Raw genomic sequence first — 57,671 nt, forward strand, 5'->3', positions numbered from 1 at the left:
TGGCGGCAATAGCGCGGTGGTCCCACCTGACCCCATGCCGAACTCAGAAGTGAAACGCCGTAGCGCCGATGGTAGTGTGGGGTCTCCCCATGCGAGAGTAGGACACTGCCAGGCATCAAACAAAGCCGAAAGCCCTGAACTGACGTTCAGGGCTTTTTGCTGTGCGTAAAACGCAAAAAAGCGCAGCTACGCTGCGCTGCTTTCCCCTCCTTTCCCTCCTTTTTCTCCGTCAGCGAGCCAGAGAAAAGGCCCCGAAGGGCCTTTGATTAGGGTGTGTTTGCTTTTTTCACTTATTATTCGGTCAATGCGAGCTGCCCTGAGAAATGCCCAGCCCGGTTTGCGAACGAACAAACTGCGCCCGGAAGCGTTCCCGCTCTTGCTGCCCGGCCAGTGAGCTGTCGGTGATCGAGAACAGCCAGGTGCCGACAAAGGCCACGATCATCGAGAACAGCGCCGGGTATTCGTACGGGTAAATCGGTTTCTCATGGCCGAGGATCTGCACCCAGATCGTCGGGCCGAGGATCATCAGAATCACCGCTGTCAGCAGGCCTAACCAGCCGCCAATCATCGCGCCGCGGGTCGTCAAACGCGACCAGTACATCGACAGGATGATGATAGGGAAGTTACAGCTGGCGGCGATGGAGAACGCCAGCCCGACCATAAAGGCGATATTCTGCTTCTCGAACAAAATCCCCAGGGCAATGGCGACCAGGCCTAATACCACGACGGTGATCTTGGAGACCTTCAGCTCATCGCGCTCGGTCGCCTTGCCGTTTTTAATCACGCTGGCGTACAGATCGTGGGACACGGCCGAGGCGCCGGCCAGCGTCAGGCCCGCAACCACCGCCAGAATGGTGGCGAACGCCACCGCCGAGATAAAGCCGAGGAAGAAGTTGCCGCCAACGGCATTGGCCAGATGCACTGCCGCCATGTTGGTGCCGCCCAGCAACGCGCCGGTGGCATCTTTGAACGCCGGATTGGCGCTGACCAGCAAGATGGCGCCGAAGCCGATGATAAAGGTCAGAATATAGAAGTAACCGATAAAGCCGGTGGCGTAGAACACGCTCTTGCGCGCTTCCTTGGCGTCACTCACGGTGAAGAAACGCATCAAGATGTGCGGCAGACCGGCGGTGCCGAACATCAGCGCCAGGCCAAGCGACAGCGCGGAAATCGGATCGGACACCAGCCCGCCGGGGCTCATGATGGCGATGCCTTTCGGATGCACCTTCACCGCTTCGGCGAACAGGGTATTGAAGTCGAAGTTAACCGACTTCATCACCATCAGCGCCATAAAGCTGGCGCCGGCCAGCAGCAGCACCGCTTTGATGATCTGCACCCAGGTGGTGGCCAGCATGCCGCCGAACAGCACGTACAGCACCATCAGGATACCGACCAGGATCACCGCCACATGGTAGTTGAGCCCGAACAGCAGCTGGATCAGCTTGCCGGCGCCGACCATCTGCGCGATCAGATACAACGCCACCACCACCAACGAGCCGCAGGCCGAGAGGGTACGGATCGGTTTCTGCTGCAGACGGTAAGAGGCGACATCGGCAAAGGTATAGCGGCCGAGATTACGCAGGCGTTCCGCGATCAGGAACAGAATGATCGGCCAGCCGATGAGGAAGCCGATGGAGTAGATCAGGCCGTCATAGCCCGAGGTATAGACCAGTGCGGAGATGCCGAGGAACGAGGCGGCGGACATGAAGTCGCCGGCGATCGCCAGCCCGTTTTGCAGACCGGTGATGCGCCCGCCCGCGGTGTAGTAGTCCTGACGGGAACGGGTGCGTTTGGAGGCCCAATAGGTGATGTAGAGCGTGGCACCGACAAACAGGATAAACATCACGATCGCCTGGATGTTCAGCGGCTGACGATGCACCTCGCCGCCAATGGCGTCGGCGTAGGCCAGGCCCGGCAGCAACAGCAGCGCGGCGGCGGACAATAAGCGCTTCATTGTTTCACCTCGCGCAGAATCTCTGCGGTGAGGCGATCGAATTCGCCGTTGGCGCGGAACACATAGATCCCGGTCAAGACGAAAGAGATCACGATCAGCCCGACGCCGACCGGGATCCCGCGGGTAATGGTCGATCCGGCGGCGATCGGCGTGCCGAGCCATTGGGGATCGAAGGCGATCAACAAAATGAAGCCGACGTACAGCGCCAGCGTAATCAGCGAAAGCAGCCAGGCGAACCGGCCGCGTTTTCTCACCAGCTCTTTAAAGCGCGGGTTTTCTTCAATCCCTTGATAAATGGTGTCATTCATCAGAGTGTCTCCAGTAGGTATTGATAGAGTACGCCGCGCGAGGGCCGCTCAACGGCGCGTTATCCGAATGAGCGGCCTGAAGCGGCGTAAATTATGACGGCACTTTCATTGATTGTTTTTCTTCCAACAGCTTGTCGACTACAGCCGGATCCGCCAGCGTGGAGGTATCCCCCAGGTTGCTGGTGTCGCCGGCGGCAATTTTGCGCAGGATACGCCGCATGATCTTGCCGGAGCGCGTTTTGGGCAGCGAGTCTGTCCAGTGCAGCACGTCCGGCGTGGCGATCGGCCCTATCTCTTTGCGCACCCAGTTGCGCACTTCGGCATAGAGCTCCGGCGTCGGTTCTTCGCCGTGGTTCAGCGTGATATAGGCGTAGATCGCCTGGCCTTTGATGTTATGAGGAATGCCGACCACCGCCGCTTCGGCGATTTTCGGGTGAGATACCAGCGCGGACTCGATCTCGGCGGTGCCCAAACGGTGGCCGGAGACGTTCAGCACGTCATCGACGCGGCCGGTGATCCAGTAGTAACCGTCCTCGTCGCGGCGGGCGCCGTCGCCGCTGAAATACATGCCTTTGAAGGTCGAGAAGTAGGTTTGCTCGAAGCGGTCATGATCGCCGAACAGGGTGCGCGCCTGGCCCGGCCAGGAATCGACGATCACCAGGTTGCCTTCGCAGGCGCCTTCCTGCGGCGTGCCGACATTATCGACCAGCGCCGGCTGTACGCCGAAGAAAGGCCGCGTGGCGGAACCGGCCTTCAGCTCGGTGGCACCCGGCAGCGGGGTAATCATGAAGCCGCCGGTTTCGGTTTGCCACCAGGTGTCGACGATCGGGCATTTGGCGTTGCCTATCTTGTTGTAGTACCACTCCCAGGCTTCCGGGTTGATCGGTTCGCCGACCGAGCCCATGATGCGCAGCGAATCGCGTCGGGTGCCTTCGATCGCCTTGTCGCCTTCGGCCATCAGGGCACGAATGGCGGTCGGCGCGGTATACAGAATGTTGACCTGGTGTTTGTCTATCACCTGCGACAGACGATTGACGCCCGGATAGTTAGGTACGCCTTCGAACATCAGCGTGGTGGCGCCGCAGGCCAGCGGGCCGTACAGCAGATAGCTGTGACCGGTGACCCAGCCCACGTCGGCGTGCACCAGTAAATGTCGCCGTCGTGATAGTCGAACACATACTTAAAGGTCATCGCGGCGTACACCAGGTAGCCGCCGGTGGTGTGCAGCACGCCTTTTGGCTTGCCGGTCGAGCCGGAGGTGTACAGGATAAACAGCGGATCTTCGGCGTTCACTTCTTCCGGCGGGCAATCGGCGGAAACGCCCTGGGTCAGCTCATGCCACCACAGATCGCGCCCTTCCTGCCAGTAACCCGGTTTGCCGGTGCGCTGGAACACCACGACGTTGGCCACGCTGACCACGCCGGGGTTTTTCAGCGCATCGTCGACGTTCTTTTTCAGCGGCACGGCGCGGCCGGCGCGCAGGCCTTCATCGGCGGTGATCACCAGTTTGGCGTTGGAGTCGATAATGCGTCCGGCGACCGCTTCCGGCGAGAAGCCGCCGAAGATCACCGAATGTACGGCGCCGATGCGGGCGCAGGCCAGCATCGCGACCGCCGCTTCCGGCACCATCGGCATATAGATAGCCACCACGTCGCCTTTTTTCACGCCGAGCTTTTTCAGCACGTTGGCGAATTGGCAGACATCATGGTGCAGCTGTTTGTAGGTCACTTTCTTGGATTGGGTCGGGTCATCGCCTTCCCAAATAATGGCGGTCTGGTCGCCGCGCTCGGCCAAATGACGGTCCAGGCAGTTAGCCGCCAGGTTCAACGTGCCGTCTTCAAACCAACGGATGCTGACGTGGCCCGGATCGAACGAGGTGTTTTTGACTTTGGTATAGGGTTTGATCCAGTCCAGGATTTTGCCATGCTCACCCCAGAAAGCTTCTGGGTCTTGAACCGACTGTTGATAATACTGTTGGTATTGTGCCGGATTAATCAGGGCGCGTTCTGCAATTGCAGAAGGAATAGCGTGTTTATGCAGTTGGCTCATAGCTTTTCTCCTTGAAGTTGTTAATGATATGTCAACTGAAGGTTAAGTATAGTTTGCTACGATTCTTTGTTTCTTTTTTGCGCGGCAGATCACGCAACAAAGATATTGATTTGTAATAGTTCTGTCGCATTTGCAGTACGTATCTATCTATTTGGCGTTTAAATCATCATAAACCCGCTTTTTTAGCCAAAAACACTTATCTAAAGAACAAAAAAGAATAAACAAAGGCGAGGGTGTTTGCCTCGCGCTTAATAAGGGGGGGAGAGACCGACATTATTTCGCGCTATAAATCTTTTTTGATTATTTTTCGCTATTAATATTCGAAGTTGGTATTAACGCGATATAACGATGGACGGCACATCGTGAAATAACGTTCTATTAACGCTTAATTCCTGATGAAAACTCGGGAAATACCGTGTGGCATTCATCATGCCGAATTGTTCGATTTTTAATCGGAATATAAAACGGCGCTGCATTTATGAGTGAAAATGTCACTCGGTCAATTCCCATTTATTTGACTTTTGAGTAACAAAATATAAACATTTAATGCGGACTAAATATGCAGAATGGACGAAAAATAACGCATTTTAATCGCGTTCAAAAAAACGTCGCTGGCGCGGTTATGTGCTTCATTATATGAAAAATTATGTTTTTAATAACAAGCAATTATGCCATTTGAAATAGTTGCGCGAATTTTTTGTGATTCGATTCAGCGCTCAACCCTGACAAATCAAGGCTTGCAGAGCATGCCGCCCGGATGATACAGATTTATACTGCGTCGCACCCAGGGCAGGTGAACGCTTCCACTGAATTAACATAAGCCTGTAATAAATGATTAAGTATTCTTTTCGCCGTGTTGCGACTTTGTACGGCGCAAAGAGTCTTTGAGGACTTTTTGGGTATGAAAAGTGTAAAAATTAGCCTGGCTTGGCAAATCCTGATCGCGTTGGTGCTGGGTATTATTGTTGGCGCGGTATTGCACAACCAGACCGAATCTCGTGAGTGGCTGGTGAGCAATATTCTCAGCCCGGCGGGTGATATCTTTATTCGTCTGATTAAGATGATTGTGGTGCCGATCGTTATTTCCACGCTGATCGTCGGTATTGCCGGCGTGGGGGATGCGAAAAAGCTGGGCCGCATCGGATTGAAAACCATTATTTACTTCGAAGTGATCACCACGATCGCCATCGTGGTGGGGCTCACCTTGGCCAACGTCTTCCAACCGGGTCACGGCATCGATATGTCGACGCTGACCACGGTGGACATTTCGCAGTATGAGAAAACCACCGAACAGGTGCAAAGCGGTTCGCACAGCCTGGTGGCGACCATTCTGTCGCTGATCCCGTCGAACGTCTTCTCGTCGATGGCCAAGGGCGACATGCTGCCGATTATCTTCTTCTCGGTGCTGTTTGGTCTGGGGCTGTCGTCGTTGCCGAAAGAGACCAAAGAGCCGCTGCTGAAGGTCTTCAAGGCCGTGTCCGAGAGCATGTTCAAAGTCACCCACATGATCATGCGCTATGCGCCGATCGGGGTGTTTGGTCTGATTTCGGTCACGGTGGCGAACTTCGGTTTCGCTTCGCTGCTGCCGTTGGCCAAGCTGGTGGTGCTGGTGTACTTCGCCATCGCGTTCTTCGCCCTGGTGGTGCTGGGGGCGGTCGCTCGGCTGTGCAACCTGCGCATCTGGACGCTGATCCGCATCCTGAAAGACGAACTGATCCTGGCTTATTCCACCGCCAGTTCGGAAACGGTGCTGCCGCGCATCATCGAAAAGATGGAGGCTTACGGCGCGCCCAAGTCGATCACCAGTTTCGTGGTGCCGACCGGTTACTCCTTTAATTTGGATGGTTCGACGCTGTACCAGAGCATCGCCGCCATCTTTATCGCCCAGCTGTACGGCATCGAGCTGTCGTTGGGGCAGGAGATCGTGCTGGTGCTGACGCTGATGGTGACCTCGAAAGGGATCGCCGGCGTGCCGGGCGTCTCGTTCGTGGTGCTGCTGGCGACGTTGGGCAGCGTCGGCATTCCGCTGGAAGGTCTGGCGTTTATCGCCGGCGTGGACCGTATCCTGGATATGGCGCGCACCGCGCTGAACGTCGTGGGCAACGCGCTGGCGGTACTGGTTATCGCCAAGTGGGAGCACCAGTTCGATCGCAAGAAGGCGCTGGCCTACGAAACGGAGTTCCTGGCGCAGAAGGTGAAGCCGGCCAATCAAGGCTAATCACCGGCTAGCGGGATATGAAAAACGCCCCGGGCATCCGTGCCCGGGGCGTTTTGTTTTTATGCCCTTTCAGCCTGCCACTTTCTTTTCTCTGCCCCCACTGCGTCGCTTGCATCCCCGCTTAACAGAATCTAAAGTGTTACCAAATTATTGGAAATGATAATAGATGTTATTATCATTTTCATTTGATGATGTATGGAGACACACAAAAGCCGTTGAATGGCGGGGTATCGCCCGTTCGGCGCTTTTATTCAGGCTTATCAAAGGTAGGTAACATGTCGGACACCGCTTTGGCCTCTGAATGGTTGCCGCTGGCGCCAGCGCAGCTTGATTTCTGGGAAGAATACACCTTGCACCCTGGGCAGACCTTATCCACCGTCGCCCATTGCACCGAACTGTGCGGCGCAATAGAGGAAGCGGCGCTCTGCCGGGCGATCGCCGCCACCCTCGCCGAGACGCAGGCGTTTGCCCTGCGCTTTGGCGAACGGCGTGGCGACCATCCTCCGCCGCTACGGCACGAGCCACAGCGCATACCGTCATTGCAACGTATCGATCTGCAAACGCATCGCGATCCCTGGCAGGCGGCGCAAAGCCTGATGCACGAGGATATCGCGCAGCACCGGGCGTTGCACCGCGAACCGTTAGCCGCCGCCTGGCTGCTGAAGCTGGGACCGGAGCGTTACCTCTGGTACGTGCGTGCGCACCATATTCTGGTCGACGGTTTCGGCATGGCGCTAATCGAACACCGCTGCGCCGCGCTCTATGCGCACTACCTCGGCCAGGGGAGCGCGGGCATCCCTTTGGGTGCCTTCGCCCCCTTTCAACAGGCCGAGTTGGCCTACGTCGATTCTGAACGCTGCGAGCGCGATCGGCGCTTTTGGCAGGCCTATCTGCCGCCGTCGCAGGCGCTGCCGACGGTGCGTAAGGGCGGCGGGGAGTATGGCGTGCGACGCCTGAGCGTCAACCGTCGGTTGCCGACAGAAGTCGCGCAACGTCTGGCGCAGCAGTCGGAACGCAGTGGCATCAATTGGCCCGACTTGCTGGTGGCGCTGTCGGCGGCCTGGCTGTTTCAGGTCATGCCGCGCCACGCCCGGCAGGGCGATGCGTTGCCGATGTGGATGCCGGCGATGAATCGCCGCGGGCAAGCCGCCACCAACGTCCCTTCGCTGGCGGTTAATACCCTGCCGCTGCTGGTATCGCCGTCGCCAATGGAGACGCTGGGGAGCTTTCTGACCACCCTGACGCAGCAGCTGCGCGAGCTGCGCAGCCACGCCGGCTATCGTCTGCGCCAACTGGCCGCCGATCGCGGCGTGGATCCGAACTCGCGCTTCTTTATTTCTCCCTTCATCAACGTGCAACCCTTCGATGCGCCCCGTTTTGTCGGCTGTCGCGGCGCCCGGCGCGTATTGGCCGGCGGCTCGGGCGACGGTTTCAACCTGACGTATCGCGGCCGCACCGACGCCCGCGATCTGCAGGTGGATATCGATATTTATCTGGAACAGTTCCCGACGGAGGATGCGCTGGACTATGGCGAGGCGCTGCAAGAATTTCTGCTGCGCGCGCTGCAGCGGGAAGCCTGGGAGCAACCGCTCGCGGCCCTGACGGCATTGCCCGCCTGATAATCTGCGGGCAGGGGATATCCCCGCCCGAGTGGTGTGGCTTCAGCTGGTCAGTAACGCCGCCACTTCGCGCGCATTCTTGCACGGCAAGAGCGCACTGCTCACCAGCCGGGTGCCGAAAGCGTCATTGAGGCGCTCCGCCACCTGTTTGATATGCGGCAGCTTCAGCCCCATGGCGATAAACGCCGTCTCTTCTCCCCATTCCGGGCGCGGCGTCACGCCGATCGCCTGCCAATAGATGGTCAGGATCTCTGCGCTGCGCGCCAAAGGCGCGTTCGGCGGCGGGGCTGCGCAGGCGTTCAGCGCCGGCGCGGTTTGCCGCTGGCTCAGTTCGGCGCGGATGCGATGGCGGTCGGTTTTGCCGTTGGCAGACAGCGGCAGCGCCTCGGCGTGGATAAAGCGCGTGGGAATATGGGTACAGGGCAGATAGCCGGTGGCGAAGGCGCGGATCTCGGACAGCGGCAGCGGCTTGCCGTCGCGGGTCAGATACAGGGCGCCGAGCGCCGCCTCGTTGTTCTCTCCGCTGGGATAATCCACGACCACCATATCCCGGATCGCCGGATGGCGGCGCAGCACGTCTTCGATTTCCGGCAGCGAGACGCGCACGCCGCGGATCTTCACATAGCCGTTCACCCGGGTGGCGAACATGATGTTGCCGTCCGGACGGTAATAGCCCTGATCGCCGGTACGGAAAGCGCGCAGCGGCTGCCCGTCCGGCCCTGCGAGGGTGACGAAGTCGTGCTGCTTCAGCTCCCCCTGCTCCAGATAGCCCAACGCCAGGTTGACCCCGGCGGTATGGATGCGGCCGACCACGCCGGCCGGGCAGTGGCTGCCGTCGTCATGGCAGATGAAATAGCGGTTGGCCGGCAGCGGGCGGCCGTAAGGCACGGTGCCGCTCTCCTGCGGGGCGATCGGGTGCCAGATGCTCCAGATGGTGGTTTCGGTCGGCCCGCCGAGTGAGAACAGAGTGAGATCCGGGCGCAAGGTGCGCAGGGTTTGCACCGTCGCCGGCTTGATGTAGTCGCCGCCCTGCGCCACCAAGCGCAGCGAGCGCAGGCTGTCGGCCGTTTTACAGGTGAGCAGCATCTCCAGAATGGCGGGCACCGAGCACCACAGGCTGACCCGATGTTTTTCCACCAACTGGTTCCAACTGATGGCGTCTTTTTCCTGATGCGGCGCCGGCAGCACCAGCGTGGCGCCGGCGCACAGCGAACCGAACAGATCGAACATCGACATGTCATGGTGCGGCGGCGTCACGGAAATAAAGACGTCGTCGGCGGTGACGCTCCAGCGCTGTTGGGTTTGGTGCACGACGTTGGCGGTGGCGCGGTTGTTGAGCACCACGCATTTGGGCTTGCCGGTGGTGCCAGAGGTATACAGGTAATAGCTCGCGGCCTGGCTGGCGCTGCGTTCCGCCAACGCCTGTTCATCCGGCAGCGCGGGCGCGCGATCTGTCGGCGTCAGCAGGGTAGCCGGCGTCACGCCGATCGGCGTCTCCAGATCGCCGCCGTGCACCACCAGCGTCGGCCGGCAGTTCTCCAGCAGGTAGGCGGTGCGCTCCGGCGGCGAGTTGATGTCGATAGGCACCCAGATCACCCCCTGTAGGGCGCAGGCGAGGCTGAAGATGATCTGTTCCGGGCTGCGCGGCAAATACAGCGCCACCACGTTGCCCGGCTGTACGCCGCGGCTCTGCAGGTTGGCGATCGCCGTGGCGATCCGCTGGCCCAGCTCGCGATAGGTCAGCGTCTGCTCGCCACAGATAAGCGCGTTGCCGCCGTTATGCGCGCCGAACAGCCGCTCGGCCAGCTGCGCCAGATAAGGATAAGGCGCGTAATTCGCTTCGCTGTCGTTGTGGCGGTAATGCGCCAGATCGATGAAATCTCGCGGGGCGATCGCCAGATCGGCGCGTTGGCAACTGTGCAGGATGCGCCGCTGCAAGGCCGCCAGCATGGCCGCTACCTGCTCGCCGTGCAGCGCCTGCTCGGCGTAATCCACGCACAGCTGCAGGTTTTTTTCGCTGTCCTGCGTCAGACGGATATCAATGGCGACCTGCGGCGTTTGGGTCAGGCCATCGTGGAAGCGCACCGGCGCCTCGGCCGGCAGCGTTTCCCAACCCAAACAGTTGGTCAGGATCACCGGCAGCGCCGGGCCGCCCTGGCTTTGGCCGAGCAACTGACGCGCCAGATCGACGCCGGAAAACGCCAGGTGATCGAGCGCGCCGAGCACATCGTCCTGCAAGGCTTGCGCGCGCTGGATAAAGTCTTCGCCATAGCGCGAATAGCGCACCGCCACGAAGCTGGAGGCGTTGCCCAGCGCGCCGTCGGCGGCGGGGAACGCCACCGGCACCCCGACGCACAGCTCCCCGTCGGTGGTCCAGTGGGCCAGCGTATCGAGGATCAGCGCCGAGAGCAGGCTGTTGCGCAGCAGCGCATGCGGCGATCCCAGGCGGCCGAGTTGTTTGACCGTGTCGTGCGGCAGCGTCAGGGTGGCGCGGCGATAGCGTGATGCGGTGAGATTGGCGAGCGGGGCGCGCCACGGCAACGCCGACGGGGTGGTGACATCCTGCAGCTTCTCGCGCCAATAGGCGGCATCGGCCTGGCGTTGTGCCGCCGATGCCGCAGGGGGCGGCAGCGCGGCGGCGGTCGGCGTCAGAGGGCGATCGTCGAACAGGCGCGCGATCACGGCGGAGATCCCCTGGCCGTCGAGGATCAAGGCATCAAAGCTGGTAAAGATCAGCGTATCGTACGGCGATCCCGTCGGATCCTGCTGTTCGGCAAGTTGGATCACGGCGATGCGCCACAGCGGTTGGCTCGGATCGTGGCGCTGGTGGGAGTAACGCTCGCGCAGTTGTTCCGTCTGGCGCTGCGCCGCTTCGTCATCCAGCGAGCGCAGGTCGTGGCGATCCAGATGCAGCGTGATTTCCGGGCGCACGTGCTGCGTGCCGCGCTGCACATCGATGCAGGTGCGCAACGCCGGGTAGTGCTGTACCAGCTCGGCCAGGCGCGCTTCAAGGCGCGGCACATCCCGCTGCCGGGCGCGGTATTCGCGGAAGTCGTGCATCGCCACGCCGCCGAGCGGCCATCGATCGCTGCGGCCGAGAAGATAGGCCTGCTGCAGTGCGGTTAATGGTGTCTCCATGGTGCTTCCCTATAGTCGCTAACCGATTAAAACGTGCCGGACGTCGCGCGCCCGGAAACCGATCTCAGTGCTGCGGCGCCAGCGCGGCGAGCAGCGTTTTCGCATGTCGTCCTGCCTCGGGCGAGCGTTGGCAGATCAACGCCGCCAGCGCCGCGGGGGAGGGATGCGCCGCCAGATCCTGCGCCGTCAGCGTCGCCGCCAGATATTTGTTGAGCACCGTCAGCAGCGCGTTCACCCCAGCATCCGGCAGAGCCAAGCGGTGGATATCGTCGTGGTCGCGCAAGCCGGCCTCGGGAGCCACCCGTGCCAGCAGGCGGTGCAACACCTGGCGCACCGGCGCCTGCTGCGCCAGCGCGTCGGGCGTGCATTGCGCCAGCAGTTGCGACAGCGGGCGATCGAACGCCCCCGCTTGCCGCGCGGCCAGGTGCAGCAGCGCCCGGTAACAGGCCAGCAGGCGTGGCAACACGTGCTCGGGAAACGCGTCCAGCCGCACGTCCCAGTTGATCAGAATGCCGTCGTCGACGTGGGCGACCTGCGCATCCAGCGCGACCTGCGGCCCCTGAGAGATGACCCAGCCGAGAGGGCCGAAGGTGTCGGCGACCCGTTCGGAAAACAGCGTCTTGCCGCGGATGCCGAAACCGGCGGTAAATACCACCGGCGAAGGCTGCAGGCTGCCGTGCAGGCGTGACAGATCGCGCATCACGCTGACGCCGGGATAATCCGCATGCTCGATCAGCTCCGCCAGCTGCGCCATCAGGCGTTGGCAGAAGGCGTTCAGGTTTTCCGTCGGGTTCAATTCCACGCCGAGCAATACCAGATTAGAGAAGTCGCCGACGAGGCGATGCGCGTCTTCCCGTTCGCTCTCGCGGTGGAACAGCGGCACGTTGAGCCGGAAGCGCGTCATGTTCCAACCCTGGCCGACGGCCAGCGCGAACAGCGCCAGAAACAGCGTCGAGAGGGAGGTGTGGTGCCGCTTGGCCACGCTCTCCAACGCGCGGCTTTCTTCTGCATTCAACTGGATGGCCAAACGATCGCTGCGGCAGCGGTCCGGCGTGCGCAGCAGGCGCGGCGCCGGCGGCACCTGCGCCAGGCGAGCACGCCACCAACGCTGGCTGCGTTCGCGCCGCTGGCGCAGCGCCTCGTCGGCGTTGCGTCGTTCGAGGTGATCGAAGTAGGCCGGCGGCGCGTGATGGGAGGGCGCCGCCGGACACTGGTGATAAAACGCCGCCAGATCCTCCATCAGCAGGCGAAAGCTCATGGCATCGCCGGCGATCATGTCGAGATCGACGTGCAAGCGGCTGCGCCCTTCCGGCAGTAGGCTCAGGCTGATATCGCAGGGAACGCCCTGTTCCAGCGGCAGCAGCTGGGTGCTTTTCGCCTGGCGTTTGGCGGCGAGCGCGGCCGCCAGCGTCGCTTCATCGGCGTGTCGCCAGTCGTCGAGATGCAAGGTATGCCGGGGACTGGGGGGCGCGATCGTCTGTCGGCCATCGTCGGTAATGCGCAGGCGCAGCAGCGGATGATGCAGGTACAACATCTCTACGGCCTGGCGGAGCCGAGCGGCATCCAGCTCGCCGCCGTCGAACTCCGCATACAGGTGGGCGGCCATGCCGCCCAGAGGGGGAGCGGACTGTCGGCCTACCCAATAGGCGGCCTGCATCGTGGTTAACGCTTTCATCGGGTATCCATTTTGATTCAGCCAACGAGACTGCAAGAATATATCCAAATGTTAATAGGAATGAAAATTATTATTATTTGATCCATTTGGCGCACGGGTGCTATCTATAAGGCATTTTAGCAATACCGAGCAGAGAGGGCGTTGGGTGTGAATAATTTATCTATATTATTCTTAGCATTGAAATGATTGCTTGTTATTGCAGCGCTCGTTTTTCCTGCGAAAGTATAAGGGTTTCTGGCAGTTATCTTGTCAGCCCTCACACCTTTATTGATAATGATTTGCATTAGAAAATGCAAAATATTATCATTCTTAACATTATTTTACGTTTTTATACAAGCTGCCGGCCGCTCCGCCGGCGGCTTGGCCGTGGACGGGGCCGCGCCCGTTCGGCCGCGAAAGACATGGGTTTGCCGCAGGGATAAGCAACAGCAAGGCCGGGAAGGCCGCAGCGTCATGATCTGTGTGAGTGTCGATGTAGGTTGTGTAAAAAAAAATCAAATTTTGTGCACCTCTGGGATGAAAGGAGAAGACATCTATGGGCAAGCATTTTGCGGCTCAACGGCATGAAAGCGTAGGAAACGGGGAAAAGGCGGGGTTGAAAGCCATTGGGGCATTTTCCTCCGTATTTTTAGGGGTTTGTTCACTGGCGATCGGTAACGTCAACGCGGCGGAAACGAAGAGCAACGAAACCTACCAGGACGCGGAAACGCTGCTGGTCACCGGTGAGAAGATCAAACGGTCCATTTTCGACACCGGCTCCAGCGTGCAGGTGTTCGACAGCAACCGCATCGCCTCGATGCCCGATGCGGTGCAGATCCCCGATCTGCTGCGCATGACCCCCAACGTGGTGGATTTGGGCATCGGCAACGAACTGCCGACCGTGCGCGGCATCGACGGTTCCGGCCCGAACGTCGGCGCCAACGCTTTCCTCAGCGGCACCCGCCCGCGCCTCAATCTGTCATTGGACGGCCGTTCGCTGACTTATAACGAACAGGCGTTCGGTCCGCAGTCGCTGTGGGATCTGGATCGCGTCGAAGTGTTCCTCGGCCCGCAAAGCTACATCCAGGGGCGCAACGCCATCGCCGGCGCCATCGTCATGGCCAGTAAGGATCCGACCTTCGAGTGGGAAAGCGCCTTCAAGGGCGGGGCCGGCAACCAGCACTCTTCACAGTTGGCGGCCATGGCGTCCGGCCCGCTGGTGGAAGATCAGCTGGCGTTCCGCGTCAGCGTCGATCGCCAGCGCCGCCGCAGCGAAGCCGATCTGCCGGCCTATGCGCCGGTGGGCGATCCGCGCGAAGTGGAAGCCACCACCGCCCGCGCCAAGCTGTTGTTCAACCCGGCCGGCCTGCGCGATCTGACCACCAAGCTGACCTTCAACCACTTCGGCAGCACCGCGCCGCAGAACGAAAGCCTCAACCCTCAGCCGCATCCGACCAACCCGCGCCACGATCCGCGCCGCGCCGTGTTCAAAAGCAACATGAACAGCACCATCTGGGATCTGGCCTGGGAGCAGTCCGACGCACTGACGTTGGAAAACCGCGTTATCTACACCGATTTCAACATCAACCGTCCGACCGCTTACAACATCCAATACGCCGAGATCGACGGTCAGGAAGTTCACGTGGAGCCGGTGGTGCGCTTCGGCGGCGCGGACAGCCGCCTGCACGGGCTGGCGGGGCTGCGTTACTTCCACGGCACGCAGGATGAGTTCGTCAACATCTTCGGCGGCTCGACCTTCAAGGATAAAACCGATACCCATTCGGCGTTCGCCGAGCTGACCTATGCGTTGACGCCGCAGGTGGACGTGACCGCCGCCAGCCGTCTGGAGCGCGAACACCGTCGCCGCGACGGCGGCAGCCAGGCGGTGCGCATCGATTTCGATGAAACCTACACCGTGTTCCTGCCGAAGCTGGACGTGGCCTGGAAACCGACGGATACCCAAACCTACGGCGCCAAGATCGCACGTGGCTATAACGCCGGCGGCGGCGGCATCACGATCGGCACGCCGGTGGTCAGCTACACCTACGGTTCCGAGTATGTCTGGAACTACGAGCTGTACACCCGCCATCACCTGAAAGACGCCAACGTGGTGCTGACGGGTAACATCTTCTACAACGATTACAAGGATATGCAGCTGCCGTACTCGCTGGGCGAGAACTCCAGCGTGATCCGCAACGCCGACAAGGTGGAAACCTACGGCGCGGAAATCGGCGCCACCTGGCAGCCGCGCTGGGATTTCGAACTGTTCGGCAACCTCGGCCTGTTGAAAACCGACATCAAGAAGTTCTCAGGCAGCGGCGTGGAAGGGCATGAGCTGGCGCGCGCGCCGGCTTACACCGCCAACATGGGCGCCAAATATCAATTCCTGAAAGGGTGGGAGCTGAGCAGCAACGTGGCGTTTACCGACTCCTACTATTCGCAATACGACAACGACTCGCGCGGGCGCATCGGCTCCTATTGGACGGCCAACGCCCAGCTGGCTTACACCTTCGACTACGGTCGCGCCACGCTGTATGCGAAAAACCTGTTTGATTCCGACCGCCGCGAGATGGTCAGAAGCAATGACATTTACACGGCGACGCTCCAGCGAGGCCGCCTGGTCGGCGCAGCGGTTGAGCTGACTTTCTAACGCTATCGCGGTGACGGGGGACGAATGTCCCCCGTTTTATGCGCTATCCCGGCACGGCCGGGCAAAGGAGATAACGCAGTGATCGGTGATTTTGACAGCATTCTGAGCGATGAAGAGGCCCAGCGGCTGGAGAGCGCGTTTCAGGCGCTGGGCGCGGGGGCGGCGAACGGCGAGCGGCCGGTAAGCGAAGCCGAAGAACGGGCATGGTTTGCCCATCTGCAGCAGGGTGACGCACGCGGGCAGCGGGCGCTGGCCTGGCGCCTGACGGGAGAGGTGGATATCGCCCAACTGACGGCGGCGCTGCAGGCGCTGGTACGGGAAACGCCGGGCGTGAACGTGCATTACGTTTTTGATGACGAAAACGGTCTGATTAAACGCGCCGCCGATTCGGCGCCGTTGCCGGTGAGCCTGCGTCAGGTGGCGGATGAACAACACGCCATGGATTGCCTGCTGCAGGCGCAGGCGGCGCCGTTTGAACTGGAAGGCGAAGCGCCGCTGCGCTTCTTGCTGTTGCTCACGCCGGGCGGTGACGTAATGTTGGGCGTGGTCTTGCATGACATCCTGGCGGAAACGCTGCCGTGGCGCCACCTGCCGGCGATGTTGTCCGCCCGCTATAACGGAGATGCGATGCCTCTGCCTTTCGCGGCGGAGCCGGTCGAGCTGCCGGAAATCCCGGAGCCACAGCTGCCCTGGGCGCGCCAGGCGGTCTCGCTGCAGGATTACCGCAGCCCGGCGCAGCGTGCTGAAGCGTTGCCGCCGGTGGGCGCACGCGTGGTCACGCGCATTGCGCGCTCGCTGTTGCCCGCCAACGACACGCCGCGGGCCTTGCTGGCGGCGGTGGCTGCGCGTTTTGCCGAGTTCGTCGCCGCGCAGGCCGGCGGGCAAGCGGTGCAGCTGTGCGTGCCGGCGGCAGAAACGGCGGAGTGCGTCGGTCTGGAGCTGGGCCTGACGGCAGCGCCGCTGATGCGCCTGACCGTACGTCACGGCGACGGCGATGCCGGGCAACGGCTGCTGGCGCAGACCGTGGCTGAACAGCCGGATCCGCAGCGGGCGCAACTGCTGGTGGCCTGGCGCGACGATCTGGCTGCAGAGTGGCGGTTGGAAGGCGTTCACGCCGAACGCCTGTTGCTGCCGCCGCTGCATACGCCGTTTGAACTGGCGCTGCTGTTGAGCTCGCCCGAGGCGGAAATGCTGACGCTGGAGCTGGTCACCGATCCGCGTCTGTCTCCGCACGCGGCGCCTTTCCTGCTGGAGCAGTTCAGCGCGTTCCTGGCCGGGCAGCGGATTGCCGTCGCATTGCCGGCGGCTGAGGCCGTTTCCCCGGCGATGGCCGCGTCGGTGGCGAACGGCGACGCGGACGAAAGCATTGCACCACTGATTTTGCAGGCGTTCCGTGAGGCGCTGGCGGCGCCGGAAATGACCCTGGATGAAGACTTCTTCGATCGCGGCGGCCATTCGCTGGTCGCCACCCGGGTGATCGGCCGCTTGCTGAGCCTGCATCAGATCGAAATCAACATTAACGATCTGTTCAGCCATCCGACGGCGCGCGGGCTGGCGGGATACGCCAAACGCCTGAACGTCGCGCAGCCGAATGCCGCACCGACGACCGCCGACGATCATGATCGGGCGCAGGCGCCGCTGTCGTTGGCGCAGGAATCGTTGTGGAAGGTGTATGAAGCCTTTGGTCATGACGAGATCTTCAACCTGCCGTTCTCCCTGCGTTTCTTCGATGAGGTGGATGAAACGGCGCTGCGTCAGGCGTTTATCGACGTCATGACTCGCCATACCGTGCTGCGTTCACGCTTCGTCGAGCAGCAGGGGGAGGTGGTGCAGGTGGTGGTGCCGGCCGCCGAACTGTCGGATTACCAATGGTTCCGCTTCTCTCAGGAAACGCCGGCGGGCAACGCCGCCGCCCTGTTAGCCAACGCCGGCCAGCACCGTTTCGATCTGGCCGCCGAGCTGCCGCTGCGCGTCACGCTGCTGCGCGATGCGGACAACGGCCAGCAGCTGCTGTCGCTGCTGTTCCACCACGTGGTATTGGATGAATGGTCGCTCAACCTGATGATGGATGAGCTGGGCGTCGCCTATCGCCATCGCGTCGTCGGCCAGGCGCCGCAGTGGAGCGGACAGCCGCCGCAGTTCCACACCTTCGCCCGGCAGCAGCGGGCCTCCGGGGTGCAGCAGCAACATCTGGATTACTGGCTCGACGCGCTGCGCGGCGCGCCGGTCGGCCAGCCGATCTTCCGGCAAGAACCGTCCACCCATCCGGCGGTGCCGGCGCCGGCGGACGTCAACGGCGGCTGGCTGGAGTTCGAGGTCGATCCCGCCGTGGCGGAAGGCCTGTATCAGCTCGCTCGCCGCAACAACGCTTCGTTGTTTAACGTAGTGTATGCCGGGATTACCTCGGCGCTGCGCCTGCTGGGCGGCCCGGCGGATCTGCTGGTGGGCACCTCGACCTCCGGCCGTAACGACGCCGAGTTCTTCGATACCGTCGGCTACTTCACCACCGTGGTGGTGCACCGCGTGCGCTTCGACGAAGGGCTGACGGTCGCCGGGTTGGTCAGTCAGGTGAAAAACACCATCAATGGCTCGCTGCCATACACCGACATTCCGATCGACCTAGTGGAAGAAGGGCTGTTCGGCGTGGATGCCGACCGCAAAAACCACATGTTCGAAGTGTTCATCCAGATCCACAGCCGCATCAAGCTGAACGGCGAGTTCCGGCTGCAGGACGGCCGTGCGATCGCCTACCGTCAGGTGGAGCCGGAGAAAGCCGAATCGCTGCTCGGCCTGCAGTTTGAGGTGATGGAAGACGAACTGGCCGGGAAGAAATCCCTGCGGGTGATGATGACCTATCGCCAGGATCACTACAGCAGGGAGCAGGCCACTCTGATCGCCGACGGCGTTCAGCACGTCTTTACCCAGTTTGCGCAGCACATCGCTGGCGATATCGCTCTGGCGGCGCTGCCGCCCGGGCCGCAGGCATGACGTTGTTTCACTCTAACCGAAAGCATGATTTTCAAGGAGATAAAAGGATGTCTGGAACCCTAGCAACCCCGCGCGCGTTACTGTCGCTGCTGGTGGCGGCCTCTCTGGTGGTCGCCGGCGCCGCGCAGGCGGACGATGCCGGCATCAAACCGCAGGACATCAAGCGCCAGGCGCTGTCGTCGGCGGTGGTGGAGATGGCCTACAGCACCTCGCAGCAGGCGCTGTTCGTCAGTGCGCCGGACTGGAAGGAAGAAGCGCGCTCCCGCGTGCTGCGGCTGGATCCCAACACCCTGGCGATCAAGGCGGAGATCCCGCTGAAGGTGAAAGGCTTCGGCGTGGCGCTGAACGATGCGGGCAATCGTTTGTACCTGACGCAGGCCTTCAACGGCGAAGTCGGGGTGGTGGACACCACCACCAACCATGCGCTAGGCAGCATCAAGCTGCTGGATAAAGCGGTGCTGGAGCAGGCTTACAAACAGGCGGGCATCAGCGGCAAGCGCCTGGATTTCCTGCTGGCGGAGCTGAAGAAGTTCAAGATCACCGAGGACTACCTGTACCGCATCCGCGAGATTAAATATGACGCGCAAAGCGGCCGCCTGTTCCTGCCGGGGCTGGGCTTCGGCGTCGACAGCGTGCTGTACGTGGTCGATACCAAGGCCGGCAAGCTGGAGAAAGTGATCCCGGGCTTCGGCTACAACGCGGTGGGCATCACGCTGGATGAGAAGGGCCGCAGGGTGTTCGTCTCCAATATGCAGGGGCAGGTGATCACCCTGAACGCCGACACGCTGGCGATCGCCGCCACGCACGAAGTGCAGGCCGATCAGTTGCTGAACCTGGTGTATGACCCGGCGAGCAACCGCCTGTTGGGCGTCGATCAGGGCATCGACCGCGACGACTACCGCAACCATCATCTGGGGCGCGACTACGTGAAGCGCAGCAGCGGCCACCGGGTGTTTGCGCTGGATGCGGACAGCGGCAAGGTGCTGGCCAGCGAACTGACGGATGAAGTGCCAATCGGTCTGCTGCTCGACGAGCGCAGCCAGCGGCTGTATGTCGCCAACCGCAAGGGCGTGCGCGTGGATCACGGCGCCGGGACGCTGACGGTGTTCGACGCCAAGACCCTCAAGCGCCTGCAAACCGTAGACCTGCCGCCGCACCCTAACAGCCTGGCGTTGGATCCGAAAGGCGATGCGCTGTTCGTAACGGTGAAAAACGACGGCGCTGCCACCAAGGCCGGCAAAGCCGAAAGCGTGGTGCGCATTCAGCTACACACCAAATAACTGAATGGAAAGATAAAAAAAGGGCGCCGCGGCGCCCTTTCTCGTGGCTGACAAAGGAGGAAAAAGCGTGGTTTTTCCTCCTTTGTGGTTATCAGCCGAAAATCAATGAATTGATTTTCCTTGTTTTCTATCTGTCGCCTAATGAAAGCCCGGCAACGTCATCCGCTTTGTCATTTACCTCAAAGGGGGGCTGAGCCCCCCTTTGTCGTTGGTTCATGTCATCAGAAGTGGGTGTTGATGCTCATGTAGTAGGTGCGGCCCGGTTCGTTGTAGGTGGCCGCGCCCGCACCGGCGATGTTGATCGCACCGGTGTTCGGATCGCCGACGTTCTGCGCGTTGCCGGCGCGGAACTGGCGTTTGTCGAACAGGTTGTCGATGCCGGCGGTGAGGCTGACGTTTTTGGTCAGATCATAGGTCGCGCTGGCGCCGACGACGGCGTAAGGGCTAACCTCGCGGGTTTCGCCGCCGGTGGCCGGTTTACCCTGGTAGTTGTACTTCTTCGGCTTCTGCCGGCCGTACCAGGTCAGGGTGGACTGCAGCGACAGATCCTGCGTGGCCTGCCAGCTGAGGGTCGAGTTGACGGTGAACTTCGGGATCACCGACAGGTAATCGCCGGTGGTCTTGTTCTTGTTCTCGATCATGTAGGTGGCGTTGTTGCTCCAGGTGACGGTCTCGCTGACCGGCACGTTCAGCGAGCCTTCCAGCCCTTGCACCACCGCCTTCGGCACGTTTTCCCACTGATAGACCGCCGTGCCGGTGCTGCTGGTGGCGATGCGGGAGTTACCCGCTTCAATCTTGTTGTGGTAATCGTTGCGGAAGTAGGTCACGCCGGCCAGCCAGCCGTCGTTATGGAACTCCAGCCCGATCTCTTTGTTGACGCTGGTTTCCGCCTTCAGATCGTCGTTGCCGAGCAGGTAGCAGCCGTTTCTGGTATCGCTACCGGCGCATCCCTGGCCTTTGCTGTACAGCAGATAGTTGCCGTTGGTCTGGAACAGGGTCGGCGCCTTGTAGGAACGGGCGATGCCCATCTTCAGCGTGAAGTAGTCGCCCAGTTCCTGCGACAGGTTCAGCGCCGGGCTCCAGTTGTTGCCGGATTCCGAATGCAGATCGTAGCGCAGACCCGGCGTCAGCATGGTGGTGTCGGTCAGTTCAATGTTGTCTTCGGCGAACAGCGAGAAGATATGCGCGGAAGCGTAAGGGCTGCGCGTACCGGTCGTCATGCCGGGAATGGTGCCGCCCATCAGCGTTTGGCTGGTGGAGGTGCCGTCCTTCATGCGTTGCTGGCTCCATTCGGTGCCCAGCGTAGCGGTTTGCGCGACGCCCAGCTCGAACGGCACGCTGACTTCGCTGTGCGCCAGGAAGTCATCCAGCTTGGTGGTGCCGAAACCGGTGTTCTTGGTATCGAAGATGCCTTCGGTGCCGCCGGCCAAGCCTTCGTTCAGGCGGGTGTTGCGGGTGCGTTCGAACTGCACGTAGTTGTTGGTGCTCACGCCGTTGTCCCAGGCGCCGCGGTGGGTCAGGCCGAAGGTTTCACGGTAGATGCGGTTGGTCTCTTTGCCGTAGTTGCTCTGTACCAGGGTGTTGGTGTTGGTGTTCTGGGTATCGCCGGCGTACAGGTTGCCCTGGCGGCCATAGGCGTATTCGAACTCCAGCGACTGCAGATGGGCGAAATCCCAGTGCAGCAAGGCGTCGATGTTTTTATCGACCACCCCTTCGCGCCCGGCGGGCACGCTGTTGGCGTAGGCGCCGACGCGTTCGGATTTGTGCGATTCGTTAATGTCCCAGGCATCGGCCTGCGTTTTGCTGTAGCCGCCGAACAGGCGGAAGCTCAGGGAATCGCTCAGCGGGCCGGACAGGCTGAAATCGGTGCGCTTGGTGGCGCCTTCCTGCTTGTGCTGCGGCACGTTGAAGTAGCCGTTCAGCGAGCCGTGCAGCGCATCGCCGGCCTTCTTGGTGATGATGTTGACCACGCCGCCCGCGGCGCCGTTGCCATAGCGCGCCGCAGCCGGGCCGCGCAGCACTTCGATGCGTTCGATCATTTCCGGCGGCACCCAGGCGGTATCGCCGCGTGAGTCACGTTCGCCGCGCCAGCCCTGACGCACCGAGTTGCGGCTGGAGGCCGGTTTGCCGTCGATCAGAATCAGGGTGTTTTCCGGGCCCATGCCGCGGATATCGATCTGGCGGTTGTTGCCGCGCTGGCCGCTGGTGGAGTTGCCGGTCAGGTTAACCCCGGGCATGGTGCGGATCAGCTCGCTGATGTCGCGCGCCGGCGGGCGTTTCTTGATCTCATCGGCGGTGATGGTGGATACCCCCGGCGCCTGCAGGTTCTGCCGGGCGGCGGTCACGACGATGGTGTCTTCGCCGCGCGGCTTTTTATCCGCTGTGCCGCTGTTTTCTTCCGTGGTGGGGGTGTCGGTCTGCTGCGCGGCGTTGGCGAACGCGGACGCGCCCAATCCCAAGCCGATAAGAGTGGCCAAAGAATAACGTGATAGCTTGCTTTTCATTTGAGTGCCCTACCTTGCTGCCCTCCCTCGCCGAATGGGGGAAAGGCGGTTGTAGTTTTTGTGTAGTCGGAATAGAAAATCGGCTGCGGCAAGGGATGCCATTGATGTATCCCCGATCCCTGTCCGTTGCGCGCAATACCAGCACGATCTCCAAGCCTTACACACTATTGCAAATGCAAATTATTATCAATAGTATTTGGCCTACAGTGTGTTCGGGCGGTGGCCGGCGATAGGGAAAAGTCGACGTTCCCGGTGCCGCCAACTACAAAATGGGTAGGCGTTGTGAATACAGAACTAGAGTCAGAAAGCAGCAGATTATTGGCCAGCAGCAATGCGGGCAGTCCAGGGTGGTGGTTGACGGTGGCACGACGCGGTACGCCATGGGTAGAACCGGCGGGTAACGGCCGGTGGCGAACCACCTTTTTCTGGCGCGATCCGCAGGGATGCGAATTGACTTCCGCCTACCGCCGGGTGTGGATCAACATCAACTGCCTGACCGACCACCATCAGCCGAATCCGCCGCAAAGCCTGCTGCGTTTGGCCGGTACCGACGTATGGTACTGGCAGACCGAGCTGAACGGCGCCTGGCGCGGCAGCTACTGCTTTATTCCTTGTTTTGACGAGCGGCCGCCGGCGTTCAGCGACGACGACGCGCACGCCAACATGCACAACCTGCGTCACTGGTGGCACCAGGTGTTCGCCTGCGCCACTCCCGATCTGCTCAACCCCTATCGCTCCTGGCAAAGCGCCAGCGGCCACAGCGTTTCCGGTCTGCACATGCCGGATGCGCCGCCGCAGCCGGTGTGGCGCTCGTTCGATGAGTATGAGATCGCCAGCGGGCGCTGCACGCCGCCGCTGCCGGCGCGTTTGCAGCGCCATACCTGGCAGAGCGAGCGTCTGGGCAACAGCCGCGATGTCTGGATCTACACCACCGGCGACAGCAAGCCGGCCGAACGCCCGCTCGCGATCCTGCTCGACGGCCAGTTCTGGGCGAAGCAAATGCCGGTCTGGGCGCCGTTGATGCAACTGACCCGCGAGGGGGCGTTGCCGGAAGCGGTGTATGTGCTGATCGACATCATCGATCTGCCGCACCGGGCGCGTGAGCTGACCTGCAAGGACGATTTCTGGCTGGCGGTGCAGGAAGAACTGATGCCGCAACTGGCCGAATGGGCGCCGCACAGCGACAATCCGGCCGAGACGGTGGTGGCGGGGCAAAGCTTTGGCGGCCTGGCCTCTCTGTACGCCGGGCTGCGCTGGCCGCAGCGCTTCGGCGCGGTGATCACCCAGTCCGGCTCCTATTGGTGGCCGCGGCGCGACATGCTGCAGCTGCCGAGCATTCCCGACGACGCCTGCTGGCTGATGCAACAGGTCGAACGCCACGGCCTGGGCAACCACGGCGCGCTGAAGGTATTTATGGAAGCCGGTACGCAGGAAAAGCTGGTGCATCAGGTCAGCGGGCAAATGGCGGCGCGCCTGAGCGAAGCCGGCCATCGGGTGCACTACCGGGTGGTGGAAGGCGGGCACGACGCGCTGTGCTGGCGCAGCGGCCTGACCGACGGGCTGCAGGCGGTGTGGGCTTCCGCTTTCGCCACCGCTTATCCGGCATCGGTAACGACAGCGGCACAAGGAACGCAGGATGGAAAGCCTGAATCCGTTCGATGATCAACAGCAGCGCAGCCTGGTGCTGCGCAACGTACAACAACAATACAGTTTGTGGCCGGATTTCCGCGCCATTCCACCCGATTGGACGATCGTATTTGGCCCGGCGGCGCGCACCGAGTGCGCCGAGTGGCTGGAACAGCATTGGCAAGATATTCTGCCGGTCGCAGCACGCAAGGCGTGACCGGCGCCTGGTAATCACGGGAGCAATAAGCAGTGTCACACACCCCTAACTCTCTCAGCGGCCCGGCGCTTGCGGGCGAATGGCCGCTGGTCGCGGCGCAACCCGGCATTTGGGTCGCCGATCAAATCTCTCCGCATCGCAATGCTTACGCGGTGGCGCATGCCATCGAACTCAACGGCCCCGTCGCCGTGGAGCCCCTGCTGCAGGCCATCACTCAGGGTCTCGGCGAGGTGGACATGCTGCGGCTGCGTTTTGCGGAACGCGACGGCGTGCCGGTGCAATGGCTGGATGACTCGCTGGCGGTGCATGAGCCGGAACGGGTCGATCTGACGACGTCGCCGGATCCCGAAGCCGCCGCTCGCGCGCTGATGGACATCGATCTGACGAGCGATCTGCGCGCCGGCAGCGGCGCACCGCTGTATCGCCATGTGGTGATGCGCCTGGCGGACGATCGCTGGTTCTGGTATCAGCGTTATCACCATCTGCTGGTGGACGGTTTCAGCTTCACCGCCATCGCTCGCCGCGTGGCGGCGATTTATACCCATCTTTGCCGCGGCGACGCGCTCGAGCCAACGCCTTTCACGGCGTTCAGCGACGTGGTGGCGGAATACCAGGCTTACCGGCAGGCGCCGGCCTGGCAACGCGACGCCGATTTCTGGCGCGAAAAAGCGCGGCAGCTGCCGCCGCCGGCCACGATCTGCCCGCAGCCGCTGGCCGGGCAAACGCCCACGCCGCGCATCCACCGGCTGGAACAGCGCTGCGATCCGCAGGCCTTCGCCGAACTGGTGCAGCGTGGCGCGCAGCAGAAGCTGAACGCCGCCGATATGGCGGTGGCGTTGGTGGCGCTGTGGGTATCGCGCCTGAGCGGCCAACCGAGCTTCAGCGCCGGTTTTATCTTCATGCGCCGTACCGGCTCGGCCGCCTTGTGCGCAGCCGGCCCGGTGATCAATGTGCTGCCGATGGAGATGCATCTCGAGCCGCAGGCCACGCTGTATGAGGCCGCCGCACGCATCAGCCGCGAGCTGAAAACGGTGCGCCGCCATCAGCGCTACGACGCCGAACAGGTGCAGCGCGATCTGGGGCGCATCGGCGACGGCGAACCGCTGTACGGCACGGTCTTCAACTTCAAAATGTTCGATTACCAGCTGGATTTCGCCGGCATCGAGGGCATTACCCACGATCTGGCCTCCGGGCCGGTGCGCGATCTGGAGATTGCGCTGTTTATCGATGAACACCACCAATTGAAGGTGGAGCTGCTGGCCAATGCCGAACGTTACAGCCGCCAGGAGCTGCAGGCGCACCTGCAACGGTTGCCGCTGCTGCTGGCGCAGTTCGCCGCGCAGGCAACGTTGCCGATCGGCGAGGCCGATATGCTGACCGCCGACGATCGCGCGCTGCTGGCGCGGATCAACGACACGGCGCATCCGGTGCCGGCGACCACGCTGAGCCAATTGCTGGCGCAGCAGGCGCAAGCCACGCCGGACGCGCCGGCGTTAGCGGATGCGCATTTCAGCTTCACCTACCGCGAAACGCGCGAGCAGGTCACGGCGCTGGCGCGCCAGCTGGTGGCGCAGGGCGTGCGGCCGGGCGACATCGTGGCGGTGGCGCTGCCGCGGTCGGTGTTCCTGTCGCTGGCGTTGATGGCGATCGTCGAAGCGGGCGCCGCCTACCTGCCGCTGGACACCGGTTATCCGGACGAGCGGCTGGCGATGATGCTGGAAGACGCCGCGCCCCGCTTGCTCATCACTCACCCGGCGCAGCAGGCGCGTTTCGCCGACAAGGGTGACATGTTGCTGTATGACGCGCCGCTGGCGGCCGATCACGCCGCCGGGGTGGCGATCGCGGGCCCGACGCCGGACCATGCGGCCTATATCATCTTTACCTCCGGCTCCACCGGGCGCCCGAAAGGCGTGCTGGTCGGCCATCAGGCGATCGTCAACCGCCTGCTGTGGATGCAACACCAGTATCCGCTGGGGGCGGACGACGCGGTGCTGCAGAAAACGCCGTGCAGTTTCGATGTCTCGGTGTGGGAATTCTTCTGGCCATTGATGGTCGGCGCCCGGCTGGTGATGGCGCCGCCGGAGGCGCACCGCGATCCGCAGCAGCTGCAACAGCTGATCGCCCAACACCGCATTACCACGATGCACTTCGTACCGTCGATGCTGGCGGCTTTCGTTGCCGCCCTGGACGACGACGTGGCGGTGGCGAGCTGCGCCGCGCTGCGCCAGGTGTTCTGCAGCGGCGAAGCGCTGCCGGCGGAGCTGTGCCGCCTGTGGCAAAGCCGCACGGCGGTGCCGTTGCACAACCTCTACGGCCCGACCGAAGCGGCGGTGGACGTGACCTGGCATCCGGCCTACGGCGAGGCGCTGGCGAAGGTGACCGGCGCCAACGTGCCGATTGGCCTGCCGGTGTGGAACACCGGGCTGCGCATTCTGGACGCGCGTCTGCGGCCGGTGCCGCCGGGCGTGGCGGGCGATCTGTATCTGACCGGCGTCCAGTTGGCGCACGGCTACCTTGGCCGGGCGGATCTGACCGCCAGCCGCTTTGTCGCCGATCCGTTCGGTGAGGGCGGGCGCATGTACCGCACCGGCGACGTGGCGCGCTGGCTGCCGGACGGCGCGGTGGAATATTTGGGCCGCAGCGACGATCAGCTGAAGATCCGCGGGCAGCGTATCGAGCTGAGTGAAATCGACCACGCCCTGCTGTCGCTGCCGGGCGTGCGCCAGGCGGTGACGCACGCGCGGGTGCTGCAGGGCACGCCGGTGGACGCCGGCGGCGATGCGCGCCAGCTGGTGGGTTATCTGGTGATGCAGCCTGGCGCGAGCTGGGATGCGGAAGCCCTGCGCGCGGCGCTGGCCGACCGTCTGCCGCCGCACATGGTGCCGGTGGCGTTGGTGGAAATGCGCGATTTGCCGCTGAACGCCAACGGCAAGCTGGATCGCAAGGCCCTGCCGCAGCCGCAGGGCGGTGAGCGCAAGGCAGGGCGTCCGCCGCAGGCCGGGTTGGAAAGCGAGATCGCCGCGGTATTCGCCCGCTTGCTACAGCGCGAGCAGGTGTTCGCCGACGACGATTTCTTCGCGCTGGGCGGCCATTCGCTGCTGGCGATGCGTCTGGCGGCCGAGCTGCGCCGCGATCTGGGCAAGGCGGTGTCCGTCGGCCAGGTGATGGTGGCGTCGCGCGTCGAGCAACTGGCCGCCTTGCTGGCGGAAGATCGCACGCAGGAAGAGGCCGATCGCAGCGGCTTCGATAGCGTATTGCCGCTGCGCGTCACCGAGGGGCCGACGCTGTTCTGTCTGCATCCGGCGTCCGGTTTCTCCTGGCAGTTCAGCGTATTGCCGCGCTATCTCGATCAGCACTGGTCGCTGGTCGGCATTCAGTCGCCGCGGCCGGACGGCCCGCTGGCGCTGAGCGAAGACATGGACCAGGTGGTGGAGGCGCACCTGCAGACGGTGCTGCAGGTGCAGCCGCACGGGCCGTACCACTTCATCGGCTACTCGCTGGGCGGCACGCTGGCCCAGGGCATCGCCGCCCGGCTGCAGGCGCGCGGCGAGCAGGTGGCGTTCCTCGGCCTGCTGGATACCTATCCGCCGGAGACCCAAAACTGGGACGTGATGCTGGACGACAACGTGTTGAAGGAAGTGCAGCGCGAGCGCGAACAGTTCCTGGCGGTGTCGCAGGATACGCTCGATCCGGCGCTGGGCGAGACGCGCACCCTGATGTTTGACAACATCGAAGCCAACTACGCCGATTCGGTGCGGTTGCTGTCGCACACGCGGACCGCCCGCTTCCACGGCCAGGCGACGCTGTTCGTCGCCAAACGCACGTTGCAGGCAGGGATGGACGTGCAGCAGACCTGGTCGCAGTACGTCGATGCGCTGCAGGCGCACGAACTCGACTGCGCGCATGTCGATATCGTTTCGCCGGCGTCGTTCAAAGTGCTGGGGCCGCTGCTGAACCGGATTTTGCGCACGCTGTAATAACGCCCGTCATCTCGCCGCCAGGCACGGGGACTGCCCCGCGTTTGGCGGCATTTCTTGCGTCCGCTCACAATTGAATATCAATGATTTCTATTATCATTATTGATTTCGTTATCTGTGCTAGCATAGCGCTCCGCAACTGCAGAATCCCCGTTTAAAGATGTGGTGAACAACCGATGAGTAGCAAACCCTCCATCCTGCTTGATTTTAGCCTGCTGAAAACCCACCGGGCCTTTCGCGCGGTATTCTGCGCGCGTTTCATCTCCATTGTGGCGCTGGGGCTGATGGCGATCGCCATCCCGGTGCAGCTCCAGGCGCTGACCGGTTCCACCCTGCAGGTCGGGTTGGCGGTGACGCTGGCCGGCGGCGGCATGTTCGCCGGGCTGCTGATGGGCGGCGTATTGGCCGATCGCTATGAGCGGCGCCGGTTGATCCTGTTCGCGCGCTCCACTTGCGGCATCGGGTTCGTCGGCCTGTGCCTCAACGCCCTGTTGCCGTCACCTTCGCTGGCGGCCATTTATCTGCTGGCGGTGTGGGACGGTTTCTTCGGCGCCGTGGGGGTGACGGCGCTGCTGGCGGCCACGCCGGCGCTGGTGGGCCGCGAAAACATCGTGCAGGCGGGCGCCATCAGCATGCTGACGGTGCGCTTCGGCTCGATTCTTTCCCCGGCCATCGGCGGCCTGGTGATCGCCCATATGGGCATCGCCTGGAACTACGGCCTGGCGGCGTTCGGCACCCTGTTGACGTTGCTGCCGCTGCTGAGCCTGCCGCAGCTGATGCCGCCGCCGCAGCCGCGGGAACATCCGCTGCGCGCGCTGGCGGGCGGTTTCGCCTTCCTGTTCCAGAACAAGGTGATCGGCATGGTGGCGCTGATCGGCGCGTTGCTGACCATGGCCAGCGCGGTGCGCGTGCTGTACCCGGCGATGGCGGAAAGCTGGCGCATCGACGCAGCCCACCTCGGTTATATGTACGCCGCCGTGCCGCTCGGCGCGACTATTGGTGCGTTCACCAGCGGGCGCGTGGCGCACGTGGCGCGCCCCGGTTGGGTGATGCTGCTGACGGCGATCGCGGCTTTCGCCTCTATTGGCCTGTTCGGCCTGATGCCGTGGTACAGCCTGGCGTTGCTGTGCCTGGTGGCGTTCGGCTACCTGAGCGCGCTGAACTCGCTGCTGCAATACGGCCTGATCCAGGGCCTGACGCCGGACAATTTCCTTGGCCGCATCAACGGCCTGTGGACGGCGCAGAACGTGGTGGGCGATGCGCTGGGCGCGTTGCTGCTGGGGGCGATGGGCGCCTTTATGCTGCCGGCGATGAGCGCCAGCGGTTTCGGCTTTGGCGCGGCGCTGCTCGGCATCCTGTTGCTGTTCGCCATGACCGGTTTGCGCCAGGTTACGCTGCACAAACCGGAGCCGCAGCCCGCCACAGAAAAGTAGTCGAACGCGTTAAGACAACGCTGTGGGATCAAATAAAAGGCTGCGTCCCACCCTTGCACGTGAGCGCCGCTGGCGGTCATTTGGGCGCGCAGCAAGGCGCGAGTCGTGAGGTTTGGTGGGCCAAATAAGCGACTCGCAACACCGATGCGCGTCCAAATGGCCCCAGCCCTTCGGGTCGCGCCCCAAAAACCCGTACTCCGCGTTGTCGGGCTGGAACATAGGCCCGCTATGCCCTGCACCCTCCGCCTTGATTACGGGCTTTTGGGTCTGCGACGGCGCCACGGTCAAGGGTGGGGCGCAGCCTGGCTTATCATCGGCATGCGTAAAACCCACAGCGTTTATGTCATGATTTCGAAATGAAAGAAGTGCTTACGTTTATTGACATAGCAAATATCGGCGAGTAATTTAGCGCGGAATCAACTCAAATGATAATCATTATTATATTGGTTATCACTTCAAATTCTTGAGGGCGAAGCGATGGTTACTGCCGTGAACGACATCAATCGAAAGGAAATGCAGGAGCGCGAAGAACACCGGTTCGCCGCTGATTTTTCTCCGGCGTCGGGCTTCTTCTTTACCTCCCCTTACCGCAGCTTGACCACCACCGGTTGTTTCAGCCGCATTCGCCTGCCGGCCGCGGACGGCGCAGATCTGAACGGCGAGTTCCAGCGCCGCGTGCGGCAGGCGTTTGCCGAGGCCCGTCAGGCCGGCATCAAAAAGCCGCTGCTGTGTGGCGCCATTCCGTTCGATACCCGGCAGCCTTCGGCGCTGTTTGTTCCCCAGCAGAGCCGCTGGTTCGACCGCGCCGCCTTTATGGCCGGCGTTCGGCCTTCGGCGAACGGCCCTGAACTGGCCGGGGTGACGGAGCTGCCGCCGCAGCAGACGTTCATGAACATGGTCAGCGACGCCGTTGCCGCGATGAAGGCCGGTGAGCTGGATAAAGTGGTTTTGTCGCGCCTGCTGGAGATCGAAACGCGTCAGCCGGTGGATCGCCATGCGCTGATGGCGCGCGTGATCGCCCAGAACCCACACGGTTTCCACTTCCATGTACCGCTGGAGCAGGGCGCGCTGTTGGGTGCCAGCCCGGAGCTGCTGCTGCGTCAGGACGGTGGCCGTTTCTATTCCAACCCGCTGGCCGGTTCCGCCCGGCGCGAGGCCGATCCGCAGCGCGATCGCGAAGTGGGGGAGCGGCTGATGGCCTCGGCGAAAGATCGCCACGAGCACCGCATCGTCACCGAAAGCATGCGCGACGTGCTGGCTGGCCGCTGCCGCTACCTGAACGTGCCGCACACCCCTGAACTGCTGACCACCACCACGCTGTGGCATCTCTCCACGCCGATCGACGGCGAGGCGGCGTCTCCGGACGAAAACGCCCTGTCGCTGGCCTGCCTGTTGCACCCGACGCCGGCGCTGTGCGGCATGCCGACGGCCGAGGCGCACGCCCTGATCGGCAAGCTGGAGCCGTTCGATCGCGGCCTGTTCGGCGGCATCGTCGGCTGGTGCGACGACGAAGGCAACGGCGAGTGGGTTGTGACTATCCGCTGCGGCACCGTTGACGGCAACCGGGTGCGGCTGTTCGCGCGCCGGCATTGTGGAAGACTCTTCACCCGAATCTGAATGGCATGAAACAGGTACCAAACTCAGCACCATTCTGCGTGCCTTTGGTATGAATCAAGGATAACGACAAGATGAGCATTGCCTTTACCCCCTGGCCGGCGGAGTTCGCCAGCCGCTATCGCGAGCGCGGCTACTGGATTGACAAGCCGCTGACCGAGATCCTCGACCGCCAGGCCAACAACGACGCTCCGGCGATTATCGACGCCCAGGGCAGCCTGACCTACCGCGAGTTGCAGCAGCGCGCCGATCGCCTGGCGGCCGCTTTGCTGCGCCGCGGCGTGAAATCCGGCGACACCGCGCTGGTGCAGCTGGGCAACGTGGCGGAATTTTATATCGTGTTCTTCGCGCTGCTGAAAATTGGCGTGGCGCCGGTCAACGCGCTGTTCAGCCATCAGCGCAGCGAGCTGAACGCCTATGCCGAGCAGATCAAACCGGCGCTGCTGATCGCCGATCGCCGGCACGCGCTGTTTGCCGACGATCATTTCCTGAACGCCTTCCGCGATGCGCATCCTTCGCTGCGTGCCGTGGCGCTGCGCAGCCAGCCCGAGGGCGAGCTTGCGCTGGCCGCCTGGCAGGAAGAAGCGAGCGACGGCTTTGTCGCGCAGCCTTCCGCGGCCGATCGGGTGGCGTTCTTCCAGCTTTCCGGCGGCAGCACCGGCACGCCGAAGCTGATCCCGCGCACCCACAACGATTACTACTACAGCATTCGCCGCAGCGTGGAGATCTGCCGTTTCGACGCGCAGACCCGCTATCTGTGCGCGCTGCCGGTGGCGCACAACTACCCGATGAGTTCGCCGGGCGTGCTGGGCGTGTTTTATGGCGCTGGGCTGGTGGTGTTCGCCGCCGATCCGGACGCCGCGCAGTGCTTCCGCCTGATCGAACAGCATCAAATCAACGTGACGGCGCTGGTGCCGCCGGCGGTCACGCTGTGGCTGCAGGCGATCGAAGAGTGGGGCGGCAATGCCCAGCTCGCCAGCCTGAAACTGCTGCAGGTGGGCGGCGCCAAGCTGGGCGAAACGCTGGCGGCGCGTATTCAGAACGAAATCGGCTGCCAACTGCAGCAGGTGTTCGGCATGGCGGAAGGGCTGGTGAACTACACCCGGCTGGACGACGACGAACGCCACATCCTGACGACGCAAGGGCGGCCGATGTCGCCGGACGACGAAGTGTGGGTGGCGGACGACGACGGCAATCCGTTGCCGGCGGGTGAGATCGGGCGGTTGATGACGCGCGGGCCTTACACCTTCCGCGGTTACTACCAGAGCCCGGTGCACAACGCCGACGCCTTCGACGCCGACGGTTTCTACTGCTCCGGCGATCTGATCAGCATTAGCGAAGACGGTTACATCACCGTACAAGGGCGGCAAAAAGACCAGATCAACCGCGGCGGAGAGAAGATCGCCGCCGAGGAGATCGAGAACCTGCTGCTGCGTCATTCGGACGTGATCAACGCCGCGCTGGTGTCGATGCCGGACGCGCTGATGGGGGAGAAGAGCTGCGCCTATATCATCGCCAACGCGCCGCTGAAGCCGGTGGTGCTGCGTCGCCACCTGCGCGAACAGGGTGTGGCGGACTTCAAACTGCCGGATCGCTTTATTCAGGTGGACAGCCTGCCGCTGACCCCGGTCGGCAAAGTGGACAAAAAACGGCTGCGCGAGCAGCTCGACGCGCAACTACAGACTCAGGCTCAGGGAGATTAATTGATGGCCATTCCAAAACTTAATGATTACGCGCTGCCGACGGCGGACGAACTGCCGCAAAATAAAGTCACCTGGCAGGTAGAACCGCAGCGCGCCGCGCTGCTGATCCACGACATGCAGCAGTATTTCCTCAATTTCTGGGGCGAAGACAGCGCGCTGATTAAACAGGTGGTGGAGAACATTGCCAACCTGCGTCGTTACTGCAAACAGCAGGGCATTCCGGTGTTCTATACCGCGCAGCCAAACCAGCAGAGCGATGAAGATCGCGCGCTGTTGAACGACATGTGGGGGCCGGGCCTGAACAAACACCCCGAGCAGCAGGCGGTGACCGCCGCGCTGGCGCCGGACGAAGACGACACGGTGCTGGTGAAATGGCGCTACAGCGCTTTCCACCGCTCGCCGCTGCAGGAGATCCTGCAGGAGTCCGGCCGCGATCAGCTGATCATCTGCGGCGTGTATGCGCACATTGGCTGCCTGACCACCGCCATCGACGCCTTCATGCGCAACATCCAGCCTTTCATGGTGGCCGACGGCCTGGCGGACTTCTCGCGTGACGAACACCTGATGGCGCTGCGCTACACCGCCGGCCGCTGCGGCCGGGTGGTGACCACCGCGTCTCTGCTGCCGGCGGCCGGCATCGCCAGCATCGACGCGTTGCGTCAGCAAATCCTGCCGCTGCTGGACGAAGACAGCGAAGAGATGGGCAACGATGAAAACCTGATCGATTACGGTCTGGATTCGGTGCGCATCATGGAGCTGGCGACCCGCTGGCGCAAGATCCGCGGCGATATCGATTTTATCGCGCTGGCGCGCAACCCGACCATCGACAGCTGGTGGGCGCTGCTTTCCGAAGAGAAAGCCTGATTTTAATAATGAAAAGAGGGCGGCCGCGCGGTCGCCCCGTTGGCTCTATAAGGAGATTTCGATGAATGCTTTGATCACCAAGGGAAAACGGGCGGCATTTCCGCTGATGCTGCTGTCCACGCTGCTGTTCTCCAACACCTTGCAGGCGCAGACCGCGCCGGACGTGCTGCGCAAACCGGTCGGCAAGGGCGCCTATGAAATGGCCTACAGCCCGAGCGAGAACGCGCTCTACCTGGCCACGTCGCAGAGCCGCAAGCTGGATAAGGGCGGCATCGTCTACCGCCTGGATCCGACCACGCTGGACGTGACCCAGATTATTCATAACGACATCAAGCCGTTTGGCGCCGCCATCAACGCCAAGACCGGCACGCTGTTCTTCGGCAACACCGTCAATAACTCGGTGACCGCCATCGACGCCAAGACCGGCGACGTAAAAGGCCGCCTGGTGCTGGACGCGCGCCAGCGCTCCGAGACCGTCAAGCCGCTGGCGCCGCGCGAACTGGTGGCGGATGCCGACAGCGATACCCTGTATATCACCGGGCTGGGTGAATCCAGCGTGGTGTGGGTGGTGGACGGCAAGGATCTGACCCTGCGCGCCACCGTGGCCGACACCGGCAAATACGGTACCGGCCTGGCGCTGGACGCCGCCGCCAAGCGCCTGTACGTCACCAACGCCGACGGCGAGCTGGTGACCATCGATACCCAGAGCAACAAGGTGCTGTCGCGCAAGAAGCTGGATGCGTCCAAAGAGCACTTCTTCCTGAACCTCAGCCTGGATACCGCCACCCATCGCGCCTTCATCACCGATTCCAAGCAGCCGCAGGTGCTGGTGGTGGATACCTGCAACGGCAACATCCTGAGCAAGATAGACGTGCCGGAATCGTTGGCGGTGCTGTTCAACCCGGCGCGCAATGAAGTCTACGTCACCCACCGCCAGGCGGGCGAAGTGAGCGTGATTGACGCCAAGAGCTACAAGGTGCTGAACACCATCAAGACGCCGACCCATCCGAACAGCCTGGCGCTGTCGCCGGATGGCCAGACGCTGTACGTCAGCGTCAAGCAGGCTTCCAGCCGCGAAAAAGAGGCGACCGCGCCGGACGACGTGATCCGCGTAGCGCTGAAGTAATCCCGCGCAGAATAACCCCCCTCGAACAGGCGAAGCGGCGACGCTCCGCCTGTTTTTTTTCGCCGTGCGATCTGCGGTATAAAGTGTGGATTGCCTTATTGATCCGAAGGAACGTTGGTTATGCCTGCCTCACGCACACCGCGGTTGTTGTCCGTTATCACCCTGCTGCTGCTGGCCGCGCTGATCCACAGCGGCATCAGCCCTTACGATCGCACCACCTGGTTGATGGAGGTGGCGCCGGTATTGATTGTTTTGCCGCTGCTGTGGCTGACCCATCGCCGTTATCCACTGACGCCGCTGCTCTATACGCTGATTTTCTTCCACGCGCTGATCCTGATTTTCGGCGGCATGTACAGCTACGCCCGCGTACCGCTGGGGTTTGAGGTGCAGCAGTGGCTGGATCTTGGCCGCAACCCGTACGACAAACTGGGGCATTTCTTCCAGGGGCTGGTGCCGGCGCTGGCGGCGCGCGAGATCCTGCTACGCGGCGGTTATGTGCAGGGCCGCAAAATGCTGGGCTTCGTGGTGTGCTGTATCGCGCTGGCGATCAGCGCGGTGTATGAGCTTATCGAGTGGTGGGCGGCGCTGGCGCTGGGCCAGGGCGCCGATGAGTTTCTCGGCACCCAGGGCGACCCGTGGGACACGCAGTCCGACATGTTCTGCGCCTTGCTCGGCGCGATAGCCGGTCAATGGCTGTTTGGTGGCTGGCAGGATCGGCAACTGCGGCGTTTAAAGGCGTAAGCCCGGCGGCGGTTGAGCCTGGTGAAAATGGATATTTCTCGTGCCGCCCGGTATTTGCCGGGCAGCATTTTTAATGTCGACATGATAAAAATCGACAATCATCAGTTAAATGTTTGGCGCCCTGTGAGACAGCACAATGTTATTTCCCATATTTATGTTTATTTAGCTTTTTATGCGCTTTTCTAGGAATTTTCTTAACTCATGCCGTGTGCTACTATTCTCATGTTTAACAAGGGCTAATTATTATTAATTAGTTTTTTGAGCGGGGAACAATGAGATACATAATTAATAATAAGATTAAATATCATGAGGATAGATCAGAGTTGGTGGATCTCAACGCTGAGCTGCCGCCTCAACCGCTCACCGCCACGCTGAACCGCCTGCTGTCCGCGTTGGTCAGAAACAATAACCTGGTGGTCTCCCGCGATACCCTGCTGACGCAAGTATGGGAAGCGCACGGCCAGGTGGCCTCCGGCAATAACCTCAATAACACCATTTCCATCCTGCGCAAGATGTTCGCCGCCATGGGCGAGGACGACATTATCGTCACGTTGCCGCGCCAGGGATTCATGTTTACCGCCGCTTCGTTGAAGACGACGGATAGCCTGGCGGAGAGTTTGCCGGAGATGCCGATCCTGGCGGCTGCAGAAAACCCCTTGCCGACCAGGCCGCTGCGAGTGCAGCGATTTAAGCGCTTCGGGTTGGCCGCGTTGCTGCTGCTGGCGGCGGGGAGCGGGATTTTGGCCTGGCAGGAGACGGGGTATCCCTCGGCCAGTTTGATGACGGTGGGTAAGATCGGGAGCTGTAATGTGCAATTTGTCACTTCCTATCACAATGTCGGCCCCGGCGAGATCGACCTGAACCACCTGAAGAACATGTTGCAAGAGAAGAAAACGGCAACCTGCGGCGAGCCGGCGACGTTGCTTTATTATGACAGCCAGGCCCTGGTGCCAAATGCCAGTGGACGGGTCAGAGCATCTTATTTCTATTATTGTCCGCAAGAGGCCATGACCTCGGGCAAAGTACAATGTGAGAACTACTATGAAAGCAGGGGTCTATAGCTCGGTATGCCGCCACGGTTATGCGATTGCCGCGGCGGTGGCCGTGCTGGTATGCAGCGTTTCTGCTTATTTTTTATTTTTTAAACCGCAAATTCCGGAATGTACGGCGGTTGAACGTTTCGTCAACCAATATGAAGGAAAAATGCTGGAGAGAACGCTGCTGATAAGCGTGGTCCCTGATGGGGTGAGGCATGCCACCATACTGTTTAACGGCAGTGTGTTTTACGATGGCAAGCGTTACATCATTGAGCGTTCCCTGGGGATAGACTACCGAAAATGGGGGGGCAACTACGAATTTCGGGTGCGGGAAAATATCAAAAAGCCGCCGGACACGCTACAAAATGAGGCGCTGAACCGCAGTTTACCAATGGAAGGGCAGACGATTCACCTGCGTATTGAACGCATGGATGCACGCCATTATCTGTTTGTGGATAACCATGCGCCGTATTATGTCTGCGTGACGTCATCATAACAGCAGCCTGCGCCCCCGGTACGACCGAGGGGCAAGGTGGATTCATAGCCCAGGTGCTATTTTAAAATGAATTAAGATATCGTTATTTTTTTATGTAATTGTTAATGCACGGGCTATTGTTCGCCCGCGGGCAATAGGTTAACCACTGTTCGTCCTTTTCGGCGCCCTCATTGCGAATGTTGTCATAGTAATAGACATCCGCCCGGTATTGGCAGTTGAAGCCGGCTTGCCGTATCTCTCGCTTAATGTTTGCCAGCTCGCCGCTGCCTAACCGCATGGTGTAAATTTGGCAATTTTGCTCATTGCCCAGCGGATAAACGTTGATGCGCGTGCTGTTTTGGTAAAGCACAATCGCGGCAAACGGCACTAAACAAGCGGCCATGATCATAATTAAGCGCTGTACCGAGCGGCGAAAGTTCGGCGTTCTTGCCGGCGGCGGCGTTGACGCTATTTCGGTTGCGCTATAATCATTATTATTAATCTCATTGGCTTTAATATCCATCTGTTGAATGCTTGCGGCATTAAATTTAAACCCCTGGCGGGGGTAGGTCACAATAATATCTTCTACGCCGAACTGCGCCAATGACTTACGCAGGCCGGAAACGTAATTATTCAGGTTGTTATTGGAGGCTTTGAGCCCATGCTCAACCCAGACATCATTAAGCAACCTCTCTCGCAGCAGCAGCTTATCATTATTTCGAATAAACAACGAAAGCAATCTGCCGGTCGGTTTAAGTAACGCTATTTTATTGCTGGCATTATCAATATGCGACAGCGTGCCCTCATCCTCATTAAAGAGGATGTCTTCATTTATGATAAAAATCATTTCATTTACCCATCAACTTTCCTGTCGAGGGATTATTCTGAGACCTGATGCACCTTTTTTCAATCCTCACGTTGTGTGTAAATAGGATTTTTCTCTCTATCCGTATAATTGACATGAAATGTTTATCTGCTTACAAGTTTTTTTAAATAAATATTGATAATTAAATTCTATTTTTTAGTGTTAAAATCTATTTTATTGTTATTTTATCGATAATAATCCTGTGTTTTTGTATTTTTGCGACATAACATTTCAAAACAAGATCGGAGGGTGTAAATTTGTTCCCACTGATACGGAGCGCAAAACGCTATGTATTAGCCACGAATACAACGCTCAGGAATAAAGCTGCGGCATTGCATGCGTGACTTACGGATTTAATTTACTCCACTACTTACTAAGGAATGTAAGGGATTTATATGAAACTGAATAAAATTATGCTGGCCGCCGTTATGGCATTTGGTGTTTCTTCTCTGGCGCACGCTGCTGACCAGGGCCACGGTAAAGTGACCTTCAGCGGTTCTATCATTGACGCTCCTTGCTCAATCGCGCCTGAATCTCTGGATCAGACCGTTGAACTGGGTGCAATCTCTAACGTGGCGCTGAAAAACGGCGGTAAATCCACCCCGCGCAACTTCCAGATCAAGCTGGAAAACTGTGAGCTGACCACCAAGAATCCAGGCAAAAACAACACCGTTGCGCTGACCTTCTCCGGTTCCGCTTCTGAAGCCGACAGCAAACTGCTGGGCATCACCGGTACCGCTAAAGGCGCCGGCATCGCCATCACCGACGGCGCAGGTACCAACATCGAGTTGGGCAAACCTTCTAAAGCGCGTGAGCTGCAAAACGGTGCCAACACCCTGAGCTTCGCCGCTTACCTGCAGGGCAGCTCGGCTTCCACCGCCGTGATCGTCCCGGGTGAGTTCCAGTCTGTAGCCGACTTTACCCTGGCTTACCAGTAAGTCGTTACCTGACGAAATACGTGTGATTATCGGGCATGCGGGGCAACCCGCATGCCATTTTCAAAGCAGCATGATTTCACCAGGGAATGGCAATGAACGAACAAATAAAAGAAATAGGGGCTTTTTGCCTATTGCTGGCGCCATTTTTCATTTCCCAGCAGGCGATCTCTGCCGTGCAGGGCGAAGGGCGCGTCAATATGCAAGGGGCTATTATTGACACCGCCTGTGCAATAGCAACGGAAAGCCGAGAGCAAATTATCGATATGGATATTATGCCTGTCTCAGATATTGCGCGCGACGGCAGAGGTCGATCGGTGCCATTCAGTATTGAATTGGTGAATTGCGTGCTCGAACGCGCCGATAAAAACTTACCGGACTGGAAACAGTTTCGGATTACGTTTGATGGCAATAGCGATGGTGAAATGTTTGGCATTAGCGGTAATGCCTCCGGTATTGCGCTGAAAATTACCGATGCCGACGGCAATATTGCCACGCCAGGGAAATCTCTTCCGTCGGTAAATATATTGCCGGGGAATTACCGTCTGAATTACGCCATGACGTTAATCAGTAACCAGCGGCCATTGAAGGCCGGGGACTATTTCTCATCAGTGCGCTTCAAAATGGATTATTACTGAGCCGGCTGATGAGTCAGGGAAATCAATAAATTAAAAGGTCTTGGAAATGATGTTTTTACCTGCCGGGAAACCGTTTCGTTTGCATATTCTCAGCGCCTGCGTGGCGCTGGTGCTGGGCAGCTTGGCGAGCAAAGCCGGCGCGGTGGAAGACATCCAGTTCAATACCGACGTGCTCGACGTGAACGATCGCAAAAACATCGATCTGAGCCAGTTCTCGCGCGGCGGCTACATTATGCCCGGCCAGTACGGCATGGTGGTGCACGTCAATAAAATCGATTTGCCGGAACAGCCGGTGGCGTTTTACGCACCGGACGATGACGCCGGCGGCAGCCGCGCCTGCTTATCGCCAGAATTGGTGGCGCAGCTGGGTATCAGGGATGAGGCGCTGAAAAAGTTAACCTGGTGGCGCGAAGGCGCCTGTCTGGACGAGGCCAGCCTGCCGGGCATGGAGGTGCGGGGTGAGTTGGCTACGTCGGCGCTGTATCTGAGCATCCCCCAGGCTAATCTGGACTACGTTTCGGAGGACTGGGATCCGCCTTCGCGCTGGGACGAAGGTGTCCCCGGCGTGCTGCTTGATTACAACATTAACGCTCAGACCCAGCATCAGCTGCAGGCCGGCACGCGTGGTTACAGCGTCAGCGGCAACGGCACGGCGGGCGCCAACCTGGGGGCCTGGCGGCTGCGCGCCGACTGGCAAGGGAACCTGAACCACCAGACCGGCTCAGGGCAGTCAACCGATAAGCAACTGGACTGGAGCCGCTACTACGCCTACCGGGCGATCCCGGCGCTGCGCTCCAAACTGACGCTGGGGGAAGACTACCTGGATTCCGGGCTGTTCGACAGCTTTCGCTTCGGCGGCGTGAGCCTGCGCTCCGACGACAACATGCTGCCGCCCAACCTGCGCGGTTACGCGCCGGAAGTCAGCGGAGTGGCGAAGAGCAACGCCAAGGTGACCGTGAGCCAGCAGGGGCGGGTGCTGTATGAGACCACCGTCGCCGCCGGGCCGTTTCGTATCCAGGATCTGAACGATGCGGTTTCGGGCGACCTGGATGTGCGGGTGGAGGAACAGGACGGCAGCGTGCAGGAGTTCAAAATGAGCACCGCCAGCATTCCGTACCTGACGCGCCCCGGCTCGCTGCGTTACAAGCTGGCGGCGGGCAAGCCGTCGGATATGGATCACCGCTACCAGGGGCCGATGTTCGGCACCGGCGAATTCTCCTGGGGGGTGAGCAACGGCTGGTCGCTGTTCGGCGGGGCGCTGCTGGGCGGGGATTACAACGCGGCGGCGCTGGGTATCGGCCGCGATTTGATGCTGCTGGGCGCGCTGTCGTTCGACGTCACCCAGTCGCGCGCCAAACTGCCGTACAACGGCGAGACGCTGAGCGGCGGTTCTTACCGCCTCAGCTACTCGAAAAGCTTCGACGAGCTGGACAGCCAGGTGACCTTTGCCGGCTACCGCTTTTCCGAGCAGAACTTTATGAGCATGAGCGAGTACCTGGATGCGCGCCAATACGGGCAGCGGTTCGGCAACAGCAAGGAGATGTATACCATCACCTACAACCAGCAGCTGCGTGATATCGGGTTGAGCGCGTATCTCAACGTTAGCCACCAGACCTACTGGGATCGGCCGGCCAACGATCGCTACAGCCTGACGATGTCGCGCTATTTCGACCTTGGGGATTATAAAAACCTGAGTCTGTCGCTGTCGGCGTATCGCAACCGCTACAACGAGACCAACGACGACGGCATGTATCTGTCGCTGTCGCTGCCGTGGGGCAACGGCGCCACGCTGAGCTACAACGCCACGCTCAACCGTGACGACAGCACCCACCGGGTGGGGTACTACGATCGCATCGACGATCGCAGCAACTACCAGATCAGCGCCGGCGGTTCACGTAGCGGCGCCAACCTGAGCGGCTACTACAACCGCGATGGCGATCTGGCGCGGATGAGCGCCAACGCCAGCTACCAGCAGGACCGGTACAGCGCCATCGGCGGTTCGCTGCAGGGCGGCATGACGTTGACCGCCGAAGGCGGGGCGCTGCACCGCAGCAACATGGCCGGCGGGACCCGGCTGCTGCTGGATACCGAAGGGGTAGCCGGGGTGCCGGTGCGCGGCTACGGCAGCACGATGGCGACCAACCGCTGGGGCAAGGCGGTCGTGGTAGACGTCAACAGCTACTACCGCAACAAGGCCAGCATCGATCTGGACAAGCTTGGCGATAACGCCGAGGCCACCACTTCGGTGGTGCAGGCGACGCTGACCGAAGGCGCCATCGGTTATCGCAAGTTTGCGGTGATCGCCGGGGAGAAGGCGATGGCCGTGATCAAGCTGGCGGACGGCGGCGAGCCGCCGTTCGGCGCCACGGTGCTGAACGCGCGTAAACAAGAGACCGGCATCGTCAACGACGGCGGCAGCGTTTACCTGAGCGGCATCAACGCCGGCGATCGCATGACGGTGCGCTGGAACGGCGCCGAACAGTGCGAAGTGCAGATGCCGACGCCGCTGCCGGCCGAGATGCTGACCGCCAATTTACTGCTGCCGTGCCGGGCATTAAGCGCCGGTACGGGCGGCGACGAACACTGAATTAAGGAGTTTTTATGATGAGCAAACGTAACGCTATCGGCCTGCTGGCCACCACTTCGCTGCTGGCCGGCGCGCTGGCGCCAACCGCGCAGGCGGCCATTGCGCTGGATCGCACCCGGGTGATTTTCGACGGCGGCGTGCAGTCGGTGAGCCTGAGCGTGAGCAACCAGAACAAACAGCTGCCGTACCTGGCGCAGGGCTGGCTGGAAGACGAACAGGGCAACAAGATCCAGAGCCCGCTGACGGTATTGCCGCCGGTGCAGCGCATTGAGCCGGGCAAACCGAGCCAGGTGAAGATCCAGGCGCTGCCGGCGGCGAAGATGCTGCCGCAGGACCGCGAGACGCTGTACTACTTCAACCTGCGCGAGATCCCGCCGAAGAGCAATAAGCCGAACTCGCTGCAAATCGCGCTGCAGACGCGCATCAAGCTGTTCTACCGCCCGGCGGCGATCGCCCCGGAGCGCAACGCCGCGCCGTGGCAGGAGCAGCTGACGCTGAGCAAGCAGGGCGACAAGTATGTGGTCAACAACCCGACGCCGTACTACGTCACTCTGGTTGACGCCGCCAGCCGCAAGGGCGTTGAAGGCGCCAAAGGGTTTGAACCGCTGATGGTGCCGCCGAAGGGCAGCCTGCCGCTGACGGTGAGCGCAGGCAGCGTGGGGAACAGCCCGGTGCTGACCTACATCAACGATTACGGCGGCCGCCCACAGTTGAGCTTCAGCTGTGCGGGTGCGGTCTGCAAAGTGGTGCCGGAGAAGAAAGCGTCTTAGGGGCAGGCCGCAATACATCACCGCCGACGGTAATCAGACAGGCAAAGGGATATGCTGAAGGGGAGAACGGGCTGGTTTTCCATCGCCGTTTTCGATTAACGAAAGGATAATTGAATTTTTATTTATATCAGTGATTACCCTATGTTAAAATGGATGGTTTTTCCTTTCTTTATTTATTTTTATTCCGTTAATGTTTTTTCCGCCGCGTGGGAAATGAAAACGGAATACCGGCCGATAAATGCGACTTACGGCTATTTTGTTGCAAAAATTATTGCCTGGGATACGGAGGATAAGACCCCTAATCCGTTATATGGTTGTGATTCCGGCTCGGAATATTGCTATCTTTCATTTGTTAATACTAATTACCCGTTTTTGAATAAAGTGTATTTTTCAAGTATTACAACCAGTAAAACAATGGGTGAGCTGGGTAAAGATTTTATCCGGAATGGGTTGCTCAATCGGGAGTATCGCAGTATGGATTATTATTATCCTAATAAACCCAATTGTATTTACTTTGGTTATAACAGCCGGGGTAGCAATGGCTCATGGTCTATCTCTTGGTTTCCCGGCGGCGAACAGTGCCGGGTGCCGGAGATCGTACCCAACGTGTGTGAGTTGCGTGAGCCGCTGGTGGAGTTGGATCATGGCATGCTGCGGGCCGAAGTGATTAACGGCAGTACGGCTGAAGCGCAATTGACGGTGGCCTGCACGTTTAATTTCAAAGTAAGAATTATGAGTTCAGATCGGTCTGGGACGGTTTATTTTAACGATAAAAAACAGTTTCGCAGCGAATTGAAATTAGACGGCGTCAATGTGGGGGATGGCTTGTTGATTACCGCGACGCCGGCCGGAAAAACCTTAACGCTGACATCAACGCTTGCGGGATATGACGGCAGCGTGGGGGAGTTTCAGGGGGCGAAAAGCATCATCATTTCGTTACCGTGATTATTAATGATGCTTTAGGCTTTTTACGAAAATAAGTTAATGATTCGCGGTGTGCAAAAGGGGTGCATGCTTGTAGGGCGTGATATATCGATTGATAGGGAGATAAATAAAGTGAATATCGCATCGAATATAGCCTACATGTTTTTTCTGACAATGATGGCTTGCTTACTGACGAACATGCCGGCTTGGGCCGCCACCACGGTATCGGTCAGGGTGACCGTGCTGGCGCCGCTGCCTTGCGTGATCAACGGCAATCAGCCGATTGAGGTGAATTTCGGCGATGAGGTGATGACGACGCGCGTCAATGGCGAAAATTATCGCACGCCCGTCGACTATTCGGTGACCTGCGACAAACCGGAAAAGAACGGCATGCGGCTGTTGATTGCCGGCACCGGAGCGGGGTTCGACGGCAAGCTGCTCCAGACCAACGTCGGCGGCCTGGGCATTGCGTTTTTAAACAACGGTGCGCGTATCGCGTTGAACAGTTGGCAGAATTTCACCTTTCCCGTTTTGCCGAAGCTGGAGGCGGTGCCCGTGAAGCAGGCGAACGCTACGCTGCCGACGGGCGAGTTTACGGCCTCCGCCACGTTGCGTGTCGATTATCAATGAACCGGGAGACGAACATGAAACAGGGCGTTGCCGTGATGCTGTTGTGTGCTAGTAGCCTGGTCGGCCATTCCGTTCAGGCGGCCGAAGAGGTCGCCATGCACCTGAAAGGGACGCTGCGCGTGCCGCCGCCCTGCCGCATTAACGACGGCGGTGTGATCGAAGTGGATTTTGGCCAGCGCGTCGGTATCAACAAAGTCGATGGCGTCAATTACCGGCAGGCGGTGAATTACCGCATCCAATGTGATTTGCCCGGTGCCCTGCCGTGGGAGCTGACGTTGACCTTTAAGGGCAACGCTGCGTCCTTTGATAATGCCGCGTTGCAAACCGATAACGGCAACCTCGGTATCCGCTTGTACCGGGATGACAAACCGTTCGCCCCGAACAGCAGCATCAAAATCGATCCGGCGAATCCGCCGCGTTTGGAAGCGGTGCCGGTTGCCAAAGCGGGCGTGCCATTGAAAGAAGGCGCGTTCGCCGCCACGGCGACGCTGCAGGCGAATTACCTTTGAGCCCACGCTCGGCGGCCGGGAGAAAGAAGAGGAAAAATGCATGGAGAGGATAAGTAAAACGGCGATGTGGCGAGGCGTTATCGGCGTGGGGTTGCTGATCGGCGCGAGCGGGTGTTGGGCCGCTGCTGACAATATGCATTTCAGCGGCGCATTGGTCGCCGAGCCTTGCACGCTGCGGCCGGGTGATGAGGATATCCGCCTGGATTTCGGTACGGTGATCGATAAGTACCTGTATACCTATGGCCGTACTCCCGGCAAGGCGTTCAGTCTGGTGCTGCAGGATTGTGACATCAGCCTGGGCAACACGGTGAAGGTGACCTTCAGCGGCGCTGAAAGCGGTGCGCTGCCAGGTCTGCTGAAGCCGGATGGCGGCAGCCAGGCGACGGGCATCGCCCTGGGGTTGGAAACGATGGCGGGCGCGCCGCTGGCGCTGAATAAGCCGAGTGAGGGATACGCCATCGGCAAAGGCAGCAACAGTTTACAACTGCAGGTGTACGTTCGGGGCGAACCGGAGGCGATAGCGCAAAAGAGCATCGGTCTGGGGGCGTTTTCGTCTGTCGCGACTTTCGGCCTGGAATATGAGTAAGCGTGTTTAGCGTGACGGCAAACGGCCCTAAGCGCCCATTTTATCAGGAGAGAACTATGACAGGGAAACAGACGGTGCGTGACTGGGCATACCTGCGCGGTGAACTGGGCTATTACGCCTCGTTGGGCGGCCTGGCGCTGATGGCGCCGCTCAGCCTGGCGGCCATGATGTGGCTGCTGCCGGCGGCGCAGGCCGTCGATAACTGGGAAGTGGATGGCGCTAACGGCGTGCTTTATGTCAGGGGGGCATTGACCGAAAGCGCCTGCCGGCTGGAGATGGACAGCCTGCGGCAGGAAGTCTGGCTGGGTGAGGTAGCGACCGGGTCATTGACGCAAACCGGCGATCGCGGCGCGGCGGTAAGCTTTGCGCTGCGGTTGCGCGACTGCCTGCGCAGCCCGGCGGCGAGCCGGGATGAACGCACCGGTGCGCTGAGCTGGGCGGCGGATCAGCCGGCGGTGCGGGTGAGCTTCCGTGCACCGGCCGATGCCGACAACCCGCAGTTGGTGAAAGCGCAGGGCGTGAGCGGTATGGGGCTGCGCCTGCTGGATGCCCAGGGCGAAGACATTCGCTTGGGCAGCCGCGGCAAGCCGCTGTGGCTGACGCCGGGCAGCAACGTGTTGAACTACAGCGTGATGGCGGAACGTACCGGCGCGCCTCTGCGGGCGGGGCGTTTTGATGCCGTGGTGGATTTTAGCTTGAGTTATGACTAATTGGGGGAGGCGTGCGCGTGAAACGGCGATCTTTGCCCGAATCTTGCAGAAGCTATGGCGTGTTGGCATTGACGGTTCTGGCCGAGGTGCTCTGTGTCTCACCAGGATTGGCGTCGACGACTCCAATCTCTATCTCCGGCACGATCACCAGCAAACCGCAGTGTGTGGTGAACAACAATCAAACCCTCCGCGTAGAGTTTGGCGATGATCTTGTGACCACTAAAGTTAATGGCAGCAACTATCTTCGCACGATCGATTATACGCTGGAGTGCAAAAACAACAGCAGAAATGCCATGAAGATGAAAGTGGTGGGCGCTGCTGCTGCGTTCAACAGCAGTGCGATTCAAAGTAGCAAAGGCAACCTGGCGATTGCACTGCGGGCCAACGGTGTGCCGCTGATCATTGGCAGTTGGCTTAATTTTACCTACCCGAATAAGCCTGTGTTACAGGCGGTGCCTGTGAAAGGCAGCGGCGCTCTGACCGTCGGTTTTTTTAGCGCGGGAGCGACGCTGATGGTGGATTATCAATGAAGATAAACGTTGGAAAAACGTGGGCCTTGCTGGCTTGTAGCCTGTTTCTGCCCGCATTGCAGGGATGGGCGGCAGACAACGAGGCGGGCCTGTCGTTCAGCGGCACGCTGAACGAACCGCCGTCATGCGTGATCAATAACGGCCAGCGAATCGAGGTGGATTTTGGTCAGAGGGTCGGGATCGGTAAAGTGGATGGGAGGAATTATCTGCAAACCGTCAATTACCGGATCGAGTGTGAGCCGGGTGGCAATGGGCAGGCGCTGGGATTAACAATGGTAGCCACCGCCAGTGGGTTCGATAACGCTGCCGTGCCGACCAACGTTCCCGATCTGGCTGTGCGTCTGTTGTTGGCGGGGAATGCTTTCGTTCTGAATAAACGTGTGGCGATAGATGCTGCCAATCCGCCGACGTTGCAAGCCGTGCCGATCAAACGACCGGGAGCCGGATTAACGCCGCAGGCGTTTAGTGCCCAGGCGACGCTGCTGGCGGATTATCAGTAATACACCGGTTATTTTTAGATAGTTTTGTGCCCGGAGTGAAAATGCCAATGGCTGAAAAGACTGAATTAACGATGCACAAAATGGGTATTAAAAAATGAAAAAGTTATTTCTTGGTCTTTTGGTTTTATTCTTCCACCCAAGTTATGCAGGAATTAATGTTGACTGGCAATTAGATAGCGGAGGGAGTGTATTGCGGTTTACTATTTTGTCCGCAGATTTCTCTGGCGCTCCGAGAGATTGGGATCTTGAATGTGGGGGCATTCTTTCTCGACCGCAATGCAAAATAACAATGTCGCCTGGTGGTTTCGCTGCTCCTGTATATTCATTTGATTTGCCTCAAAAAAATAAGCAAAAAGCGAGTGCGTTGGTTGCTTATTGGGCTTCTAATTTACCGAAAACCGGTGCGATATTAGATTGGGATAAGTGGGTAAAGCAGAACGGTGGTAAATCGCCCTGTATTGTTTTTAATGTTGGCACCAATAATACCGGATGGTTCGCTGATTCTTGCTCTGGTAGCGTTACTGAGCCACCCACCATTGATCCGCCAAAACCGCCGGTATCATGCTCTATGAGCGGCAATATTGATTTGCGCCACGGTTCTCTTGCCGATAGCGAAGTAACCGGCAATCGTGCCGAGAGCACGGCCTACGTTTATTGCTCCGGGGCCGCCAAAGTGAAGGTACGTGCGCTAGCTTCCGTCGGCAGCGACAGCTATACCGTCAATTTGCGCGCTGACGGCAGCCTGAAATCGATGTTGAGCGTCAATGGGGTTGTGGGTAACGCCGGGGTGACGCTGGATGTACCGGGGGGAGGATGGAAAGCGGCGACCTTCTCCTCTTTACTGATAGCCGCAGGAACGCCGGCCCCAGGGGATTTTTCCGGTTCGGCGGTGGCGGTCGTCGATGTTCTCTAACATTAAGGCAATAACGCAGAAAAAAACGGTATTTAATGCCGTGGATTAAATAATCCAATGGTGGAAAGTCTATTCCTTAATGAGGTTGCCAAATGAAAGATGTGCTCCCTGCTTGGCCACTATTTTAAATAGCCCTCTCTGAAAAAGGAGGGGCATGAAAAACCATCTAATATCATCGTCGATGACGAGCACCGTTATTTCACCGCCGGGTTGCGGTTAGGCGTTGCGGAATATGTGCAGCAGCATAATAAAGTCGCGTACTTCCTGCCACCGGGCCGCGATGTGTTGAACGACAGCGTTATGGCGGAGTGCACCGACGCGCTTTTACGGGGCAGGAGGGGTTAGCCTCAGTAATGACCGACGAAGGCGACTCCACGACGGTGCCCCGAAATGTAAATGTGAAAATCGCCAGCTCGATAACGGGAAGGAAAGATGAAAAAAATACTCTTTTTATGGTTGTTGTTGCACGTGCCGCAGGCGGCTGCCAGTTGGGTGATCGATGCGCAATACTCGCCGTCTCAAAAGAGATTTATCGTGAAGGTAATTCGGTGGGATGAGTACGATCCTGCGCGGAATCCATTAAAAAATTGCAGGTTTACCAGTACCTGTAAACTGGCTTTTACGTACTCTGACCGCTCACATTATATAGATCCTTTTGGCTACATGGATATGCCAGAGGCGTCAGATCTAAATACGATGGGGGAATTAGCCCAGCTATTTGCACGGAAAGGTTATCTCAATCGGGAAGTTAAATCACAATTCGGCCTATACGAGGAGCCTTGTCTGGGTTTGGCTTATCCGGTATATAGTGCCGGGTCGATCCCTTATGTTCCTTTGCCAGGCGGCGAGTTTGAATGCTTTGCACCACAAATAGATCCAACCTATTGCAGCATTGCCGATGCTTATATCGAGCTGAATCACGGCACGATAAACACTAACTCAGTTAATGGGAGTGTTGCAGCGAAGCAATTTCGCGTTGCCTGCAATAATGCATTTAGCTTGGCTATCATCGCTGTGGATAAAAATGGTTCCGTCTCTCTTGGTGGTGGCATTATCAGCCATCTTAAAATAAATGGTGTCGATATTGGTTCTGGTTATCTCGACCGGATTGGCCCTGAAGGGAAAACCCTCACGCTGACGTCAACATTAAGCGGATACAGAGGCGGTACCGGCGATTTTCAGGGGTATAAGGTCATTATGCTGACCCTTCCCTGATTTATAAGCTTAGGCTTATAAAAATAAGTTAAAAATGCATTGAAACAACGGGTGAAAATGACGGGTGCAATGACGCGGTCAATCGTGTTTTTATTAAATTTTCAATCTAAATAGAATGATGGGTAAATTAGGAGGGGATAATGAAACCACTCAATATCGTCATCGATGACGAGAACCGCTATTTCGCCGCCGGCTTGCGGTTAAGCATTGTGAAATATGCACAGCAGCATAATAACGTTGCGCACTTCCTGCCGCCGGGCAGCGATGAACGGCCTGACATCGTGCTGGCTTCCCCGGCCCGGCGCACCCGGCGTTGGGCCGCCTATTCCGGGGCGCATGTCGTCACCATTAAGGAAAAGCAGACCGTTGCCTCCGGGCGCGCGAGCCGGGTGCTGTACCGCACCGACGATCAGCAGTGCCTGTTTACGCTGCTGTCTGATACGTTGGCTAATCCGAAGCCGGTATGTCGATTTCCCGCTAAGCTGTTGACTCCCCGTGAGCGGCAGGTTATCGGCTATTTACGGCGCGGGTTGGATCAATCGCAAACCGCCAGAGTGATGGGGGTGAGCGTTAAAACGGTGCACAGCCATAAACGTTCGGTGATGGGCAAGCTGATGCTAAACCGCAGCCATGATTTTATTTATTGGTTGTTATCACCAGAGGCAGAGTATTCCTAACCGTGATGGGGGATAATTTAAATTATTCTCATCTGATATCTTCATAACGCTAAAAAATCATGAGTTGTGATTAACATTCCCCAAGGGAATGTTAAGTATTTTTTTATTCATTTTCTAAATAACACAAAGGGACAGTTATGAAAACGACAGCGGCTTTACTTATTGGCGCTGGCATCATGATGATGTCTTATGCGCACGCCGGTTTTAACGGCAATCAGAATGTGCAGGGGAATCATGGCAACGCCAGCGGCGCCGGCAATAGCGATTTTGGCCAATGCATCAATGGCCAGGGGAAAAATGGCGGGCAATGTGCAGGCAACACCAATACAGACGCCAAGCCTAAAGAGAAAGATAAAGGCGAAGTCATGAATGCGATCTGTGAATCACCGTTTATGAAGAAGTACTTGCCGCTATGTCAGTAATATTGATTTTAAAATGACAAGCAGGGTTATCCTCCCTGCTTTTTTTGTGACTATTGATTAAATAGCCTGTTGTTCCGACTCAAAGCATCAGTTCGGTGAATTATTATCGTTGGCAGTGATGGTAGCTGTGCGTAATTTACGTTGGGTATTATCTACACCAAGGGAAAGGTGAAGTGGATTTGTTTTATTTTGCGATATTCTTGTTCTGTTTAAGCATCTATTCATTCTACAAACATGCGCAGCGGATGAAGAAAAGGCAGTTGTCTATCCAAGACTACGGCCATTCTTCCTGGTGGTTGGCATTACTACGTCATCATTGACGCTGCTGCACATTGTATGAGGTAGCGTTTTTTACCAGAGAGTGAGTATCCGCCTCAACGAAATTGGGCATTACTCGCCTGGCGAGGCCACTTTCACGCCTAATGCCGAGAATGCGGCAATTCGCTTACCCTTGGAGCCAACGTTTTTGGGGGGATGCAAGCAGAGAAGGGAGCATTCGTCCTGTGTCGCTGGCCTGCAGGGTGAGGCCTTTGGCCGAATAATCGAACGCAGTTCGATGGAGAGTCCGTACCCCAGAAAGCGAAAAACCCGCCATAGGCGGGTTCTTCTAAATAGGGCGACCGGACTCGGACAACCGGCGCTGGCGCCGCGTTGAACAGCGCTTTAGCGCTGGCCCGCAGGGTGAGGCCCTTGGCCGAATAATCGAACGCAGTTCGATGGAGAGTCCAGTCCCTGAAAAGCAAAAACCCAGCCATAGGCTGGGTTCTCTAAATATGGTGCCCGGACTCGGAATCGAACCAAGGACACGGGGATTTTCAATCCCCTGCTCTACCGACTGAGCTATCCGGGCAACGGGCAGCATTAAACCGTATTGGCCGAAAGCCGTCAACGGCTTTATGCGTGAAATACGCGAAAATGCCTCCGGTTGCTGGCTTTTCAGGCAAAGGGCGCAAAAAATGCGCCTGTTGGGGCTATCGCCTCGGGTTGGTGGCGCTGCCAACCCTGCCGATTCAGCTCAACGCCCCGTTGCGGCGGCACTGCGCCACCTGCAAGATGTCTTCCGCCAGCCGTTTGGCGACCGATACGTCCTGGAGCTGGCGTTTTACCAGCAGTTTGCTCAGGCAGCCTTCCTGAATCAGCTCCATTTGCTGCGCCACCATGTCGGCGTCGTCGGCATCCATGTCGCGCAGTAGCTCGCGGGTCAGCTCCAGCGAGGTCAACTTCTGTTGCTCCGCCAGTTGGTGGATCGGGTGATCCGTTTCCGGGAAGAAGCTGCAGGCGGCGATAAACAGGCAGCCGGGGTAGCGGTCTTGCTGTACGTATTCCGCCAGCACGTCATAGCGCGCCAGCAGCTTTTGCTGCGGGCTCAGGCTTTCGTCCAGCAGCAGCTGGCGGCGCCAGGTGTCGATCTGCTGGCCGTGGTAGCGCAGGCAGTCGTACAGCAGCGCTTCGCGATCCGGCCAGAACCGTTTGAGATCGCCGGGCTGAACGTCGAGTTTTTCCGCCAGCATCTCTAATGTGGCGGTCGCCAGGCCCTGTTGTTCCAACAGGCCCAGCGCGGTATCAAGGACGTGTTCACGTTGCACTTGTGCTTCCTCCTCTTCAGTTCAGAACCTCAGTGTTATTTATCACATCACTTTCTGCAAATGCGCGTTGAAGGCTTCCGCCTTCATAAAACCGGTGACCCGCTCGGCCGTCAGCTCGCGGCCTGCCGGATCGAAGAACAGGATCGTCGGCAGCCCCAGCACCTGCAGGTGCTTCAGCAGCGCCGCCTGTTCCGCACCGTTGGCGGTCACATCCGCCTGCAGCAGCACCGCGTTGGCCAGGCTCGCCTGCACCGCCGCATCGCTGAAGGTGTATTTCTCGAACTCTTTGCAGGCTACGCACCAGTCGGCGTACAGGTCCAGCATCACCGGTTTGCCCCGCGCCTGTTGCAGCGCGAGATCGAGCTGTTCGACGTTGTTGATGCGGGTAAAGGCCAGGTGCGGCTGAGCCGCCTGCTGCGCCTGGTCCGCACCGAAAGCCCAGTCCTGCAGCGGCCGCGCGGCGATCACCGCCGCCGCCAGCAACAGCAGTTGCAGGGCGCGCGCCCAGCCGCGTGCGCTTCTCAGGCTCAGGGCGAAGGCCCAGCCGAAGAACGCCAGGCCGAGCAGGCTCCACAGGCGCAGGCCCCACAGATCGCCGATCACCCGCTCCAGCAGGAACACCGGCAGCGCCAGAATGACGAAGCCGAAGGCCTCTTTCACGTACTGCATCCACGGGCCGCTGCGCGGCAGCAGGCGGTTGCCGAACAGGGTGACGATCACCAGCGGAATGCCCATCCCCAGCGCGTACAGGTACAGCGTGCCGCCGCCGGCCCACAGATCGCCGCTTTGGGCGATATACAGCAGGATGGCGCTGAGCGGCGCGGTGGTGCAGGGGGAACAGATCAGCCCAGCCAGCGCGCCCATCAGGAATACGCCGGTCAGTGAGCCGCCGCGCTGGGTGTTGCTCCAGTTTGCCAGCCGGGTTTGCAGCGCCGAGGGCAGCTGCAGGGAATAGAGGCCGAACATCGACAGCGCCAGCGCGATGAACAGCGCCGACAGGCCAATCAGCACGTAAGGATGCTGCAGCGCCGCCTGGAACTGCAATCCGGCGGCGGCCACCACCAAGCCCAGCAGGGTGTAGGTGAGCGCCATGCCCTGCACGTAAACCACCGCCAGCGCCAGAATGCGGCCGCTGCTTTGCGGCCGGTCGCGGCCGAGGATGATGCCGGAGATCAGCGGGTACATCGGCAGTACGCAGGGGGTGAAGGCGATGCCGATACCGATCAGCAATGCCCACAGCGGCGAGAACGGCAGGCTGGCCGGTGTTGCGGATTGTTCGGCTGGCTCAGAGGCAGCCGCCGAGAGCGGCGCGGCTGCGGTGGCGCTGACCGCGTCCAGCGGGATGGTTCGGGTTTCCGGCGGGTAGCAGAAGCCGGCCTCGGCGCAGCCCTGATAGGTGACGCTGAGGCTGGCGTTGGCCGCCGCCTGTTGCAGCGGCACCTGCAGATTCAGCTGCTGTTTGAAAATCGCCACTTCGCCGAAGAACTCGTCCTTGTGGTTTAACCCTTCGGGCAGGGTAAAGGCGCCGAGCGTCGCCTGCTGCGGCACCAGTTTGATCTGCTGGCGATACAGGTAATAGCCGGGGCGGATCTGCCAGTTCAGCGTCACCTGCCCGCCTTGCTGTTTGAAATCGAAGGCGAAGGCCTGATCGACGGGCACGAACTGGCTGCCGCCCTTCGGCGCGAACAGAGAAGCCTGCGCCGCCTGCGGCAGGAAGCACAGGCTGCACAGCAGCAAAATCAGTCTAATGAAGCGTTGATCCATAACAGGTAGTCTTTATCTCCGGCCATCACCGGCAGCACCAGCAGCTCGGGCGTCTGGTAGGGGTGATGTTGTTTCAGGGTGTCGAGCAGGGCTTGCTGACGGCGGCGATCGCTTTTGAACAGCATCTGCACTTCGTATTCCTGTTCCAGTTTCCCTTCCCAGTAATACAGCGAGGTGGCGCCGGGCAGCAGCGTGGCGCAGGCCGCCAGCTTATCGCCCAGGACCCGCGCCGCCAGTTCCTGGGCGCTGGCTTCATCGGGTGCGGTACAGAGTATGACGACAGCTTCGCAATCAGACATCTTCAGCCCTCTCATCGGTTCGAATGGGCACTATACCCTGAAGGCGGATTGGCTAGAAGGCGAGTTTATCGCCAGAAAGAAAACCGGGGCCGCAGCCCCGGTCGACGCCTTACAGCATGACGCTGCCGAGCAGGAAGCCGAATACCACCGCGAAAATCACGCCCATGGTGCCGGGAATGAAGAACGGGTGGTTGAACACGAAGCGGCCGATGCGCGTGGTGCCGGTATCATCCATCTGCACCGCGGCGACCAATGTCGGGTAGGTCGGCAGGATGAACAGGCCGGAAACGGCGGCGAAGGAGGCGACGGCGGTCAGCGGCGACACGTTCAGCGCCAGCGCCATCGGCATCAGCGCCTTGGCGGTGGCGGCCTGCGAGTACAGCAGCGCCGAGCAGAAGAAGAAGATCACCGCCAGCAGCCACGGGTGCGCCTGAATGACGCTGCCGGCCGTCTCTTTGATCCAATCGATGTTGGCCTGGACGAAAGTATCGCCCAGCCAGGCGACGCCGAGGATACAGATACAGGCGCTCATGCCGGCCTTGAAGGTACTGGAGTTCAGCACCATGTCGGTGTCGACGCGGCACAGCAGGGTGGTCAGCGTGGCGACGCTCAGCATGATGATCAGAATGGCGTTGGTGGTGTTCATCAGCGGCTTGGCCACCAGACCCAGGCCCGGGCTGTTGATGATGGCGTAGGCGACCACGCACAGCACGCCGAGCAGGAACAGCAGCACCGAGGTTTTGGCGCGTGGTTTGATCGCCAGCGCGTTGTTGCCGCGCAGGGTGATCAGGCCTTCTTCCAGGCGTTTCAGGTACACCGGATCGTTAGACAGCTTGGAATCGAACAGCCAGGTCACCAGCAGCGACATCAACAGCACCGCGCAGAAGGTGGACGGGATCACCACCATCAGCAGGTGCAGGTAGCTGACGCCGTGGCCCTCCATCACCGAAGACATGTACACCACCGCGGCGGAGATCGGCGAGGCGGTGATGGCGATCTGGGCGGAGACCACGGCGGTCGACAGCGGGCGGCAAGGCTTGATGCCCTGTTCTTTCGCCACCTCGGCGATCACCGGCAGCGCCGAGAGCGAGATGTTGCCGGTGCCGGCGAAGATGGTCAGGAAGTAGGTGACGATAGGGGCGAGAATGGTGATGTGCTTGGGGTTCTTGCGCAGCAGTTTTTCGGTCTGCTGCACCAGGTAGTCCATCCCCCCGGCGACCTGCATGGCGGAGATCGCCGCAATCACCGCCATGATGATGGAAATCACGTCGAAGGGAATGTTGCCCGGTTTGACGCCGATCAGCGCCAGCGCCAATACGCCCAGTCCCCCCGCGAACCCGATACCGATACCGCCCAATCTGGCCCCTAAAAAGATGGCCAGCAGAACGATAACCAATTCTACGGCTAGCATAATGTTTACTCCTTAAAATGAGATTTCCCGTCATCCTTGAAACTGCATCGGTGTTGGCTGCGAGCGCTCACCCCAGTCACTTACTTGAGTAAGCTCCTGGGGACTTGCGCTCTTGCCGCCTTGATGCAGTCCCAATGATTTAGGGTGTAAATTGAAAATAAAACGTTAAAATTTTGTGGGCGCCTAAAAGTAAAAAGGCACGCTATCCAGAGGATTTAGCGTGCCTTTCAGGGCTACCGGGTAGGTCTGTTATTGTTCATTTTCATCCGTATAGCGTTTGGCTTTATAGGCCGGGTGCATCAGGTTCTCCACGGAGAAGATGTCATCCAGCTCGGCTTCGGTCAGCAGGCCGCGTTCCAGCACCACTTCGCGCACGCTCTTGCCGGTTTCGGCGCAGATCTTCCCGACGATGTCACCGTTATGGTGGCCGATGAACGGGTTCAGATAGGTGACGATACCGATCGAGTTGAAGACGTAGTGTTCGCAGACTTCTTTATTCGCGGTGATGCCGTTAATGCATTTTTCCAGCAGGTTGTAGCAGGCGTTGGTCAGGATGTGGATCGACTCGAACATCGCCTGGCCGATCACCGGCTCCATCACGTTCAGCTGCAGCTGGCCCGCTTCGGCCGCCATGGTAACGCAAGTGTCGTTGCCAATCACCTTGAAACACACCTGATTGACCACTTCCGGCACCACCGGATTCACTTTGGCCGGCATGATGGACGATCCCGCCTGCAGCTCCGGCAGGTTGATTTCGTTCAGGCCGGCGCGCGGGCCGGAGGAGAGCAGCCGCAGGTCGTTACAGATTTTGGACAGTTTCACCGCCAGGCGTTTGAGCGCGCTGTGCACCATCACGTAGGCGCCGCAGTCGGAGGTGGCTTCGATCAGGTCTTCCGCCGGCACCACCGGCAGGCCGCTGACTTCCGCCAGTTTTTGCACCGCCAGCGGCTGGTAGCCTTCCGGGGTGTTGAGCGCGGTGCCGATGGCGGTGGCGCCGAGGTTCACTTCCAGCAGCAGTTCCGCGGTGCGGTGCAGATTGCGAGTCTCTTCGTTCAGCAGCACGCTGAAGGCGTGGAATTCCTGGCCGAGGGTCATCGGCACCGCGTCCTGTAGCTGGGTGCGGCCCATTTTCAGGATGGTTTCGAACTCTTTCGCCTTACGATCGAAGCCTTCGCGCAGCTGGTTGATGGCGTCGATCAGTTTCTGGTTGGAGGCGTACACCGCGATGCGGAACCCGGTCGGGTAGGCGTCGTTGGTGGACTGGCATTTATTGAGGTGATCGTTCGGGTTCAGGTACTGGTATTCGCCTTTTTGATGGCCCATCAGCTCCAGGCCGATGTTCGCCAGCACTTCGTTGGTGTTCATGTTCAGCGAGGTGCCCGCGCCGCCCTGGAATACGTCCACCGGGAACTGATCCATGCACTTGCCTTTATCCAGCACCTCGTCGCAAGCCTGGATGATCACGTCGGCGATTTTGCGCGGGATGGTTTTGAGTTCTTTGTTGGCCATCGCCGCGGCCTTTTTCACCATCACCATGCCGCGAACGAACTCGGGGACATCGCTGATTTTGCTGTTGCTGATGTAGAAGTTTTCAATCGCACGCAGAGTGTGAACTCCGTAGTAAGCGTCTGCGGGGACTTCACGTGTTCCTAACAGGTCTTCTTCGATACGAATGTTGTTTGACATGAGAACCTTCTCTATGTGTTGCTGCCGAATTAATAATTTGTCAGGTCAAGGCTAGTAAGGGCACAGCCTAAATTAATATTGCCGAAGGCTTGGGGCGTGAAACGATTAACCAAATCGCCCGTAGCTGCCCAGATCATATGCTGGTTGGTAAGAAATGACTGAATCCAGATCACCTTATGGTGTTTAAGGATATGCCCTTTTTCGGTTCTGTGACTTCTTTCACGTTTGTGAACTTTAGCAATAAAAACCGGCTCTCGGTTGAAATGGTGGGGGGATGCCCTCATTGTAATAGTGTCGGCCGTTTACGGCCTCTTTTTTCGCGCCGTCGCCCCGTGGCGG

At 59.8% G+C, this 57,671-nt stretch carries 41 protein-coding genes, 1 tRNA gene, 1 rRNA gene and 2 pseudogenes; 32 read left to right on the forward strand and 13 right to left on the reverse strand.

Annotated features, from left to right (window positions below):
• A 5S ribosomal RNA gene (rrf, locus tag ITX55_RS05460) occupies nucleotides 1–114 on the forward strand; the annotation flags it as partial.
• 187 nt (nucleotides 115–301) lie between these two features.
• On the opposite strand, the gene actP is transcribed toward rrf, so the two are convergent.
• From actP to acs, 3 genes and pseudogenes are all read right to left on the reverse strand, one after another.
• Nucleotides 302–1,954, reverse strand: a complete 1,653-nt coding sequence (gene actP / locus ITX55_RS05465; RefSeq protein ID WP_047025047.1) for a cation/acetate symporter ActP — start codon at nucleotides 1,952–1,954, stop codon at nucleotides 302–304.
• Entirely contained in the window at nucleotides 1,951–2,262 is a 312-nt protein-coding gene (locus ITX55_RS05470) for a DUF485 domain-containing protein (protein ID WP_004930047.1), read from the reverse strand. The genes actP and ITX55_RS05470 overlap by 4 nt, the downstream gene beginning before the upstream one ends.
• 91 nt (nucleotides 2,263–2,353) lie before the next feature.
• Nucleotides 2,354–4,311: pseudogene (gene acs, locus ITX55_RS05475) on the reverse strand (acetate--CoA ligase).
• 901 nt (nucleotides 4,312–5,212) lie between these two features.
• Here acs and gltP point away from each other — a divergent pair.
• A complete protein-coding gene (gene gltP / locus ITX55_RS05480; RefSeq protein WP_033641576.1) occupies nucleotides 5,213–6,529 on the forward strand; it encodes a glutamate/aspartate:proton symporter GltP in 1,317 nt (438 codons plus the stop codon).
• 275 nt (nucleotides 6,530–6,804) lie between these two features.
• Nucleotides 6,805–8,148 carry a condensation domain-containing protein gene (locus ITX55_RS05485; RefSeq protein WP_108680060.1) on the forward strand — a complete coding sequence of 448 codons (1,344 nt, stop codon included), beginning with the start codon at nucleotides 6,805–6,807 and terminating at the stop codon, nucleotides 8,146–8,148.
• Nucleotides 8,149–8,190: 42 nt separating this feature from the next.
• On the opposite strand, the gene ITX55_RS05490 is transcribed toward ITX55_RS05485, so the two are convergent.
• Both ITX55_RS05490 and ITX55_RS05495 read right to left on the reverse strand, forming a co-directional pair.
• Complete coding sequence (locus tag ITX55_RS05490; RefSeq protein ID WP_197756232.1) at nucleotides 8,191–11,286, reverse strand: amino acid adenylation domain-containing protein; 3,096 nt, start codon at nucleotides 11,284–11,286, stop codon at nucleotides 8,191–8,193.
• Between the two features lie 64 nt (nucleotides 11,287–11,350).
• On the reverse strand, nucleotides 11,351–12,961 hold the full coding sequence (locus ITX55_RS05495) for a condensation domain-containing protein (protein ID WP_197756233.1): 1,611 nt from the start codon (nucleotides 12,959–12,961) through the stop codon (nucleotides 11,351–11,353).
• Nucleotides 12,962–13,496: 535 nt separating this feature from the next.
• On the opposite strand from ITX55_RS05495, the gene ITX55_RS05500 reads away from it, so the two are divergent.
• The 3 genes from ITX55_RS05500 to ITX55_RS05510 all read left to right on the forward strand — a co-directional run bounded on the left by ITX55_RS05500 (nucleotide 13,497) and on the right by ITX55_RS05510 (nucleotide 19,858).
• Entirely contained in the window at nucleotides 13,497–15,590 is a 2,094-nt protein-coding gene (locus tag ITX55_RS05500; RefSeq protein ID WP_033641581.1) for a TonB-dependent receptor, read from the forward strand.
• Between the two features lie 78 nt (nucleotides 15,591–15,668).
• Nucleotides 15,669–18,578 (forward strand): condensation domain-containing protein, encoded by a 2,910-nt coding sequence (locus ITX55_RS05505; protein WP_147839151.1) that lies wholly within the window; start codon nucleotides 15,669–15,671, stop codon nucleotides 18,576–18,578.
• A 47-nt stretch (nucleotides 18,579–18,625) separates the two neighbouring features.
• Nucleotides 18,626–19,858, forward strand: a complete 1,233-nt coding sequence (locus ITX55_RS05510) for a YncE family protein (RefSeq protein WP_069100932.1) — start codon at nucleotides 18,626–18,628, stop codon at nucleotides 19,856–19,858.
• 221 nt (nucleotides 19,859–20,079) lie between these two features.
• On the opposite strand, the gene ITX55_RS05515 is transcribed toward ITX55_RS05510, so the two are convergent.
• Nucleotides 20,080–22,362, reverse strand: a complete 2,283-nt coding sequence (locus ITX55_RS05515) for a TonB-dependent siderophore receptor (RefSeq protein ID WP_197756234.1) — start codon at nucleotides 22,360–22,362, stop codon at nucleotides 20,080–20,082.
• 282 nt (nucleotides 22,363–22,644) lie between these two features.
• Here ITX55_RS05515 and fes point away from each other — a divergent pair, with 282 nt between their 5' ends.
• The 11 genes and pseudogenes from fes (at nucleotide 22,645) to ITX55_RS05570 (ending at nucleotide 37,196) form a co-directional block, all read left to right on the forward strand.
• Entirely contained in the window at nucleotides 22,645–24,024 is a 1,380-nt protein-coding gene (fes, locus tag ITX55_RS05520; protein ID WP_080273360.1) for an enterochelin esterase, read from the forward strand.
• Entirely contained in the window at nucleotides 23,999–24,205 is a 207-nt protein-coding gene (locus ITX55_RS05525) for an MbtH family protein (RefSeq protein ID WP_033644173.1), read from the forward strand. The genes fes and ITX55_RS05525 overlap by 26 nt, the downstream gene beginning before the upstream one ends.
• A 32-nt stretch (nucleotides 24,206–24,237) precedes the next feature.
• The gene (locus tag ITX55_RS05530; RefSeq protein ID WP_223084883.1) at nucleotides 24,238–28,182 is read left to right on the forward strand and encodes an enterobactin synthase subunit F; all 3,945 of its coding nucleotides are present in this window, start codon (nucleotides 24,238–24,240) and stop codon (nucleotides 28,180–28,182) included.
• 176 nt (nucleotides 28,183–28,358) lie between these two features.
• On the forward strand, nucleotides 28,359–29,615 hold the full coding sequence (entS, locus tag ITX55_RS05535; RefSeq protein ID WP_197756236.1) for an enterobactin transporter EntS: 1,257 nt from the start codon (nucleotides 28,359–28,361) through the stop codon (nucleotides 29,613–29,615).
• A 477-nt stretch (nucleotides 29,616–30,092) separates the two neighbouring features.
• Nucleotides 30,093–31,296 (forward strand): annotated as a pseudogene (locus tag ITX55_RS05540) (isochorismate synthase).
• Between the two features lie 7 nt (nucleotides 31,297–31,303).
• Nucleotides 31,304–32,932, forward strand: coding sequence for a (2,3-dihydroxybenzoyl)adenylate synthase (locus ITX55_RS05545; RefSeq protein WP_197756237.1), 1,629 nt, complete (start codon nucleotides 31,304–31,306; stop codon nucleotides 32,930–32,932).
• A 3-nt stretch (nucleotides 32,933–32,935) separates the two neighbouring features.
• A complete protein-coding gene (locus tag ITX55_RS05550; RefSeq protein WP_046898181.1) occupies nucleotides 32,936–33,796 on the forward strand; it encodes an isochorismatase in 861 nt (286 codons plus the stop codon).
• 106 nt (nucleotides 33,797–33,902) lie between these two features.
• On the forward strand, nucleotides 33,903–34,922 hold the full coding sequence (locus tag ITX55_RS05555) for a YncE family protein (protein ID WP_370632637.1): 1,020 nt from the start codon (nucleotides 33,903–33,905) through the stop codon (nucleotides 34,920–34,922).
• 120 nt (nucleotides 34,923–35,042) lie between these two features.
• Nucleotides 35,043–35,663 carry a DUF2238 domain-containing protein gene (locus ITX55_RS05560; protein WP_089192454.1) on the forward strand — a complete coding sequence of 207 codons (621 nt, stop codon included), beginning with the start codon at nucleotides 35,043–35,045 and terminating at the stop codon, nucleotides 35,661–35,663.
• 326 nt (nucleotides 35,664–35,989) lie between these two features.
• On the forward strand, nucleotides 35,990–36,724 hold the full coding sequence (locus tag ITX55_RS05565) for a winged helix-turn-helix domain-containing protein (RefSeq protein ID WP_233501983.1): 735 nt from the start codon (nucleotides 35,990–35,992) through the stop codon (nucleotides 36,722–36,724).
• Entirely contained in the window at nucleotides 36,705–37,196 is a 492-nt protein-coding gene (locus tag ITX55_RS05570; protein ID WP_147839156.1) for a hypothetical protein, read from the forward strand. The genes ITX55_RS05565 and ITX55_RS05570 overlap by 20 nt, the downstream gene beginning before the upstream one ends.
• Nucleotides 37,197–37,278: 82 nt before the next feature.
• On the opposite strand, the gene ITX55_RS05575 is transcribed toward ITX55_RS05570, so the two are convergent.
• Nucleotides 37,279–38,022, reverse strand: a complete 744-nt coding sequence (locus ITX55_RS05575) for a winged helix-turn-helix domain-containing protein (protein ID WP_197752291.1) — start codon at nucleotides 38,020–38,022, stop codon at nucleotides 37,279–37,281.
• Nucleotides 38,023–38,435: 413 nt separating this feature from the next.
• On the opposite strand from ITX55_RS05575, the gene ITX55_RS05580 reads away from it, so the two are divergent.
• The 15 genes from ITX55_RS05580 to ITX55_RS05650 all read left to right on the forward strand — a co-directional run bounded on the left by ITX55_RS05580 (nucleotide 38,436) and on the right by ITX55_RS05650 (nucleotide 50,586).
• Nucleotides 38,436–38,978, forward strand: a complete 543-nt coding sequence (locus tag ITX55_RS05580) for a fimbrial protein (protein ID WP_072626553.1) — start codon at nucleotides 38,436–38,438, stop codon at nucleotides 38,976–38,978.
• 92 nt (nucleotides 38,979–39,070) lie between these two features.
• Entirely contained in the window at nucleotides 39,071–39,613 is a 543-nt protein-coding gene (locus tag ITX55_RS05585) for a fimbrial protein (protein WP_164058192.1), read from the forward strand.
• A gap of 46 nt (nucleotides 39,614–39,659) precedes the next feature.
• Entirely contained in the window at nucleotides 39,660–42,200 is a 2,541-nt protein-coding gene (locus ITX55_RS05590) for an outer membrane usher protein (protein WP_197756239.1), read from the forward strand.
• A 17-nt stretch (nucleotides 42,201–42,217) separates the two neighbouring features.
• Nucleotides 42,218–42,970 (forward strand): fimbria/pilus periplasmic chaperone, encoded by a 753-nt coding sequence (locus ITX55_RS05595; RefSeq protein WP_042785627.1) that lies wholly within the window; start codon nucleotides 42,218–42,220, stop codon nucleotides 42,968–42,970.
• A gap of 141 nt (nucleotides 42,971–43,111) precedes the next feature.
• Nucleotides 43,112–43,915, forward strand: coding sequence for a hypothetical protein (locus ITX55_RS05600; protein WP_197756240.1), 804 nt, complete (start codon nucleotides 43,112–43,114; stop codon nucleotides 43,913–43,915).
• 111 nt (nucleotides 43,916–44,026) lie between these two features.
• On the forward strand, nucleotides 44,027–44,524 hold the full coding sequence (locus tag ITX55_RS05605) for a fimbrial protein (protein ID WP_223524322.1): 498 nt from the start codon (nucleotides 44,027–44,029) through the stop codon (nucleotides 44,522–44,524).
• A gap of 14 nt (nucleotides 44,525–44,538) precedes the next feature.
• A complete protein-coding gene (locus tag ITX55_RS05610; RefSeq protein WP_042785628.1) occupies nucleotides 44,539–45,033 on the forward strand; it encodes a fimbrial protein in 495 nt (164 codons plus the stop codon).
• Between the two features lie 40 nt (nucleotides 45,034–45,073).
• Nucleotides 45,074–45,619: a fimbrial protein gene (locus tag ITX55_RS05615; RefSeq protein ID WP_369795890.1), complete on the forward strand. Its 546-nt coding sequence runs from the start codon at nucleotides 45,074–45,076 to the stop codon at nucleotides 45,617–45,619.
• 56 nt (nucleotides 45,620–45,675) lie between these two features.
• The gene (locus ITX55_RS05620) at nucleotides 45,676–46,329 is read left to right on the forward strand and encodes a fimbrial protein (RefSeq protein ID WP_197756241.1); all 654 of its coding nucleotides are present in this window, start codon (nucleotides 45,676–45,678) and stop codon (nucleotides 46,327–46,329) included.
• Between the two features lie 59 nt (nucleotides 46,330–46,388).
• Nucleotides 46,389–46,859 carry a fimbrial protein gene (locus ITX55_RS05625; protein ID WP_223524319.1) on the forward strand — a complete coding sequence of 157 codons (471 nt, stop codon included), beginning with the start codon at nucleotides 46,389–46,391 and terminating at the stop codon, nucleotides 46,857–46,859.
• Nucleotides 46,856–47,359, forward strand: a complete 504-nt coding sequence (locus ITX55_RS05630) for a fimbrial protein (protein WP_089192464.1) — start codon at nucleotides 46,856–46,858, stop codon at nucleotides 47,357–47,359. The genes ITX55_RS05625 and ITX55_RS05630 overlap by 4 nt, the downstream gene beginning before the upstream one ends.
• Before the next feature lie 94 nt (nucleotides 47,360–47,453).
• Entirely contained in the window at nucleotides 47,454–48,272 is an 819-nt protein-coding gene (locus tag ITX55_RS05635; protein ID WP_145957783.1) for a hypothetical protein, read from the forward strand.
• Nucleotides 48,273–48,704: 432 nt separating this feature from the next.
• A complete protein-coding gene (locus ITX55_RS05640; RefSeq protein WP_042783501.1) occupies nucleotides 48,705–49,487 on the forward strand; it encodes a hypothetical protein in 783 nt (260 codons plus the stop codon).
• Nucleotides 49,488–49,627: 140 nt separating this feature from the next.
• Nucleotides 49,628–50,164, forward strand: a complete 537-nt coding sequence (locus ITX55_RS05645) for a helix-turn-helix transcriptional regulator (RefSeq protein ID WP_042783502.1) — start codon at nucleotides 49,628–49,630, stop codon at nucleotides 50,162–50,164.
• A gap of 137 nt (nucleotides 50,165–50,301) precedes the next feature.
• Nucleotides 50,302–50,586, forward strand: a complete 285-nt coding sequence (locus ITX55_RS05650; RefSeq protein WP_042783503.1) for a hypothetical protein — start codon at nucleotides 50,302–50,304, stop codon at nucleotides 50,584–50,586.
• A 774-nt stretch (nucleotides 50,587–51,360) separates the two neighbouring features.
• Here the strand turns inward: ITX55_RS05650 and ITX55_RS05655 are convergent.
• The 6 genes from ITX55_RS05655 to aspA form a co-directional block, all read right to left on the reverse strand.
• Nucleotides 51,361–51,436, reverse strand: a tRNA-Phe gene (locus tag ITX55_RS05655).
• Nucleotides 51,437–51,596: 160 nt separating this feature from the next.
• Nucleotides 51,597–52,172: a transcriptional regulator gene (locus ITX55_RS05660; protein WP_004929655.1), complete on the reverse strand. Its 576-nt coding sequence runs from the start codon at nucleotides 52,170–52,172 to the stop codon at nucleotides 51,597–51,599.
• 42 nt (nucleotides 52,173–52,214) lie between these two features.
• Complete coding sequence (locus ITX55_RS05665) at nucleotides 52,215–53,936, reverse strand: protein-disulfide reductase DsbD (RefSeq protein WP_197756076.1); 1,722 nt, start codon at nucleotides 53,934–53,936, stop codon at nucleotides 52,215–52,217.
• The gene (gene cutA / locus ITX55_RS05670) at nucleotides 53,912–54,235 is read right to left on the reverse strand and encodes a divalent cation tolerance protein CutA (RefSeq protein ID WP_042783505.1); all 324 of its coding nucleotides are present in this window, start codon (nucleotides 54,233–54,235) and stop codon (nucleotides 53,912–53,914) included. Before cutA ends, ITX55_RS05665 begins: the two co-directional genes overlap by 25 nt.
• A 109-nt stretch (nucleotides 54,236–54,344) precedes the next feature.
• Nucleotides 54,345–55,646: an anaerobic C4-dicarboxylate transporter gene (locus ITX55_RS05675; protein ID WP_033641606.1), complete on the reverse strand. Its 1,302-nt coding sequence runs from the start codon at nucleotides 55,644–55,646 to the stop codon at nucleotides 54,345–54,347.
• A 249-nt stretch (nucleotides 55,647–55,895) separates the two neighbouring features.
• Nucleotides 55,896–57,332, reverse strand: a complete 1,437-nt coding sequence (aspA, locus tag ITX55_RS05680; protein WP_004929659.1) for an aspartate ammonia-lyase — start codon at nucleotides 57,330–57,332, stop codon at nucleotides 55,896–55,898.
• Between the last annotated feature and the right edge of the window lie 339 nt (nucleotides 57,333–57,671).

The organism is Serratia sp. EWG9 (genome assembly GCF_019913725.1).
Classification (GTDB): domain Bacteria; phylum Pseudomonadota; class Gammaproteobacteria; order Enterobacterales; family Enterobacteriaceae; genus Serratia; species Serratia ureilytica.

Coding starts and splice junctions, on each gene's coding strand:
- actP (WP_047025047.1), bottom strand. CDS start 1,954: ATGAAGCGCTTATTGTCCGCCGCCGCGCTGCTGTTGCTGCCGGGCCTG.
- ITX55_RS05470 (WP_004930047.1), bottom strand. CDS start 2,262: ATGAATGACACCATTTATCAAGGGATTGAAGAAAACCCGCGCTTTAAA.
- gltP (WP_033641576.1), top strand. CDS start 5,213: ATGAAAAGTGTAAAAATTAGCCTGGCTTGGCAAATCCTGATCGCGTTG.
- ITX55_RS05485 (WP_108680060.1), top strand. CDS start 6,805: ATGTCGGACACCGCTTTGGCCTCTGAATGGTTGCCGCTGGCGCCAGCG.
- ITX55_RS05490 (WP_197756232.1), bottom strand. CDS start 11,286: ATGGAGACACCATTAACCGCACTGCAGCAGGCCTATCTTCTCGGCCGC.
- ITX55_RS05495 (WP_197756233.1), bottom strand. CDS start 12,961: ATGAAAGCGTTAACCACGATGCAGGCCGCCTATTGGGTAGGCCGACAG.
- ITX55_RS05500 (WP_033641581.1), top strand. CDS start 13,497: ATGGGCAAGCATTTTGCGGCTCAACGGCATGAAAGCGTAGGAAACGGG.
- ITX55_RS05510 (WP_069100932.1), top strand. CDS start 18,626: ATGTCTGGAACCCTAGCAACCCCGCGCGCGTTACTGTCGCTGCTGGTG.
- ITX55_RS05515 (WP_197756234.1), bottom strand. CDS start 22,362: ATGAAAAGCAAGCTATCACGTTATTCTTTGGCCACTCTTATCGGCTTG.
- ITX55_RS05525 (WP_033644173.1), top strand. CDS start 23,999: ATGGAAAGCCTGAATCCGTTCGATGATCAACAGCAGCGCAGCCTGGTG.
- entS (WP_197756236.1), top strand. CDS start 28,359: ATGAGTAGCAAACCCTCCATCCTGCTTGATTTTAGCCTGCTGAAAACC.
- ITX55_RS05545 (WP_197756237.1), top strand. CDS start 31,304: ATGAGCATTGCCTTTACCCCCTGGCCGGCGGAGTTCGCCAGCCGCTAT.
- ITX55_RS05550 (WP_046898181.1), top strand. CDS start 32,936: ATGGCCATTCCAAAACTTAATGATTACGCGCTGCCGACGGCGGACGAA.
- ITX55_RS05555 (WP_370632637.1), top strand. CDS start 33,903: ATGCTGCTGTCCACGCTGCTGTTCTCCAACACCTTGCAGGCGCAGACC.
- ITX55_RS05560 (WP_089192454.1), top strand. CDS start 35,043: ATGCCTGCCTCACGCACACCGCGGTTGTTGTCCGTTATCACCCTGCTG.
- ITX55_RS05570 (WP_147839156.1), top strand. CDS start 36,705: ATGAAAGCAGGGGTCTATAGCTCGGTATGCCGCCACGGTTATGCGATT.
- ITX55_RS05575 (WP_197752291.1), bottom strand. CDS start 38,022: ATGATTTTTATCATAAATGAAGACATCCTCTTTAATGAGGATGAGGGC.
- ITX55_RS05580 (WP_072626553.1), top strand. CDS start 38,436: ATGAAACTGAATAAAATTATGCTGGCCGCCGTTATGGCATTTGGTGTT.
- ITX55_RS05585 (WP_164058192.1), top strand. CDS start 39,071: ATGAACGAACAAATAAAAGAAATAGGGGCTTTTTGCCTATTGCTGGCG.
- ITX55_RS05590 (WP_197756239.1), top strand. CDS start 39,660: ATGATGTTTTTACCTGCCGGGAAACCGTTTCGTTTGCATATTCTCAGC.
- ITX55_RS05595 (WP_042785627.1), top strand. CDS start 42,218: ATGAGCAAACGTAACGCTATCGGCCTGCTGGCCACCACTTCGCTGCTG.
- ITX55_RS05600 (WP_197756240.1), top strand. CDS start 43,112: ATGTTAAAATGGATGGTTTTTCCTTTCTTTATTTATTTTTATTCCGTT.
- ITX55_RS05610 (WP_042785628.1), top strand. CDS start 44,539: ATGAAACAGGGCGTTGCCGTGATGCTGTTGTGTGCTAGTAGCCTGGTC.
- ITX55_RS05615 (WP_369795890.1), top strand. CDS start 45,074: ATGGAGAGGATAAGTAAAACGGCGATGTGGCGAGGCGTTATCGGCGTG.
- ITX55_RS05620 (WP_197756241.1), top strand. CDS start 45,676: ATGACAGGGAAACAGACGGTGCGTGACTGGGCATACCTGCGCGGTGAA.
- ITX55_RS05630 (WP_089192464.1), top strand. CDS start 46,856: ATGAAGATAAACGTTGGAAAAACGTGGGCCTTGCTGGCTTGTAGCCTG.
- ITX55_RS05635 (WP_145957783.1), top strand. CDS start 47,454: ATGAAAAAGTTATTTCTTGGTCTTTTGGTTTTATTCTTCCACCCAAGT.
- ITX55_RS05640 (WP_042783501.1), top strand. CDS start 48,705: ATGAAAAAAATACTCTTTTTATGGTTGTTGTTGCACGTGCCGCAGGCG.
- ITX55_RS05645 (WP_042783502.1), top strand. CDS start 49,628: ATGAAACCACTCAATATCGTCATCGATGACGAGAACCGCTATTTCGCC.
- ITX55_RS05650 (WP_042783503.1), top strand. CDS start 50,302: ATGAAAACGACAGCGGCTTTACTTATTGGCGCTGGCATCATGATGATG.
- ITX55_RS05665 (WP_197756076.1), bottom strand. CDS start 53,936: ATGGATCAACGCTTCATTAGACTGATTTTGCTGCTGTGCAGCCTGTGC.
- cutA (WP_042783505.1), bottom strand. CDS start 54,235: ATGTCTGATTGCGAAGCTGTCGTCATACTCTGTACCGCACCCGATGAA.
- ITX55_RS05675 (WP_033641606.1), bottom strand. CDS start 55,646: ATGCTAGCCGTAGAATTGGTTATCGTTCTGCTGGCCATCTTTTTAGGG.
- aspA (WP_004929659.1), bottom strand. CDS start 57,332: ATGTCAAACAACATTCGTATCGAAGAAGACCTGTTAGGAACACGTGAA.